The organism is Nocardia thailandica NBRC 100428, assembly GCF_000308795.1.
Lineage (GTDB): Bacteria > Actinomycetota > Actinomycetes > Mycobacteriales > Mycobacteriaceae > Nocardia > Nocardia thailandica.
In genome coordinates this window covers 57,672-98,880 of sequence record NZ_BAGK01000188.1, presented here as the reverse complement: position 1 = coordinate 98,880, position 41,209 = coordinate 57,672, and the positions used below count along the sequence as shown (strand labels likewise).

Below are 41,209 nucleotides of genomic sequence, written 5' to 3'. Positions count from 1 at the left end.
TGACGACCGGGGCGACGGTGACCGAGGTGGTGCGCGTCTTGGGCCGATCCGGACTGCTTCCGAGGGCCGTTTTGGTGACGTGCGCGGCTTGACTCCGGGAAATTTGCGTGAACAGTGGCGCAACGGCGAATCCCGTACTAGCGTCGCGAGCACACACCGAACATCGCGGGCGAGACGGCGGGCCGGAGGAGGCAGCCAACGTCACGAAGGCCCTCGCGAGGCCGCGAATATTTCAGCGTTTGGAGGTGGGTCTCGGACTACTGGTGCCGAGCGAGTCTCGATCGGCACGGCTCAATCCCGCCGCACACGTTCGATGTGTGCGGCCATCATCCGGGAGGTACGCGTGACGACTTCTGCACGGGCTTCGGTCGAAGATCCCGACACCTCGATGCTCGACAACACCACCGACGGTCAGCGCCGGGGCGCGAACGCCGAAGTGGTGGTCTCGGGCCGCAACGTCGAGATACCCGATCACTATCGAATCTATGTCACGGAGAAGCTAGCCCGCCTGGAGCGCTTCGATCCGTCCATCTTCCTTTTCGACGTCGAACTCTTCCACGAACGAAACCGTCGTCAGCGCAAGGCATGTCAGCGGGTGGAGATCACCGCGCGCGGCCGTGGTCCCGTGGTGCGCGCCGAGGCGTGCGCCGACAGCTTCTACGCCGCGCTCGAGTCGGCGACCCAGAAACTGGAGAGCCGCCTGCGCCGCAGCAAGGACAAGCGGCGCGTCGTCCACTACGGCGACAAGACGCCGGTCTCGGTGGCACGGGCCACCGCCGACCTGATCGACGAGTCCCTCTTCGCCCCCGCCACCAACGGCGCCACCGCGCACTCGCACACCGACGAGGTGGACGAGGGCCCGGGCCACATCGTGCGCACCAAGACGCACACGGCGACGCCGATGTCCGTCGACGACGCCCTCTACCAGATGGAACTGGTCGGCCACGATTTCTTCCTCTTCCACGACAAGGAGACCGACCGGCCGTCGGTGGTGTACCGCAGACACGCGTTCGACTACGGCCTGATCCGGCTCGCCTGAGGCGACGGCAGACCACGGCGGGACCGCACGGAGCGGTCCCGTCTTCCCGTCTTCCCGTCTCCGGGCTCACCGGCTGCCGCGGTAGAAGGCGCGATGCAGCGCCGACGGGGGCCGCTGCGGCCCGGTGGCGGTGAGGATGACGTGGTCGGCGAAGCTCTCGGCCTCGCGTTCGCGGACGGTGCCGTAGCCGGTCCGGCCGAGGACGTGGGCGATGGACTCGGGCGAGATCGAGGGCAGCAGCTCGGTCAGCATGTCCATGGAGTGCCCGCCGAGCGGGTCGGCGTCGTTCTCGTCGGGGCCGTGCCCGAGCAGCATGTGGCCGAGTTCGTGGACCACGATGTGTTCGGCGTGGGCGGGCGCGGTGTCGGCGCTGTAGACGATCAGGTCGGCGTCGCGCTGGGCGATCCACAGGCCGCTGCCGGTGCCGCAGCCCGAACCGAGCAGCGAGCCCTCGACGGGGCGCAGGGTGATCGGCCGCCTGCGGTATCCGGCCACGGCGTCCACGTAGTCGGCCAGGTCCCACGGGCGGGGGATGGGCACGGCCGCGGCCAGCCTGTCGAACCGTCTCTGCATACCGGCCTTTCGAACATGTCCGAGCCTGCTGCCCGCGGTCGGACTCCGCGGTGACCTGCGATGTTACCGGCGCGTTCCCGATCCGGCCGGGTCAGGGTTCGGTGATGATCCTGGCCAGGGCGGCGCGGTCCACTCCCTCGCCGCGCAGCGCGATCCCGGCGACGTGCGCGTCCCGCATGGTCGCGAGGAGCTCGAGTTCGCGGTCGATGGCCGCGGCCACCGCGGCGGGACCGAGCAGATAGTCCGCGCGGACGCCGAACACCCCGGCCAGCGCGGCCAGCAGGTCGGATTCCGGTGCCGCGCCGTCGAATCCGCCGTCGCGCAGGGACGCCACGTAGGCGGTGTCGACGGGCCTGCCGACGGCCTCGGTGAGCTGGCGGGCGACGGTGGCGTTGTCGCGTTCGGCGGCGTCGCGCGGGTGCACCACGGCGAAGAGCCGGTTGATCCGGGTGCTCAGCGGTAGGGAGGGCTCGGGGCGCTGCGTCACTGGGAGGCCGCCTTCGGTAGTGCGGGATCGGCGATCGCGGCCTGCCACCGGGCGCGGAAGCGGGCGGTGGTGGCCTGGTCGACCTGGTCGTCGCGGCCCGCCAGCCAGCGGCGGTAGCGGCGTTCGTCGAGGTCGACGGGGTCGCCTGCCTCGGCGGGCACGGCGAGCAGGTGCGCGAAGGCCATCTCGACCAGCGGATGCAGCGCCCGCCCCGGCCCGCCGTTGCGTTCGAGCATGGTCGTGGCGTAGCGGGCCGACAGCCGGGAGACCACCCCGTTGACCTCGCCGACGGCGGCGCTGAGCTCGGGGTCGGCGTCGCCGCGGGTGCGCAGCAGCCCGTCGAGGCGGCCCGCGGCGGCCAGCAGGCCGGTGAGGTCGACGATGTCGAAGGGGATGGCGTCGGGCCCGGAGACGACCGAGGCGCGCGGCGCGCCCGCGGTGAGGGCGGCGCTGGAGCTGGGTTCGCCGCCGGCGTAGGTGCGCGCGGCGCTGCCCGGGTGCCAGCGCAGCGGCCCGTCGAGTTTGTTCAGGGTGGAGGTACTGATGGCGGCTTCGCCGTCCTCGATCTTGCGGATCGTCGGCGCCGACGGCCCGCCGAGGTCGCCGATCTGCAGCTGTGTCAGCCCGAGTTCGTCGCGGCGTTGCCGGATGATGCGGCCGAATCGCTTCTGACGAGCGAGCTCGGAAGTACTCCCCATAATCGCCAGATGGTAGACGTGTCCCCAGGTCATGACAAATTCATGAGAAAAATTTGAGAAATCGTAGAAAAAATTGCTACTGTTCGCGTGGGCGCCTCGAGTGCGCCGGGTACGCGCAGGCGGCCCGGAGTCCTCGAGGCGAACAGCGAGTCCGGTCGTCCGGCTCAACGGCGGCGGGGATCGCTGAGCGAGACGACCGGACTCGTGAGGGGGACAAGGGGATTCGACCTCAGGCGCCGAAGGTCTCCCGATGCACGGCCGCCTCGAGCGGGCGGCGCTCACGCCAGCCGAAGCGCTCCAGGTCCGGGACCCGCTGGAACTCCTCGACCGGCCCGAGACAGAGCCAGGCCACCGGCCGCACGCCCTCGGGAATGCCGACCAGCTCGCGCAGGAACCCTTCGTCGTAGAACGACACCCAGCCGACGCCGATCCGTTCGGCCGTCGCGGCCAGCCACAGGTTCTGGATCGCGAGCACCGTCGAGTAGACCCCGGTCTCGGGCACGGTCGCGCGGCCGAGGACGTGCGGCCCGCCGCGGGCGTCGTCGTGGGTGACCACGATGCCGGTGCCGCTCTCCACGATGCCCTCGATCTTGATCGGGGCGAAGACCTCGGCCCGGTCCGGCGGGAGCCCGTCGCGGAACTCGCGCCGTTTGTCGGCCACGTGCCCGGCGAAGCGGCGCAGGGTGGCGGGGTCCTGGACCACCACGAAGTCCCAGGGCTGGGAGTTGCCCACGCTCGGGGCGCGGTGCGCGGCGTCCAGGATCCGCCACAGCACCGCGTCGTCGACGACATCCCCGGTGAACTCCGCCCGCACATCGCGGCGCAGGCGGATCGCGTCGTAGACGCTCAGTCGATCAGCACACACCCGTCCATGGAACCACCGAGGGGTGGGCGATCACGCGACGGATCGCGCGAACCGCCGCTTGCCGGCCGAGAGCGCGGTCCGCAGGCCACGCCGCTTGCCGGTCACCGGGTCGATCGTGGTGACCGCGTGGCCGCCGAACTTGCGCTCGGATTTGGTCTCCGGCGCGTCGTCGGCGGTGGCGCGCAGGTACTTGTTCGGCAGCGCCAGCTTGGCGATGGTGCGCCAGGACTTGAAGTACTGCACCGGCAGCGAGCCGGTGGTGTAGGGCAGGTCGTACTTCTCGGCCAGCGCCCGCACCCGCACGGCGATGTCGGCGTAACGGTTGCTGGGCAGATCGGGGAACAGGTGGTGTTCGATCTGGTGGCTGAGGTTGCCGGTCATGAAGTGCATGACCGGGCCGCCGCTGATGTTGGCGCTGCCCAGCATCTGCCGCAGGTACCACTCGCCCTGGGTCTCGTTCTCGATGTCGTCCTTGGTGAACTTCTCGGCGCCGTCGGGGAAGTGGCCGCAGAAGATGACCGCGTTGGTCCACACGTTGCGCACGACGTTGGCGGCGATGTTGGCGGTCAGCGTCGACAGGAACGCCGGGCCGGTCAGCAGCGGGAACAGCAGGTAGTCCTTGGCGGCCTGCCTGCCGACCTTCTTGAGGACCAGCTTGCGGTCGGCGTCGAACTTCTGCCATTCCGGCGAGTCCTTGGTCCACTTCTTCTTGGCGACCTTGCCCAGTTCCAGGTGCTGGATCGCGACGCCGTATTCGAACAGCGACTGCAGCAGCAGGTTGTAGATCGGGTTGCCCAGGTAGAACGGGGACCAGCGCTGGTCACGGGTGACGCGCAGCAGGCCGTAGCCGATGTCGTCGTCCATGCCGAGGACGTTGGTGTACTTGTGGTGCAGGTAGTTGTGGGTGATCTTCCAGTGCGCCGAGGGGCCCGCGTTGTCCCATTCCCAGGCGGTGGAGTGGATCTCCGGATCGTTCATCCAGTCCCACTGGCCGTGCATGACGTTGTGCCCGATCTCCATGTTCTCGATGATCTTGGCGGTGCCGAGCAGGGCGACGCCGGCCAGCCAGGCCGGGGGCAGGAAGCTGGCGAAGAGCACGGTCCGGCCGGAGATCTCGAGCAGGCGCTGTAGCCGGATGACGTTGCGGATATAGCGCGCGTCCTTCTCGCCCCGCGAGGATTCGATTTCCCTGCGGATCGCATCGAACTCCGCACCGAGCGCTTCCACATCCGCGTCGGTGAGGTGCGCGTATTCCTTGACATCCGAGATCGCCATGGCGGTTACACTACCGTAGGTTACGGGATCGTAGGTTGGCGAATTCGCTGCGAAACTGTGTTATGCGTCCTATTGCGCCGCGATGTCCGGAATGCTAGTTCAGGCGCGGGCGCGGCGCCACCCGGAGCGTCGAGCGGCCTTGGCGCGCAAGGCCGTCCGCTCCCCGCGGGCCCGCTCGGCCAGCGCGGACTTCGCCTCGCGCAGCAGTTCCTTCTCGTGCCGGGCCTTCTCCTTCAGCGCCGCCTTGGCCTCGCGCAGGACTTCCTTCTCGTGCTCGGCCTTGGCTTCCAGGACAACCCGCACCTCGTGGATGGCCGAGCGCAGGCCGCGCCTGCGGCCCGTCTCCGGGTCGATGCGCAGCCGGTCGGCCATCGGCAGGGTGATGCCGGTGAACTTGCGCTCCGAGGAGGTCTCGGGGGCGTCGTCGGCGGTGCGCCGCAGGAAGCGGTCGGGCAGGGCCAGCTTGTGGATGGTGCGGAAGGCCAGCAGGTACTGCTTGCCCAGCGAACCCGTCGTATAGGGCAGGTCGTACTTCTCGCACAGCGCCCGCACCTGCACCGCGACCTCGGCGTAGCGGTTGCTCGGCAGGTCGGGGAACAGGTGGTGCTCGATCTGGTAGCAGAGGTTGCCGCTCATGAAGGCCATCGCCGGGCCCGCGGAGAAGTTGGCGCTGCCCAGCATCTGGCGCAGGTACCACTCGCCCTGGGTCTCGCCCTCGAGCTGCTCGACGGTGAACTTCTCCGCGCCGTCGGGGAAGTGGCCGCAGAAGATCACCGCGTAGGCCCACAGGTTGCGCACCAGGTTCGCCGTGGCGTTGGCCTCGAGCGTCGACTTCCAGGCCCGGCCGGTGAGGGCGGGGTACAGCACGAAGTCCTTGGCCACCTGGGTGCTGATCTTGCGGGCGAACAGGATGTTCGGCTCGGAGTCGATCTGGTAGATCGGCGTCCGGGTGATCTCCTTCTCGATCTTCCAGTCGTGCAGCGCGATGCCCCACTCGAAGGTGGCGGCCAGCAACAGGTTCGCCAGCGGCTGGATCAGGTGGACCGGGCGCCACTGCTCGTCGCGGGTCATCCGCAGGATGCCGAAGCCGAGGTCCTCGTCCTTGCCGAGCACGTTGGTGTAGGTGTGATGGGAGTAGTTGTGCGCGCGGCGCCACTGCGCCGACGGCCCGGTCATGTCCCACTCCCAGCTGGTGGAGTGGATCTCCGGGTCGTTCATCCAGTCCCACTGGCCGTGGCTGATGTTGTGGCCGAGCTCCATGTTCTCGATGATCTTGGCGACCGAGAGCAGGGCGGTACCGCTCAGCCAGGCCCACCGCTTGCGGCTGCCGAACAGCAGCGCGCGCCCGGCGACCTCGAGGCCGCGCTGGGCGGCGATGGCCCGGCGGATGTAGCGGGCATCGCGCTCGCCGCGCGAGGTCTCCACCGCGCGGCGGATCGCGTCGAGTTCCTGGCCGAGGGTCTCGATGTCGGCCTCGGTCAGATGGGAGAACTCCTGGATATCGGTGATGGCCACCCGGTGAAATCCTTTCGGTGACAGTGGCGGCTGGCGCCGCTGTTCTCGGCCCCTCCAGGCCTCGGTTGCTTCCCTCGTCCGCTGGGTCGCTGCGCTGCGTCGTTCCGCGGGTCGGGAACCGGGGCAGGCCAGAACGGCGAGGTGGTTACCTTCGAGGGTACCGGGCAGAGTCCTCGGAGTCCGGTCCTACACGTCGAGCGTGCAGTTCCCCGCGGCCGCCGAGATGCAGGTCTGCACCTTCTCGCCCGCCTGCTTCTCGTCGCCGTTGCGCAGGTCGCGCGCGTGGCCCTCGGTGAGGGTGACCACGCAGGTCTGGCAGATGCCCATGCGGCAGCCGAACGGGAGCTGCACGCCGACGGACTCGCCCGCCTCCAGCAGGCTCGTCGCGCCGTCGGCCTCGACCGTGCGGCCGGTGTGGCCGAAGGTGACCGTGCCGCCCTCGCCGATCACCGAGCGCTCCACCTCGAACCGCTCGACGTGCAGCTTGTCGGCCAGGTCGGCGGCCTTCCAGTGCGCCTCGGCCGCGTCGAGCAGGCCGGCCGGTCCGCACGCCCAGGTCTCGCGTTCCCGCCAGTCGGGGTAGGCGGCGTCGAGCTGGTCGAGGGTGAACATGCCCTGCTCGTCGGTGAGCTGGATGTGGGTGCGGAAGCCCGGGTGCTTCGCCTCGAGCTCGCGCAGTTCGTCGGCGAACATGACGTCGGCCGCGGTCGGCGCCGAGTGGATGTGCAGCACGTCGGTGACCCCGCCGCGCCGGTCCATGGTGCGCAGCATCGACATGACCGGCGTGATCCCGCTGCCCGCGGTGACGAAGAGCACCTTGGCGGGCACCGGCTCGGGCAGCACGAACCCGCCCTGCGGGGCGGCGAGGCGCACGATCGACCCGGCGGGCACGCCGTTGACCAGGTGGCCGGACAGCTTGCCCTCGGGCATGGCCTTGACCGCGATGGAGATCAGCCGCGCCCCGCCCTGGCCGGTCCAGTCCGGCGGGCAGGTCAGCGAGTAGGAACGCCAGATCCAGCGGCCGTCGACGAGGACGCCGATGCCGATGTACTGGCCCGGTTCGTAGCGGAAGTCGAAGCCCCAGCCCGGCTTGATCACCAGGGTGGCCGAGTCGGCGGTCTCCTTGCGGACCTCGACGATCCGGCCGCGCAGCTCGCGCGCCGACCACAGCGGGTTGACCAGGTGCAGGTAGTCGTCGGGCAGCAGGGGAGTGGTGACCCGGGCGACCGCGCCGCGCAGCACGTTGAGCTTGCCGCCGCGCTCGCCGACCGCCGATGCCGGGGCCTCGAGCCAATCCCGAAGTTTGTTCAGAGCCATTGCTGCCGTTGTCTCCCTGTCGTGCCTGCCCACCGGTGGGGCGCGTCGCTCGCAGCCAGGTTACGGCATCGTAGGTTTCCGGTCATCCCCGCTGGTGCGGCTCACAGGAACTCGAGCAGGAAGGGCAGCTCCTGGGTGGCGTACCAGGCCAGCTGGTGGTCCTCGGCGTCGCCGAGGACGAATTCGGCGTCCTCGTCGCCCAGGTCGGCGGCGTCGACGACGTCGACGGCCTTGGCCACGTGCGGTTCGGCCTCGACCAGGTCGACGTGGACGGAGGCGACCTGGTTCAGGCTCACCGGGCCCGCCAGCTTCACCACCGCGTCGTCGAGGTCGGGGCGCAGCCGGGCGCCGGTCACGTCGGCGGCGACGACCGCGCGCCGGTACACCGGGGCGGGCCCGCCGTCGGCGCCGTCGGCGGCCTCCGGTTCGGGGTCGCGTTCGGCGGCGAGCAGCCGCAGCGAGGCGCGCGCGGCCTCGGCCATGGCCACCTCGGCCAGTTCCTCGTCGTCGCCGGAGGCATAGGCCTCGCGCAGCGCCGGGGTGACGGCGAACGCGGTGGCGCCCAGCGGGAACACCTCGCGGTCCTCGAGCAGCCGGCGCAGGACGGCCACCGTCGCCGGGATGTAGACGCGCAGCTTGCCCTGGACGGGTCCGTCAGATACAGGCACCGAGCAACTCCTCCATCGATTCGTGCACCGCCGCCGCGAGGACGTCGAGGTCGGCCATGGCGTCGCGATCGGCGTTGAGTCCGTAGAAGACCTGGCCGTCGTACGAGGTGAGCCCGACACTCAACGTCTGGTTGCGCAGCAGCGGCGAGACCGGATACATCTGCAGCATCCGCGCGCCGCCGATGTACATCGCGGTCTGCGGTCCCGGTGCGTTGGTGATCACCAGATTGAACGTGTTGGCCGCGAAGGTACTCGCCGCGCGCACGCTCATCGCGTGCAGGCTGGCCGGCGCGAATCCGGCCAGGTGCACGAGGGTTCGCGCGCGCACGCCGCGGCGCTGGCGCCCGGTGGCCTCGGTGGCGTGCGAGATGTGCGAGAGCCGGATGACCGGATTCGGCTCGCCCACCGGCAGATCGATGAGGAACGAGGACACCTCGCTGGCCGGGGCGGGCTTGTCGTCGCCGTCCACGTAGACCGACATCGGCACCACCGCGCGCAGCGAGTCCGACTCGACCATGGCCTCGTTGCGCGAGAGCAGCCAGGTGCGCAGCGCCCCGGTGACCACCGCGAGCACCACGTCGTTGATGGAGCAGTCGAACCGGCGCCGGATCGTGCGGTAGTCCTCGAGATCGGTGCGCACGACGTCGAAGCGGCGGCTGCGCGAGGTGCGGGTGTTCAGGGGGCTGTCGGGCGCGCCGGAGGTGGCCGCGCGCACCATCTTCACCGCCGCGCCGACGGCCATCCTGGCGCCGCGTACGACGCCGAACGCGCTGGAGCCCGCGTCGCGGAAGACCTCGTAGGCCTCGCGGGGCTGCGCGGCCAGGTGCGACAGCGCCCCGGCGAACAACTCCACGTCGGTGGGTTCGCGCGGCGCGCTCCAGGAGTCGTCGGCGAGTTCGCGCGGCGAGCGGCTGGTGTCGAGGATGACGTGCCCGATCTCGAGGGCGGTGTCGCCGTCGACCAGCGCCGAGTGCGTCTTGGTGAACACCGCGCAGCGCCCGCCGGCCAGGCCCTCGATCAGGTACATCTCCCACAGCGGCCTGCCCTGGTCGAGCGGGCGCGAGGCGAGCCGGGCGACCAGGTCGAAGAGCTGTTCGTCGGACCCGGGGCCGGGCAGGGCCGAGCGGCGGATGTGGAAGGTGATGTCGAAGCGGCTGTCCTCGACCCAGACCGGGCGCCCCATGGACAGCGGGATCTCGCGGACCTTGCGGCGGTAGCGGGGGACCAGCGGCAGCCGGGATTCGACCAGGTCGACGAGGCGGTCGTAGTCGAGGACCGGCGCGTCGCCGCCGTGCTCGGCGTGCTCGGCGTGCTCGGGGTTCTGCAGGATCGCGAGGGAGCCGATGTGGATCGGGTTGCTGCTCGACTCGAGCTGGAAGAACGCCGCGTCCTGCGGCGTCAGTCTCGTGATCACGCGCTCCGATGCTCCCGTCGCGAAGGGGATCCGGGACTCCGCGGGACGCCGGAGCCGTCCGGCAGACGGACGCTGTACATCCTACGACACCGCCGGTTCGCCGCGAGGCGGGGCGCGGGCGGGTCACCGCGAAAGGTCGACCGGCCGTGACCAGCGCCGATGATCGTTCCGGGTAGTACGGGCGTGGGTCCACATCGGCGGGTACGGTGGTCGGCGGACTACGATGACCATCGACGACCGTGGCTCATCAGCCGAACCACTTCGACCAGAGGACTAAGAGACCCGTGCCTGCGCTGACACTGACGAGGTTGCTACGGATCGGTGAAGGCCGCATGGTCAAGCGGCTGTCGCATCTCGCCGACGAGGTCATCGCCTACGGAGACGAGATCGAGCAGCTCACCGACGACGAGCTGCGCGGCAGGACCGAGGAGTTCAAGCAGCGCTACCGCGACGGCGAGAGCCTCGACGACCTGCTGCTCGAGGCGTTCGCCGTCGCGCGCGAGGCGTCGTGGCGCGTGCTCGGTCAGAAGCACTACAAGGTGCAGATCATGGGTGGCGCGTCGCTGCACCTGGGCAACATCTCGGAGATGAAGACCGGTGAGGGCAAGACCCTGACCTGTGTGCTGCCCGCCTACCTCAACGCCCTGTCCGGCGACGGCGTGCACGTGGTCACCGTCAACGACTACCTGGCCAAGCGCGACGCCGAGTGGATGGGCCGCGTGCACCGCTTCCTCGGTCTCGAGGTCGGCGTGATCCTCGGCGGCATGACCCCGCCGCAGCGCAAGGACTCCTACGCCGCCGACATCACCTACGGCACCAACAACGAGTTCGGCTTCGACTACCTGCGCGACAACATGACCCACTCGCTGGACGACCTGGTCCAGCGCGGGCACAACTTCGCCATCGTCGACGAGGTCGACTCCATCCTCATCGACGAGGCGCGCACCCCGCTGATCATCTCGGGCCCGGCCGACGCCTCCTCCAAGTGGTACGCCGAGTTCGCGCGCATCGCGCCGCTGCTGAAGAAGGACGTCCACTACGAGGTGGACATCAAGAAGCGCACCATCGGCGTGCACGAGGCGGGCGTCGAGTTCGTCGAGGACCAGCTGGGCATCGAGAACCTCTACGAGTCGGCGAACTCGCCGCTGGTGAGCTACCTGAACAACGCCATCAAGGCCAAGGAGCTCTACCAGCGCGACAAGGACTACATCGTCCGCGACGGCGAGGTCATCATCGTCGACGAGTTCACCGGCCGCATCCTGGTCGGGCGCCGCTACAACGAGGGCATGCACCAGGCCATCGAGGCCAAGGAGAAGGTGGAGATCCAGCCGGAGAACCAGACGCTGGCCACCATCACCCTGCAGAACTACTTCCGCCTCTACAACAAGCTGTCCGGCATGACCGGTACCGCCGAGACCGAGGCCGCCGAGCTGCACCAGATCTACGCCCTCGGCGTGGTGCCGATCCCGACCAACCGCCCGATGGTCCGCAAGGACCAGGCCGACCTGATCTACAAGTCGGAGGAGGCCAAGTTCGCCGCGGTCGTCGACGACGTGGTGGAGCGGCACGAGAAGGGCCAGCCGGTGCTGATCGGTACCACCAGCGTCGAGCGCTCGGAGTACCTGTCCAAGCAGTTCACCAAGCGCGGCATCGCCCACAGCGTGCTCAACGCCAAGTTCCACGAGCAGGAAGCCCAGATCATCGCCGAGGCGGGCCGCCCCGGCGCGGTCACCGTGGCGACCAACATGGCCGGTCGTGGTACCGACATCGTGCTCGGCGGCAACGCCGACATCATCGCCGACACCCTGCTGCGCAAGCAGGGCCTCGACCCGGTGGAGACCCCGGACGAGTACGAGGCGGCCTGGCTGCCCACCCTGGAGAAGGTCAAGGAGCAGACCGAGGCCGACGCCGAGGCGGTGCGCGAGGCGGGCGGCCTGTACGTGCTCGGCACGGAACGGCACGAGTCGCGCCGTATCGACAACCAGCTGCGCGGCCGGTCCGGCCGTCAGGGCGACCCGGGCGAGTCCCGCTTCTACCTGTCGCTGGGTGACGAGCTGATGCGCCGCTTCAACGGCGCGGCGCTGGAGTCGATCATGACCCGGCTCAACCTGCCCGACGACGTGCCGATCGAGGCCAAGATGGTCTCCAAGGCGATCAAGAGCGCCCAGACCCAGGTCGAGCAGCAGAACTTCGAGATCCGCAAGAACGTCCTCAAGTACGACGAGGTCATGAACCAGCAGCGCACGGTGATCTACGCCGAGCGCAACCGCATCCTCCGCGGCGAAGACATGGAGGGCCAGGTGCAGAACATGATCACCGACGTCCTCACCGCCTACGTCGACGGCGCGACGGCCGAGGGGTACGTCGAGGACTGGGATCTCGAGAAGCTGTGGGGCGCACTGCGTTCGCTCTACCCGGTCGGGATCGACTACAAGGAACTCACCGGCGAGGCCGACGGCGGCGAGATCGGCGAGCTGAGCCGCGACGACCTGCTCGAGGCGCTGCTGGACGACGCGCACACCGCCTACGAGAAGCGCGAGCAGGAGATCGACGGCCTGGCGGGCGAGGGCGCCATGCGCAACCTGGAACGGCAGGTCCTGCTTTCGGTGCTCGACCGCAAGTGGCGTGAGCACCTCTACGAGATGGACTACCTCAAGGAGGGCATCGGCCTGCGCGCGATGGCCCAGCGCGACCCGCTCGTCGAGTACCAGCGGGAGGGCTTCGACATGTTCACCGGCATGCTCGACGGCCTCAAGGAGGAGTCGGTCGGCTTCCTGTTCAACCTGCAGGTCGAGGTCCAGCAGCCGCAGCCGACCGGCGTCTCGGTCGACGCGGGCCTGCGTTCCCCGGTCGGCCGCGTCCAGGACGCCGCGCCGCAGCAGCAGATTCCGCCCGCGCTGCGCGGCAAGGGCCTGCAGGACGCCGCGCCGAGTGGCCTGAACTACTCGGGCCCCGCCGAGGACGGCCACGCCGAAACCCATTCCGAGGCCCAGGAATACGGCGCCACCGGCGCGCCCGCGTCCCGGCGCGAGCGTCGCGAGGCGTCGCGGGGCAAGAAGCGCCGCTGAGTCGCGCGATCCCGGACGGCCCCCACCGATCGGTGGGGGCCGTCCGCGTCGCGGGGCGGCAGGGCTACTTCCGGTAGACCGCGAAGACCGGGATCTCGCGGGACGTCTTGTCCCGGTACTCGGCGAAGCCGGGGATGAGCGCGACCATGCGGTCGTACAGCTCCACCCGCTCCTGGCCGTGCACGAGTTCGGCGCGGCCCTCGTAGGTCTCCTCGCCGAGTTCGATGGTGATCGCGGGATCGGCGACGAGGTTGTGGTACCACGCGGGATGCTTGTCGGCGCCGCCGTTGGAGGCGATCAGGACGATGCGGTCGCCGTCGGGCAGGTAGACCAGCGGGTTGGTGATGGTGCGGCCGGACCTGGCGCCCGTGGTGTGGATGATGACCATGTTGTCGCGGCCTTCGAACGGGCCGCCGACGCGACCCTTGTTCGCGCGGAATTCCTCGATCACCTGCTGATTGAACGCGTTCACACTCTTCCTTTCGACGGGCTGCCTGGCGCAACCGCCGCGGCGCGGCGACTATTCCGGGCCCGCCGTTCGCGGAACGCCGCCGCGCGGGTGTCCGGCCTCGTTAGTCTCGGTGCCGTGAGTTCCGAGGACGATCCGGCCTGCGGGCCCGCACCCGATCCGGCAGCCGGACGGCACCGGGTGCTGCGCCCGCTCGGGCCGTCGGAACGCTGGTTCTGGCTCATCGACCAGTTCTCGCCCGCGAACTGCGTGGTGCGGATCCGGGTGCGGGGGCCGATCCCGCCCTACCGGCTCGAGGACGCGATGGCCGCGCTGGTGGCGGAGTTCCCGCTCCTGCGGTCGGTGGTGCTCGCCGACGGTCCCCGGCTGGTGCCGTCGCCGGATCCGCACATCCCGGTGCTGCACCGGCTTGCCGAGGACCCGGAGGAGTGGCGCGCGCTGTTCGACGACCAGCTGGCAGACCGCGTCGACCTGGGCAGCGCGCCGGGCCGGCTGATCGATGTGGCGTGGGGGCAGGGGACACAAGCCGAACACCACGACCTGATCCTGACCATGTCGCACGTGCTGGTCGACGGGCGCTCCATCGCGGTGCTCGGGCGCAGGCTGCTCGCCCACGCCTTCGGGCTGCCCACCCAGCCGGACCGGGCGCCGGTCCCCGCCCCGGACAGCCTGGTCCCGCCCGCGTTCACCGGGATGGTGCGCACGGTCGGCGCCAACATCACCGGCCAGGTCGCGGCGCGGCTGCGCGGGGTGGTCCGGCTGCCCGGCAAACAGCCGCCGCTGCCCGCGCGCCGCACCCGGACCGTGCTGCGCGCGATCGCGGGCGACGATCTCGCCGCCCTGCGTACCCGGTGCCGGGCGGCGGGTGTCGGCGTCAACGCCGCGCTGACCGCGGCCCTCGGCCGGGCGATGGGCGAGTTGGGCAGGCCGGGCCGGCGGGGGCTGGCGGGGATCGGCGTGCCGGTGGACGTCCGGTCCCGGCTGCGCCCGCCGCCGGACGACGGCGAGATCGGCCTGTTCGTCGCGGTGCTGCCGCAGTTCGTGCCGTTCGGCCCGACGACCTCGGTGTGGACCGCGGCCCGTGACGTCCAGGGCGCGCTCGCCCGCCAGCTCGCGCGCGGCCGCGACCTGCGGGCGCTGGCGGCCATCCGGCACGGCTGCCCGCGCGACGTCGCCTCCGGGCGGCGGGTCATCGAACTCGTCGACCGCCAGGCGCCCTGGAACGTCACGCTGAGCAACCTCGGCACCCTCACCCCGCCCGAGACCGCCGAGCCCCTCGACGTCGCGGAAGTGACGGTGGCCGGGGCGAACTCGTGCGCCAGCGCGCTGACGGTCGCCGTCGCCACGCTGCGCGAGACGCTGTCGATCACCTTCTGCTACGTCGAGGGCACGCAGCCCGCGGCGGGCATCGAGGCCCTGGCCGACTCGATGCTGGCCGCGCTCGCCCGCGACCGGTGACCGCGCCGCCCGTTCACGACGGGCCGAGGGTCGCGGCGAGCCTGCGCCGCAGCGCCGCGCGGTCCGGCTTGCTCGTCCGCCCCGTGACCGGGATGGACTCGACCTCGACGATGTCGTCGGGCAGCGCCGAGGCATCGATCAGCCCGGGCAGCGCGCCGCGCACCCGGGCGAGCACGTCGCCCGCCGCGGGGTCGGTGACCAGTGCCAGAACGATCCGCTCGTCGCCGATGTCGTCGGGCAGCCCGACCAGCACGGCCTCCCGGACGCCGTCGAGCGCGGCGATCGCGGGCTCGTACAGGCCGGGGTAGATGTTGGTCTTGCCCCGGATCATCATGTCCTTCTTCCGCCCGGTGAGTACCAGCCGGTCACCGTCCCAGCGCGCCAGGTCGCCGGTGCGGACCTCGGTCAGCGGCGGTTCGCCGAGGTAGCCGCGGCACAGGTTGGGGCCGGACAGGATCAGCTCGCCGTCCTGCGCGATCCGCGCGCGCACCCCGTCGACCGGGGCGCCGAGCAGGTCGCCGTCGCAGGCGAGCTTGTCGGCGCCGGTGGCCACCGCGACCGGGAGGATCTCGGTCATCCCGTAGACGGCGAGGAACTCGGTGCCGGGCAGCAGGTCCCGCGCCCGGCGCAGCAGCGACACGGTGACCGGCGCGCCGCCGAGGGCGACCTGGCGCAGGTAGCGCGGCGCCTCGATCGTCCCGGAGGCCACGGCGTCGAGCCCGGCGGCCAGGTCCGCGGGGGTGTAGAAGGCGTGGGTGGCGGCGCCGAGCCCGGCGGTGAAGCGCACCGGGTCGACGTGGGTGCCCAGCCGCGGATAGCGCGGCAGCGACCAGCGCGCGCCCGCCATGAGCGCGGGCAGACCCATCATGAGCTGCTCGGTGTGCAGGTGCGCGCCCGGCGCCAGGGTGGTGCGGCCGCCCATCGCGGCCAGCCCGGCGCTGAGCGAACCCCGGGTGTGCACCACGGCTCTGGGCTCGGCGGTCGTGCCGGAGGTGAACACGATCAGCGCCGCCGCGTCGGGGTCGGCGGCCGGCGCGGGCGCGACCCCGCGCGGCGGCCGCTCCGACAGCTTCCGCAGCGGCGTCGAGCGCCACGGTGTGCCCGGCAGCCAGGGGCCGCTGTGGAGGTGCCGTACCGCCAACGCGCCGAATCGCGGCAGTGTCAGCCCCCGCGTGCGTCCCAGCCGCGACAGCGGCCCGCTCACCGCGTAGAGCAGCGATTCCGTGGCGGCCCAGGACGGTTCGACCAGTGCCAGCCGCCGCGCGAAGAGCTCGGGGCCGACGCCGGGGTCGACGAAGACGATGGTGCCGCCCGCGGCGATGGTGCCGAAGACCAGCAGCACGGACTCGACCCCGGGCCGGATCGAGAACAGCATCCGGTCGCCGGGCCGGAATCCGCGCGCCCGCAGGTTGTCCGCGACGCGGGCGACGGTGTCGACGAGCTCGCGGTAGGTCAGCGCGCGGTCGCCGACCCGGCCGAGCGCGGACGCGTCCGGGGTGCGCGCGGCGTGCCCGGCCAGGCGGTCGAGGAAGTCGGCACTCACCGGATGTCGACCACCTCGGGCCGGTAGCGGTGGTCGGCGTACCAGGCCAGGGTCTTGCGGATGCCCCAGGCCCGGACGCGGCGGTTGGAACCGTAGACCCGCACGTCCCGTCGCAGGCCGTAGTCGGTGGTCAGGGTGCGCACCGCGTTGACGAGGGCGCGGTCCTCGTGCAGGTCCTCGATGGCGGTGCGCGGGAAACCGCCTGCGGCCAGGTACAACTCGGCGGTGATGGCCATGTTGCACCCCGGGGTCATCACGTAGGGGCCCAGGTACCGCTCGTCCCGGTTGCCCGGGCGGATCTTGCCGAAGGCCGAGGCCACCTCCAGCGCGACCCGGATGATCGTGCGGTCCAGCCACGACACCCCCTCGTCGGTGCGCGGGATCAGCTGACCGCTCACCAGCCGCAGCCCGGAGTCGAACGCCGCGCGCACCCGCGCGGTCCAGTCGGGGGCGGGCAGGCAGTCGGCGTCGGTGCGGGCCAGCAGGGTCGCGCCGCGGGCGATGGCGTGGCGCATCCCGGTGTCGGCGGCGGCGCCGGTGCCCTTCTGCGGCTCGGAGATCACCTCGACGGCCGGGACCGGATGGGCGGCGGCGTAGGCGCGCACCAGTTCGGCGGTCCCGTCGGTCGAGTTGTTGTCGACGACCACGACGGTGAAATCGGTGTCGCGTTGCGCGGTCAGCGCCTCCAGGGTCGCGGTGATGCCCTGTTCCTCGTCGTAGGCCGGGACGACCACCCACAGCGCGGTCACAGGCCCTCCAGCAACACGTCGAGTCCGCCCTGGTCGTCGACCCAGCGGTGATAGGCGCGCAGCCCGTCGTCGAACGAGACGCGGGGGTCGAAACCCAGGTCGCGGCGGGCGGCGCCGGTGTCGTAGGTCGCCGACCGGGTCACCAGCGCGACGGCGTAGCGCGACAGCGGGGGCGTCCAGCGCTCGGCCACCCCGGGCAGCCGCCGGATCGTCTCGATCACCGACAGCGCGCCGGTCACCACCCCGGCGGGGATCGCCCGGCTCGGCGGCGCGAGGCCGAACTCCTCGGCGACGCGCGCCAGGGTCGGCCACACCGGGACCGGCTCGGCGTCGGCGACGAAATAGGATCTGCCGCCGATGTTCTCGGCCGTCAGCGCGGCGCGCACGGCCTGCACGAGGTGGTCGATGTAGCACAGCGAGGCGGTGACCGGTCTGCCGCCGGACAGGTCGGGCAGGCGGCCGCCGCGCAGCTTCAGCAGGATCTGCGGGACCGGCCCGCCGCGGTCGCCGGGTCCCCAGACCGCGCGGGGCCGCAGCGAGCACGTGGTGAAGAAGGGGGTGTTCGCGGCGAGCACGAGCTGTTCGGCGACGGCCTTGGTCTCGCAGTAGCTGTTGAGGAAGGTCGCGGGGTAGGGCACCGACTCGTCGATGTCGAGCTGATCACCGCCGCGCGGATCCATCAGCGCGCTGGGGCTGCCGAGGAACACGAACCGGCGCACCCCGGCGGCCTCGGCCTCCTGGAGCAGCGTGTCGGTCCCCGCGACGTTCGTCTCGAAGAAGTCCGAGGCCCGGCCGGATTCGCCGAGCAGCGCGGCGGCGTGGACGACGGCGGTGGTGTCGAACACCGCCCGCGCGACCGCCACGTGATCGCGCAGGTCGGCGGCCACCACCTCGACCGGGACCCGCGTGGGGACGTCGGCGCCGGGCTCGTCGAAGCGGACCGAGGAGGTGTCGCGCACCATCGCCCGGACCGCGACGCCGTGATCGGCCAGCGCCCGCACGACGGCCCCGCCGACGAACCCGCTCGCCCCGGTCACCAGGACGGTCACCGCGACCCCTCGCCCAGGGTCCGCCACCAGGTGGCGCCGAACACCATCGTCAGCGCCGTCGCGCGCCCGGGCGGGATCCCGTGCGCGGCGGCGGCGCGGCGCCCGGCCGGGATCTGCGCGGCGTGCGCGACGACGCTGAGCGCCACGTCGATCCAGAAGAGCGCGCGCAACGCCGGGTTCCGGAACGGCCGGATCAGTCCGAGCGCCAGGAACGCCCACCCCAGCAGGGGGACGACCCGGGTCGCGGGGCTCACGCGACTCCCCGGCCGCGGTAGACGACCGCCGCGGCCGTCGGCCCGGCGTCGGCGGCGACGAACAGCAGCGGCCGCCCGGTCAGCCCGGCGTCGCGGGCGACGGTGTAGGCGGCGGTGAGCGCCGAGGTGTGGGTGTCGCCGTCGAATTCGTCGGTGACGACGGTGCTGATCCCCAGCGCCGCCGCCAGGTCGCCCGGGAACTCCGCGGTGGGTCTGCCGGTCACCAGGACCACCTCGGCGGGGGACAGCCCGGCCGCGTCCAGCGCGTCACGGGCCGCGCTCGCGGCGTGGGTCACCAGCTCCGCCGTGGTCACGCGCTGCTCGACGCTGACCGCCGATCGCCCGCTCGACCCCATCTCCGGCAGCCGCACGTACCCCTGCGCCGCCACGTCGCCCGCGCCCGCGCTCACCCGCACCGCGCCGAAACCCGGGGCGGCCGGGTCGTTCTCCAGCACGAGCGCGCCGCCGACCGGCACGAAGGCGAACCCGCTGTCGGCGCGCATCGACGGGTGGGCGTCACCGGAGACGATCACCACCCGGCCGCCGGGGTTCGCGTCCAGCAGCGAGACCGCGACGCCGAGCGCGTTGACGACGCCGCACGCGCCGTTCATCAGGTCGAACGACAGGCACGGGGTGTCGCCCGGCCGGTATTCGAGGCCGATGCCCGCCGCCTGCTGGATCAGCGCCGAGATCGCCGGCTCCACGAGGTTGGAGTCCCGGTACACGCCGACGTTGATCACGGCGTCGACGTGCGCCGTGTCGCCGCCGAGCGCGGTCACCGCCGCCGCCGCGGCCTGGGCCACCGAGGACGTCCCGCCGGATTCCGTTGCCGCCGAAGAGATCACCACACCCATCGCTCACACCCCCACTTCGCCCAGCGTCACCGACAGGAAGCCCGCGACGACGCCCGAGGCCGCGGGGACGAGCAGCACCCGGTGCCCCGGCCGGATCGCCCCGCTGCGCAGGGCGTCGTGCAGCACCACGAAGTGCGACGTCGAGGCCGTGTTGCCGTACTTGTCCAGGACCGCGAGGCGCGGCGGCATCAGCGCGTCGAACTCGCGCTCGGCGATCTTGTCGATCAATTCGACGGCGGGACCGCTGAACTGGTGATGGATGATGTAGTCGTAGTCCTCCTCGGCGAAGGAGGAACCGCGCGCCGCGAGGAACTCGCGCTGCCGCGACGTCCACAGCAGGTAGCGCGACTCGTTGTGCATCGCGCGGTTGTCGGTGTAGAGCGCGACGCCGGGCCCTTGGTCCGAGGGCATGCCGAGGCACAGCTTCGCGAACGCCGCGCTGGTGTTCAGCTCGACGTAGTCGAGGCCGGGGCCCTCGTCGCCGGTGGCCTCGAGCACCACCGCCGCCCCCGCGTCGCCGACGGTCAGCGAGGCGAACTGCGGGTCGTACTTCTGCGCGATCTCGCGGACCGCGGTGTCGGAGATCGGCGTGATGCACTCCCCGGACACCACGAGACCCCGGCGCACCGCGCCCGAACGGATGAGCCGGTCGAGCACGAGCACGCCGGTCAGCATGCCCGCGCAGGCGTTGGAGACGTCGAAGTGCTGGGCCGCGGTGGCACCGAGCTCGTTACGGAGCATCAGCGCGAACGACGGTTCGAGGCAGAAGTCCGCGCCCCTGGTGCGGGTGATCGAGCACGAGATGACGACGTCGAGGTCCTCGGGCGCGTGGCGCGAGTGGCGCAGCGCGTCGCGCGCCGCGGCGAGGGCGATGGTGAACGAGTCCTCCGCCCGTCCTTCGGCGTCCACGCCGCGGACCCGGCGCGCGCGCACCCCGCTGACCTTCTCGAGGTCCAGCGGCGACTCGACCGACAGGCGGGACAGCAGCTCGGTTGTGGTCAGTTCCGTTGTCGGCAGATAGGCGCCGACCGCCTCGATCGTTGATCTCACCATCGTGTTCACTTCCGGAAATCGCCCTCGACACGCCGTGCTCCACCGGTGCGTCCCGGCGATCCTAGACGCACACCTTCACTGGGCGGTTCGGGTCGACTAGATTCGATCGGGGTGTGGAGTTCTGCCCGACGTCATGAATTAACCCTACTCGCCGCCGGCCAGCCCTGGCTGCCCGGTTTGCTGCTGCTCGGGCGTGTCGCCAAGCCGATCCGGCGGGTGCCCAAACTCGGCTGGTTCGTGGCCGATCCGCTGGTCGCGCGCCAGATCTACAACGACAGCACCCACTTCAGCATCGTCTCCGAGGGGGCCGCCGGGCACTGGTGGGCCCAGGTCATCGGCGACTGGGTGGAGGACCTGTTCGAGGGCCCGGGGCACACCGACCTGCGCAACCGGGTGCGCGACCTGTTCACCGCCGCGCACACCGACGCGCTGGTCCGCCGGGTCATCGGCCCCGACCTCGACGACGTGGCCGCCCGGCTCGCGGCGGGCGAGACCGTCGACATCGCCGCCCGCGCCCGGATCCTGGTCGGGCGCAGCGTGTCGGACCTGGTCGGGATGCGGCCCACCGACATCGCCGCGGCCCTCGGCGGCGATCCCGACGCCGACTCCGACGCGCTGTTCCTCCGGTTGTTCCACCACGTCGAGGAACTGGTCAACCTCGCCTTCGGCACCATGGCCTCCACCACCCTCGACCCGGCCGCCGTCGCCCGCGCCCGCGAGCTCGCCGCCCGCCTCGCGGTCAACGTGCCCGACGCCTACGCGCGGGCCGATCCCGACACGACCCTCGGCCGCTGCCGCGAACTGGGCCTGCCGGTCGAGCACGCGGGCGGGCTTGCCATCCTCATGGCCGTCGCGGGCACCGACACCCTGGCCAGCGCCATGTCCCGCATGGTCGCCCTGCTGCACGACACCGGCGAGCAGCACGCCCTGCTCGCCGCGCCGGAACGGCTGCCCGACGCCGTGCGCGAGACCCTGCGCGTCACCAGCCCCGCCTACCTCGTCGGCCGCTCGGTCACCGGCGACGTCGAGATCGCGGGCCGCACCCTGCGCGCCGGCGAGCACGTCAAGATCCTCACCTGGACCATCAACAACGCCCCCGGCGACTTCCGCGTCTCCCGCGACTACCTGCCCGAGACGCGCCAGCTCTGGTTCGGCGGCGGCCGCCACCTCTGCCTGGGTGCCCAGCTCGTCCACTCCGAACTCACCGCCCTGCTCGAGGCCCTCACCGCCGCGGGCCCCTACGAGATCGTCTCCCGCCGCTACCGCCGCAAGGTCTTCATCCCCACCTACGAATCCCTCCTGATCCGCGCCGTGGCGACGACGTGAATCATGCACCTCGAGCCCTGTTCGTCCGGTTCCCCGGCGAGGAGACCAGGACTGTCGCGGCACCTCCTGGTCTGATGGGTCGCATCGGCTGAAGGGGGCGGGGAAGCGGAGTAGACAGGACGGATGGCTACCCCGACCGGTGACGACGGTCCTGAAGCGCTCGAACACATGTCCGGGGACAAGCGGTGGGCCGAAACCACGGAGTGGGTGCGGAGCAGTCTGGCGGCCAAGCCGGTCGGATTCGTGCTCAATCTCGGACCTCGCGCCCACCACACCGACGGCGAGACGCCCGCCCCCAACATCCAGTGCGTCCGCCTGGAGAAGGGGGTCTATCTCGTTCGGCGCGCCTTCAACCCGCTACCCAACCCGCTCCTGGTCACCTTCGCCATCGACGGTGTCCCGCTGGACCATTGGTTCTTCGACGACCACTTCGAGGACGGCACCGACAGCTACCTGTTCACCCGCAACCGCCGCGCCGTCGCCGCCGTGATCGAACACTGGTTCCGCTACGAGAACAGCGTCGATTCGCCCGCCGCCCTCGGCTGCGACTACCGCTTCCCCCAGCGCCTGCTCCCCGTCGACTGGGACCGCGACGAGGACTACCGCTTCCAGGCCATCGCCCGCCCCCCGATCGAAGGCACCGAATTCGGCCGGATCATCTTCGAAGGCTACGGATTCGGCTCCACCAGCTGAGCCGGTACTCACCGGAGAGGATGCCGCGATGCGCGGTCAGTGGATGCCAGGTTGGCTGATCCTCTTGTGGATCCTCGCGGGCACCTGGTTTTTCCTGCCGCGCCCGGCCCCCTGGGCGCCGGTTCGCCCGGTGCCGGTCGCTCCGGTCGCGCCGCCGAACCCGGGCTCCCCGCTGCACGCGCAACTCGAACAGCCGGCGCCACTTTTTCGCGCTCCCTGGTCACGTCTCATCCAAGCGCGCGACGTGGTCGGCAGGCTGCTCGCTCAGGGGTGGATAGATCCGCACGGCACGCGTGGCCTGCCGCAGTCCATCCAGCGATTGCAGGGCCTCGCGATGGCCGCCGGAATGACCGACCACCTCGGCGGCCGTCGCTCCGATACCGTCGAGCGACAGATCGTCCAGCTGGGCGACCTGCTCATCGCCCTGGCCGACGAGGCGGTCGAACTCCAGGCCGCGGCCGGCAGCACCGATTTCACCCCGGCGACGCTGGCCGCGGCCGCCGAACGTCTCACCGCGGACCGGGCGGCCTACGCGGAACTCATGGCGCTCGGTGGCGCGCATCCGGGGCCGGTGGCCTGAGGCGGCCGGCCCCGGGGGAGTTCACCTCGGGGTGATGGTGGCGACGATCTCGTGGATGGTGCCGTCGGGGATGCGGAACGTCTCGTGGATCTCGACGGTGGTGAGGGGGATGCCGGACCAGCCGGTGTCCAGGAGGTAGTGGGTGGTGACGAGGTCGCCGGATTCGGTGATCTCGAGGTCGCGGATGCGGTCGATGATGCGGTACTGGGGGCCGTTCTCGAGGTCGTGGGCGAGCTGGGGGCCGGAGTAGCCGGTCTGGATGCCCGCCTCGACGCGGGTGGCGCCGGGGGCGAAGGGGACGGCCGAGGCGTCGTGGGAGACGAGGGCGTCGAGATAGGCGCGGGCGATGGCGGAGCGGGGGCTCTCGGCGGCGGCGCCGGGCGCGAGGGCGACGGCGGCGGTCAGGACGCCGAAAGTGATGTGCAGTACACGAAGACGCATGGGGCAGATCGTGATCCCGCCCGGGCCCGAGCGCAAACCGACAGTTCGGAAGGGGTGCGAGGGAGTCACCATCGTGCAATCCCCGTACTGGACCTAACGGTACGTATCTCGCGGTGCGCCCGGGTGCTGGGTAGTCTGCCAGCCCAACGGTACCCGCCTCACCCCGCTGGACTCGCTGTGCATGAATGGACTTGGCACCCGGACGACTTCGCGTCGCTGTGGCGCACGGAATTCGACGACGTGCTGCCCCGGCACCTGCTGTTCGGGGAGACCCGGCGAGATGCCGAGCGGGGGGCGACCCCCGCGTTCGAGGGCGCGGTCGGGCGGCTGGCGCGCTCGGACATGCGCATCGAGATCCGGTCCTTCGTCAACCGGCCCAAGCGCAGCCCGGACGAGCTGCGCATCATCGGCGCCCGCGAGCCCGGCGGGGCGGTGATCCTGGTCCAGTCGGTGACCGACGGCGTGGCGGGCGACATCCGGGTCCTGCCGGGCAGCCTGGAGGGCCTGGCGCCCGGCCTGGTCGCCCGCCTGCCGCGGCTCGGCCCCGGCCGGGGCAGGCCGCTGGATCTGCAACTGCAGGACCTGATCCCGCGCCGGCCCGACCCACGGGTGCTGACCACGGAGGAGACCCGGCGCGAGGAGTACCGCAGGCTGATGGACCGGCCCATGCTCGGCAACGGCACCGCCGCGCTGTATCTGGGCGGCCTGCACGCCCGCCCGAGCGCGACGCGCACCCTGTGGTGGGACGACTTCTGCGGCGACGGCCGCTATCTGCGCGAGCAGATCGGCGAACATCTCCGCGTGCGCGCCGCCGACGCCCAGGACGTGGCCCGGCATTTCAACCGCTGGTTCGATCTCGGCGTGCGCCGGGAACGCGAGCTGCGGGTGCGCTGAGCTCGACGTTTGCCGGGCGATTGCGAGTACGCGCGTACTGTATCGATTCGTTACCTGATTTACGCGGAAAAGCGTAACGAGAAATATCGGCGACCTGATCTCATGTGCGTCAGATGATGTGGCATCGAGTTGTGGAGGGTCGCGGTGAAACCGGTTGCTGTGGGGTTCATCCAATCGGAGGTCTCGGGAATCCGACAGCACTGGGACGAGACGCAGTTGCGCAGTCTCGCCGCGCGCTTCGGTTACGACCTCGCGAAAACCGTGGTGCTCAAGGGACGCACCGGCGACGCGATCGATCAATTGTGTTCGGTGGTCGCACGGCTGAACGCGGTGTGTGTCTTCACCCCGAGCACCGCGCATCTCGGCGGCCGGATCCCGGTCGAGCTGAGCAGGCTGGCCGCGGTGGTGACGGTCGACGACCGCGAGACCTACGCCCGCGGCGGAACCGGCGCCCCGGAGCCGAGCGCCGCGTCCTGAGGGTCAGCCGAGCAGGGTGGGCAGCCGCCGGGCGTGGGTGACCTCCGGCGACACGGTGACCACCTCGCAGTCGGCCGCCAGCCCGGCGGGCAGCACCCCGCCCAGGTGCGCCAGGTTCGGCACGACCACCGCTTCCGCGCCGACCGTGGCGACCACCTCGCGCAGCCGCCCGATCGGGTCGGTGGTGCGTTCGGAGAAGACCACCGTCTTGGTGAACCGGTAGCCGAGTTTCTCGGCCAGCGAACGGATCTGCGTCTCGTCCCAGGGCTGTGTCACGCCGGAGATGTCGCGGCGCAGATATCCGATCGCCGGTGGTTTCATGTATTCGACGGTACCCGTCGTAATCGCCGCGCGAATCCGGCAGGGAGCGAACGCGTTCCGAACAGCGGACGAACTCCCCGCGTGTGCGCGCCGGTCATGCGGGCGCGTACACGTAGGCCTGGAGGGTCTCGCGCATGTCGGCGGCGGTCCGGGAATCGGGAAAGTATTCGCCGAGCAGGACGTCGAGCTGATTGATCTGTTTGCGGACCCAGGAGAAATGGCCGGTCACCGGCGTCTCCATCACCGGGGCGACCTCGGCGATGCAATTGTCGAGATCGCCGAGCCGCGCGTGCGCGGTGGAAAGGTAGATCTGGCTGAGCATTTCGTCGCCGGGTGAGCGCTGCGCCTGCCACGCGTCGATGGCCTGCTTCGACGCCGCGATCGAATTCGACAGCAGCGCGGGGTCTTCGGCCCACATGAGCGAGAAGCCGCGGTAATACATCTGTTTGGCGGCGGTGAAGGTGAACAGGCCGGGCAGGGCGTCGGGCCCGGCGTTGTCGCGAGCACGGTCGGCCGCGTCGAGCAGGGACAGCGCACGGTGCTCGTCGCCGAGGTTGGCGACCGAGGCGGCCAGCCCGCACAGCAGCCGGGCCTCGCCGGTGCCGGTGGAGCCGTCGACGTAGTTGAGCCCATCGGTGGCCGCGTCCCGGGCGGCGGTGAAGTCGCGGACGAAGCGGTGCGCCAGGGCCTGGGTGCCGCGGGCCCACACGCGCAGGCTGTTGTCGTCGGCGCGGTCGCCGAGGCGGAAGGCGGCCTCGGCGTGCACGTGCGCGGTGTCGGCCTGGCCGAGATCGAGGGTCAGGTAGGCGAGCACCCCGCAGACCCGGCCGAGCGCGACGTGCAGGTCGCGGGTGGTGGCGGGGGTGTGCGCGCCCGCCCTGATGCGGCGCATCAGCTCCGACCGTAAGGCCAAGGCGCTGTGCAGGGTTCGGTCGTAGGGCTCGAAGCGGGCGTTGGTGGCCAGGTCGATGACGTGCTGCCCGATCTCGGCGAGGGCGGCGGTGTCGGGCTCGGCCAGCAGCTGCTCCGATTCGCGCCGCGCCTGTTCGAGCATGCGCACGGTGTCGGCGAGGCGGGCGCGGTCGCGCTGGTCGGCGTCCCACGCGTCCACCAGCTGCCCGCGCCCGCGTAAGGCGAGATCGGCCCGCTCCGCCCAGCCGCGGTCCTTGGGCCAGCGCCTGCCCGCCTCGACGTTGGACAGCCAGGATCGTGCCGAGAACAACAGGCTCGCCACATCACCCAGCGACAGGGCCCGTTCCTCGCGCAGCCTGCGCAGAGTGGTACCCGTCCGGTTAGGTTCCATGTCGAGCAATCGTGCCGCAATCGAATCCAACGCGCACCCGCTCCCGCTGTTTCCAAGTGGAGGTCAAGCGTTTTGGAAACAGTGTAGCCGCGTGCTCTGCAGCGAATACATGGTGAACTCGTTGTGGGCGACGAACCGGTCAACCCGGACGCAACCCGACACGTGTGGTCGATCTACGGGAGGCTCGCATGGTCAGGACAGCGGTGATAGCGATCGATCGGCTACGCATCCGGCGTACCCGGGCAGAGGTGGAAGTCGCGGCGCGGGAGATCGCCGCGGCCCACGGGTACGTCGTGGTGGGGGTGCTCTGCGGTCCGGAGTTGCTGCTGCCGGACATCTTGGACTTCGTGCTGGACAACGACGCCGACGTCCTCATCGTGCCGACCCTGGAGCACGTCGACGGCAACACGGCGTTCGTCCGCGAGATCTGCGACCTACAGGCGATGATGCCGCCCGCGCACTACACGCGCCTGCACCGGGCTACCGCCTAGCTATGAGTGAAACAAGAGAGTTTTCGATTCTGGACGTGTGACCCGTCACAATATGTTTGACTCTCGCCACCATCGCACGGACGTTCCCGGCGGTGGCCCGGCCGGGGCAGCCGGCCAGAGCAAGTGGAGAGTCGGACATGGCGGAGAAGGTAGTGCGGCGGACCGTGGGTTCGCTGGCGGTGTGGGCGGTGGCCGCGGGATTCGCGGTCGCCGCGGGCGCGGGACACGCGGCGGCGGCACCGGGCTCGATCACCTGGGCGGACGGCAACAGCAAGTTCACCAGGACGATCTCGAACGTGACCCCGACCGAGGGCGAAACGATCACCGTGCAAACGACATTCGAGCGCACCGCGATCCCCTTCGAGATCATCCAGGAGATCAAGGACCTGCACCCCGCCTGCCTGACCCCGGTCGCCGGTTCGACCAAGATGTCCGGTGACGCGGTGAGCATCGACAGCTCGGGGCCGGACTGGATCAAGGTGAAGCTGGGGCTGACGAAGTACGCGGTGTACCCCAACATCGAGCCCAAGTCGCGCACGTTCGAGGTCCAGTACAAGGTCGGCAACTGCGTCCGCGACACCGCGCTGCCCACCTCCATGCACTACAGCGGTTCGCTGGGCGAGGGCGTGTACCAGGACAAGGGTCCGGCGATCACGGTGGCCCGCAACACCACCGGCGTCACCCTGACCGCGCCCGCGACCGCGAAGGTCGGCACCGCCGTCTCGCTCTCGGCCGTGGTCACCGGCGCCCACGCGGGCGACACGGTGGAGTTCCTCGACGGCGGCACGGTCGTCGGGTCCGGCACGGTCGACGCCGCGGGCGCGGTGAGCGCGAGCTGGACCCCGTCGACCGCGGGCACCCGCACGCTGACCGCCCGCTACGGCGCCACCGCGTGGGCGTTGGGTTCGGTCTCGCCCGCCCGCTCGGTCAAGGTCGAATCCGTCGACGGCGGTGGCACTCCCGGCGGCGGCGAGACCCCGGGCGGCGGGACCGGAACCGGCTCGTTCGGCTTCTAGACCACGCGCTCCTGACCCCGTCTGGCGGGACGGGGTCAGGAGCCCTCCGACCCGCCGGGGAAGCCGCTACCAGGTCTCGTTGGAGTTCAGCGCCGACAGCAGCTGGCGGATCGCCGCGACCCGGCGTTCCTTGCCGGGCAGCTCGTCCAGCGCGCATTCCGGATCGGCGGGCGGACCCAGGTGGGTGCAGCCGCGCGGGCAGTCCTCGATCGCCTCGGCCAGGTCGGTGAACGCGGCGATGACGTCGTCGGGCGTGATGTGCGCCAGGCCGAAGGACCGCACGCCGGGCGTGTCGATGACCCAGCCGCCCTCGGGCAGCGGCAGCGCGACCGACTGCGTGGAGGTGTGCTTGCCCTTGCCGACGCCGGAGACCTCGCCCACCGCCCGCTCCGCGGCGGGGACGAGCCGGTTCACCAGGGTCGACTTGCCGACGCCGGAATGGCCGATCAGCGCGGTGAGCCGGTCCTTCAGCAGATCGAGCACCGGCTCGACCGGGTCGTCGATCCCGGCGTAGAGGATCGTCAAATCCAGATCCTCGAAGGCCGTGGCGAATTCGGATTCCGCCGCCAGGTCGTGCTTGGTCAGCACCAGGATCGGTTGCAGGCCACCGGCGTAGGCGGCCACCATGGCCCGCTCCACGAAACCGGTGCGCGGCGGCGGGTCGGCGAGGGCGACCACGATGAACAACTGCTCGGCGTTGCCGACCACGATCCGCTCGAACGGGTCGGTGTCGTCGGCGGTGCGGCGCAACACGGTTCGCCGCTCGGCGACCCGGACGATGCGGGCCAGGGTGTCGGGCCTGCCGGACAGGTCGCCGACCACGTCGACCTGATCGCCCACCACGATCGGGGTGCGGCCCAGCTCACGGGCGCGCATCGCGACGACCCGCCGGTCGGGGTCCCCGTCCAGGACGCACCCCCAGCGGCCGCGGTCGACCGAGACCACCATGGCCGCCTCGGCGTCGGAGTGCTGGGGACGGGTCTTGGTCCGCGGACGCGACGCCTTGCCGGGGCGGACCCGGACATCGGATTCGTCGTAGCTGGCGGCGGCGCGTCCCCGGCGGCTCAGCGCACCGCTCCCTCTTCCGACGGCGCGAGCATGCGCTCCCACAGCGTCACGAAGTTCGGCAGGGTCTTGGCGGTGGTGCCGATGTCCTCGATCTCGACGCCGGGCACACGCAGGCCGATGATCGCGCCCGCGGTGGCCATGCGGTGGTCGGCGTAGCTGTGCCAGCGGCCCGCGTGCAGGGGGGCCGGGGTGATCTCGAGACCGTCCTCGGTCTCGGTGACGGCGCCGCCGAGCCGGTTGATCTCGTTGGACAGCGCGGCGAGCCGGTCGGTCTCGTGGCCGCGCAGGTGCGCGATGCCCCGCAGCCACGAGGGGGAGTCGGCCAGCGCGGCCAGCGCGGCGACGGTCGGGGTGAGCTCGCCGACATCGTGCAGGTCGATGTCGATACCGGCCAGGCGCTCGGGGCCGCGCACGGTCAGCACGCCGTCGAAGACGCGGGCCTCGGCGCCCATGCGGACCAGGATCTCGCGGATCACGTCACCGGGCTGGGTGGTGCCGCGCGGCCACATCGGGACGCTGACCTCGCCCCCGGTCACCGCGGCGGCGGCCAGGAACGGGGTGGCGTTGGACAGGTCGGGCTCGATCTCCCAGTCCACCGCCCGGATCGGGCCCGGCGCCACGGTCCAGGTCTGCGCCTTCCGGGAGTCGGCGGGGGTGGTGACCGCGACGTCGGCGCGGCGCAGCATCTCCACGGTCATCTCGATGTGCGGCATGGACGGCAGCGCCTTGCCGTCGTGGTGCACCTCGATGCCCTCGGTGAACCGGGCCGCCGACAGCAGCAGGCCCGAGACGAACTGCGACGACCCCGAGGCGTCGATGACGACCTTGCCGCCGCGCACCGCGCCGGTGCCGTGCACGACGAAGGGCAGGCCGTCGCCGTCGATGTCGACGCCGAGCGAACGCAGCGCGTTCAGGATGGTCGAGAGCGGGCGGTGGCGGGCCTGCTCGTCACCGAAGAAGGCGACGTCGCCGCCCGCCAGCGCGGCCACCGGCGGCAGGAAGCGCATCACGGTGCCCGCCAGGCCGCAGTCGACCGCGCCCGCGCCCAGCGTGGCGGGGGTGACGGTGAGGGTCTCCGCCTCGCCGGTGATCTCGGTGCCCAGGCTGCGCAGCGCCTGGATCATCAGGTCGGTGTCGCGGCTGCGCAGCGCGCCGGTGAGTGTCGACGGACCGTCGGCGAGGGCCGCGAGGATGAGGGCGCGGTTGGTGATCGATTTCGACCCGGGCAGGGTGACGGTCGCGTGGACGGGGACCTCGACATGGGGCGCTGGCCAGAAGCTCACCCGTTCATCTTTCCCCATCACGCGGCCCGGCACACTACCGGTGCGTAAAACTCGCGGCCGCGTCGCGCCGGGTGTCCCGGTGTTGTCGGTCGCCGGTGGCAGCATGGGGACATGTGCGGACGATATGCGACGACCACGAATCCCGGCCGCCTGGCGGCCGACCTCGACGCCGTCGACGAGACCGGTGACGAGCCGGCGACCGCGTTCGCCGACAACGCCGATTACGCCGACTACAACGTGGCCCCGACCACCCGGGTGCTCACCGTGGTCGAGCGCCACGACCACGAACACCCCGACGACGATCCCCGCCTGCGGGTCCGGCGAATGCGCTGGGGCCTGATCCCGTCCTGGACCAAGGCCGCCGAGCCGGGCGTGCCCGCGAAGGGCAAGCCGCTGTTCAACGCCCGCGCCGACCGGGTGGTGAGCGCGCCGTCGTTCCGCGACTCGGCCCGCCGCAGGCGCTGCCTGGTGCCGATGGACGGCTGGTACGAGTGGTTGGTCGAGCCGGCGCCGACCGGCAAGGGCAAGGCGGTCAAGCAGCCGTTCTACATGGCGCACGCCGACGGCTCGCGGCTGTACATGGCCGGGCTGTGGTCGGTGTGGCGCGACCGCGACACCCCCGACGCGCCGCCGCTGATGTCGTGCACCATCCTGACGACCGACGCCATCGGCGACCTGGCGCGCATCCACGACCGCATGCCCCTGCCGATGCCGCGCGAACACTGGGACGCCTGGCTGGACCCCGACCATCCGGCCCCGGCCGACCTGCTCACCGGCGCCTCGCCCGCGGAAGTGGAGTCGATCGTCGCGCGCCCGGTGTCGACGCTGGTCAACAACGTGCGCAACAACGGGCCCGAACTGCTCGCCCCGGCCGCGGGTGCGGCCGGGGCGGAGGGACAGCTCGGACTGCTGTGACCTAGATCGGGCAGCCCACCGAGTCGGTGGCGATGTTGATACCGCACTTGACGATTCCGGTGACCAGATCGATCACGTCCTCGGCGACGCCGCCGCCGAGCTTCTCGGCCTTCTCGGCCTGACGGTCCTGCGGGGTGGACTTGCCACCACCCGCGCCCGGCCCGTCGAACGGGTACTCCGGTGCGGCGGCGGCGAACGGCGCCTGGGCCGCGACACCGCCGGTGACCAGGGCGGCGGCCGCGAAAGCGGCGACGACGGCACGGCGGACGCGATGGGGGGACTCGGGCACGGTGATCACTCCTCGACATCGAACACGCGAACGGGCATATGACAACCTGCGTCACAAGGATATTCGGAACCCGCCGCCGTGTGGGTCGCCCGCGCCGGTCGCTCAGGCGGTGATCGCGGCGGTGACCGCGCCCGCCGCCCGCACCAGATCGGCCGGGGCGAGCTCGATCTCCAGCCCCCGCCTGCCGCCGCTGCACAGCACCCGATCCCAGGTCAGGGCCGATTCGTCGACGACGGTCGGCAGCGCCTTCCGCTGGCCGAGCGGCGAGACACCGCCCAGCACATAGCCGGTGGCGCGCTCGGCTTTCGCCCGGTCGGCCATCGCGGCCTTCGGCGCGCCGAGGGCGGCCGCCGCGGCCTTGAGCGACAGTTTGGCGGGCACCGGCAGGACCGCGACCGCGAGCGCGCCGGTGGACAGCTCGATCACCAGGGTCTTGAAGATCTGGCCCGCCGCGACGCCGAGCGTCCCGGCCAGCGCGTCGACCGCCTCGGTGCCGTAGGACTCCGCGCGCGGGTCGTGGGCGTAGGAGTGCACGCGATGGGCGATGCCCGCGGTGGTGAGTGCCTTGATCGCGGGAGTGGAGGCGGCCATGTCCGCAACCCTAAGCATCACCGCAACCGCATTTCGCCGCCGGGAACACCGTTACCGGCGGCCGTGTTGCATCCAACGACACGACGATCGCGCACCAGGCGCGCCGCAGGCAGGAGGATTGGCAGTGACCGTGCTGCTCGAAGACCGTCCGGTCCGGGCGGTGGCGCCGCACCGGGGTGCGCCGACGATCCATCCCTACGAGCCGGTAGATTCGAGAGCTACGGCGATCGAAGGGATTGGTGTGACGAGCGACGACGACGCGGTGCCCGCCGAGGCGGAGACCGGCGCGGACGCGGCCACCGTGGACGAGGCGGAACTGGCGGCGCGGTTCGAGCGCGACGCGCTCCCGCTGCTCGACCAGCTCTACGGCGCGGCCCTGCGGATGACCCGGAATCCGGCCGACGCCGAGGACCTGGTGCAGGAGACCTACGTCAAGGCCTTCCAGGGGTTCAAGTCCTTCAAGGAGGGCACCAACCTGCGGGCCTGGCTGTACCGCATCCTGACCAACACCTACATCAACTCCTACCGCAAGAAGCAGCGCCAGCCCGCGCAGTACCCGACCGACGAGATCACCGACTGGCAGCTCGCCGCCACCGCCGAGCACTCCTCGACGGGCCTGCGCTCGGCCGAGGTCGAGGCCCTCGACGCGCTGCCCGACGACGAGATCAAGTCGGCGCTGCAGCAGCTGCCCGAGGAATTCCGGATGGCGGTGTACTACGCCGATGTCGAAGGCTTCCCGTACAAGGAGATCGCCGACATCATGGGCACCCCGATCGGTACCGTGATGTCCCGGCTGCACCGCGGCCGCAAGCAACTGAAGGGCCTGCTCGCCGACGTGGCGCGCGACCGGGGATTCGACCGTGGGGAACGCCAGGAGGTATCGAAGTGAGCGAGCGCCAGCGAGTGAACCATGGGCGCAGCGCGCGGTCGCGCACGACGGCGACGAGCGTCAGCGAGGTGGCGTCGTGAGCGATCCCGACATGGAGATGGACTGCACCGCCGTCCTCGCCGACGTGTGGCTCATGCTCGACGGCGAATGCGACGCGGCCACCCGCGCGCGGCTGCAGGAGCACATGGACCACTGCAGCCCCTGCATCGAGGCCTACGGTATCGAGGAGAAGATCAAGAGCCTGCTGGCCCGCAAGTGCGGCGGCGAGCACGCCCCGCAGGGCCTGCGCGACCGGCTGACCTTCGAGATCCGGCGCTCGATCACGATCACCCGCGTCGAGTCCGGTGACTGCGAACCGCAGCCCTGATCGACCCCGCGACGAAGAACAGCACGTGTCCCCTCGGGGAGCACGTGCTGTTCTCGTCTGTGGCCGCGTGCGCGGCCGGCAGCTCAGGCGTTGGGACGCTTGCCGTGGTTGGCGGCGTTCCCCTTGCGGCTGCGCTTCTTACGTCCACGCTTACCCATAGGTAGCTCCTCTCTGTGGGTCCTCCCCGCGAACCCGCGGAGGACGATCTGGTCGAGAGCCATTGTTTCATGTGTGGTTGGCTGTACTTTCGGCGGATACGGCCATCCATCGTCGCGGTGGCCGAACGACTACTGAACGGGGTGTCATGGCTGAAGAGGTGCGCGCGGAGATGGTGTCCACCGTGCTCGCTGTCGAGGTCGCGGTGGGCGAGCACGTGGTCGTCGACCAGACGCTGGTGCTGCTCGAGTCGATGAAGATGGAGATCCCGGTGCTCACCGAGGTCGAGGGCGATGTCACCTCGGTCGACGTCCAGCCCGGCCAGGTGCTACAGGCAGGCGACCTCATCGCCACCATCGCCTAGGAAGCGAAGCGGTAATCCTCTCGTGTCGACTCTGAGCGAACTGCTGGCCGAACACACCGATCTGCCCGGCCTTGCCGTGGACCATCTGCAACGGGTGGTGGGGGACTGGCAGTTACTGGCCGACCTGTCCTTCGCCGACCTGCTGCTCTGGGTGGGCGCGGGTCCGGTGTCCGAGGGCGCGGACGTGGTGTGCGTGGCGCAGATCCGCCCGACCACCGCCCCCACCGTGCACCACGAGGACAAGGTGGGCTCCACCGCCTCGCGCGCCGACTTCCCGCAGGTCTTCGAGACCCTGCTCACCGGCGCGGTGGTGCGCACCGACACCGAGATGGAAGTGGGCGGGGTGTATCACCCGCGTCCCGTGCACGCCGTGCGCGAGGCCATCCCGGTGCGCTGTGGCGAACACGTCATCGCCGTGCTGAGCCGCGACTCCGACCTGCAGCGCACGCGCGTGCGCAGCACCCTGGAGACCGCGTACGTGGCCTGCGCCGACGACCTGACCCAGATGATCGCCGACGGCAGCTTCCCGGTCGCGGAGGACCGCGCGGCGACCCATTCGACGCCGCGCGCGGGCGACGGCTTCATCCGCCTGGACACCGCGGGCATCGTGGTCTACGCCAGCCCCAACGCCCAGTCGGCCTACCACCGGATGGGGTTGCAGTCCGATCTGGTCGGCCAGGACCTGGCGGTGACGACCCGCTCGCTGATCACCGACCCGTTCGACGCGCAGGAGGTCGTCGCCGACATCCAGGCGGCGCTGGCGGGCCGCACCGGCAGGCGGATGGAGGTCGAGGCGCGCGGGGCGACGGTGCTGCTGCGCACCCTGGTCCTGCGGCCGGGCGGCGAGCTGGCCGGCCCGGCGGTGCTGGTGCGCGACGTCACCGAGGTCAAGCGGCGCGACCGCGCGCTGCTGAGCAAGGACGCCACCATCCGCGAGATCCACCACCGGGTGAAGAACAACCTGCAGACCGTCGCCGCGCTGCTGCGCCTGCAGGCCCGCCGCACCGAGAACCCCGAGGCGCAGGTCGCGCTGACCGAGTCGGTGCGCCGGGTCACCTCCATCGCCTCGGTGCACGAGATGCTGTCGATGTCGGTGGACGAAGAGGTCGACCTCGACGAGGTCGTCGACCGGCTGCTGCCGATCATGGCCGACGTGGCGACCGTGCACACCGCCCGGATCACCGTGCGCCGCGCGGGCTCGCTCGGCGTCTTCTCCGCCGAGCGGGCCACCCCGCTGGTGATGGTGCTGACCGAGCTCGTCCAGAACGCCATCGAGCACGCCTTCGACGCGGGCCAGGAGGGGACCGTCACGATCCGCTCGGAGCGCTCGGCCCGCTGGCTGGACGTGATCATCAGCGACGACGGCCGCGGCCTCCCGCCCGGCTTCCGCCTGGAGAGCTCCGACCGCCTCGGCCTGCAGATCGTCCGCACCCTCGTGACCTCGGAACTGGGCGGCTCCATCGGCCTGCACCCCGGCGCCGACATCGGCACCGACGCCGTCCTCCGGGTCCCCCTCGGCCGCCGCGGCGGACGCTGATAGATCCCCAAGGGCCACAACCGATTCCGTCAAGTCGCGCGAGGTCCATGCTCCACGTGGGCCGCACCGCTCGGCCCGCACTACCGCGGGCCGGACCCCGGCGTGGTCCGAGCCTCGTGGCTCGCCCCGGGTGTGGGCTGGCCTCCCGTGGGTCGCCTCGGGTGTGGGTCGGCCTCCCGTGGGTCGCCTCGGGTGTGGGCCGGCCTCCCGTGGGTCGTCCCGCGTGTGAGCTGCCCTCCCGTGAGTCGTGGGCCGACCTCGAGGAGGCCCGCCCGCGCAGCGGGCGTCGCGGCCGTCCCGCCGAAGCGCGGGGGTTTTCGTAGCAGCGAAGTCGCACGAAAACCCCCGCGCTTCGGCGGGACAGAAGGGGCCGCGACCAGGGCGCACCAGCGCCCAAACAAAACAGCCCGGCACCTTCGCGGTGCCGGGCTTTCTACCTGCGTTACCGGGCCGGGCTGTGATGGCCCGGCAACGCCGTTGTCGTCCGGGTCAGACGACGGTGCGCGTACGGGTGCGCGCGTTGCGACGCTTGAGCGCGCGACGCTCGTCTTCGCTCATGCCACCCCACACGCCGGCATCCTGTCCCGACTTCAGGGCCCACGACAGGCAATCGGCGGTGACGGGGCAGCGGGCGCAGACCAGCTTGGCATCGGCAATCTGCGCGAGCGCAGGACCACTGTTACCCACCGGGAAGAACAGCTCGGGGTCCTCGTCGCGACAGATGGCCTTGTGGCGCCAGTCCATTCCTCTGCTCCTTTGCATGGGCACCCCAAAGGGCACCGCTGGTTGGTGGATCGTTCACTTGTGCGACTCGAATGTTTCCGCACGGTTGCTTGTGAATGCTTTCACGAACACCGTAGATGTCAATAGGTATCCAGTGCACCGTGGGGAAGCTCACGCTGTGAAGGCCCCTGCATGGGGGACCTGCCCGGTCCTTTGTACTCGCACCCGCGGGTTTTTGCAGCGCAACCGGGAGATTTTTCGCGGCGTTTCCCCGCTAGGAAGGCTTGGGGGCGACCACATCCAGTACCTCGGGCACGGATGTGAAATGCACCATGTTGCGTTTACCGAGGAAGTCGCCATCGATTTGCAGGCCGATCGGCTCCGGCGTCTCGATCCGGACCGACGGCGCGTCGTCGACCCGAAAGAGGGCGTCCGACTTCGGGTTTCCCGAGGTCGACAGCAACTGTCGGGCGACGAGCAGGGTGTCGATCAGTCCCATGGACCGCATGGCGAACACGCCGAGCCCGGTTTCGAAGGACGTTCCCGGATTCGTGCGAATCGGGCGGTCCTCGAGATAGGTCCACGGGCTCGAATTCGTGACGAAGGCGTAATGAACCTCGTCCACCGGATCATGCCCGGGGACCTCGACGGTGACCGTCGGCGCATTGCCCTTCGCGTGCAGGAACCGGCTCACGGTGGTGCGCAGATAGCGGGCCGGGGTGGCTTTGTGTCCCTTGGCGCGCGCGGCGTCGATCGATTCGCACACGTCGGCGTCGAGGCCGACGCCCGCGCTGAAGGTGAACCAGCGGTCGTCGGCCAGGCCGAGCCCGATCCGGCGGTCGGCGTCGCGGGCGAGCAGGTCGATGAGCTGGTTGGTCGCGGTGACCGGATCGGGGGACAGGCCGAGCGCGCGGGCGAAGACGTTGGCCGAACCGCCGGGGATGATGCCGAGGCGCGGGCGCCACACCTCCTCGTCGCCGACCTGGGGCAGCGGCAGGAAACCGTTGATGGTCTCGTTGACCGTCCCGTCGCCCCCGTGCACGACGATCAGGTCCATCTGCTGGGTGGAGGCCCACTGGGCCAGCTCGGCGGCGTGGCCGCGGTGCTGGGTGTGCGCAACGGTCAGCTGCGTGCGGCTCTCCAGGGCGTGGGCCAGCAGGTCCCTGGTCGCCGGGGTGGTCGAGGTGGCATTCGGGTTGACGATGAGCAGCGTGCGCACACCATCGAGGGTAGTGGCTGTGCGCGGGGCCACTGCCCGCCGCGTCGTACGCTGGGCCGCGTGGCAGAGCGAGACGAGACCGAGGCCGGTGTCCCGGCGACCGTGCGCGCGGCGGGCGTGCTGGTCACGCTGGAGGGCGTGACCGGCGTCGTCGCGGCGATCGTGAACGTGGTGCGGGCCGCCCTCGGCGAGGACCAGTCGATCGTGAGCGGCGTCGGCAACGCGATCTGGTTCGGCGCCATCGGCGGCGGCGTCCTGGCGGCGGGCGTCTCGCTGCTGCTGGGCAAACGCTGGGGCCGGGCCATCGCGGCCATCGCCAACCTGCTGCTGCTCCCGGTCGCCTGGTCGCTGCTCACCGATTCGCACCAGCCGCTCTACGGCGTGCTGCTCGGTGTCGTCGTGATCGCCACCCTGGCGACGCTGTTCGCGCCGCCGTCCAACCGCTGGATGGCGCGCGACTACGGCGAGCTGCCCGCCGACTGACCGGCGGCCTTCAGCGCCTCCCTGCACAGGTGATCGGCGCGGCGGGTGGTCTCGGGCTGGCGGAATCCCCGCGTCAGCGCCAGCACCTGCGCGCACGCGGTGTCGAGGTCGATGAGATGGCCCACCGAGACGAACAGCGGCTTCACCGCGTCGCGGGTGCGCAGCGCGCGCCCCACGACCTCGCCGTCGATGGTCACCGGGGTGGCGTCACCGCGCCGCGGGCCGGGCTCGGCGTAGTCGCCCCACACCGATTTGGCGACGCCGATCGTCGGCAGGCCGGCGAGCAGCCCGACGTGGCAGGCCAGCCCGAACCGGCGCGGGTGCGCCAGCCCCTGCGCGTCGCACACCAGCAGGTCGGGGGTGACGGCGAGCTGCTCCAGGGCCGCGACCGTCGCGGGCAGCTCACGGAAGGCGAGCAGGCCGGGGACGTAGGGGAACGTCGAGACCCCGTGCGCCACCGCCGTTTCCACGGTGTCCAGGGTGGCGGTGTCGAGGACGACCGCGGCGGTGGCGACGGTGCCGTCGGCGGCGTAGGCCGAGTCGATCCCGGCGACCGTCGCGAACCGCGGCGGCGCCGGGTTCTCCGCGCGGACCGCGGGCCGCAGCCGGTCCTGCAGCGCGATCGCCTCGTCCGGGGTGGCGGGCCATTCCCGCGGCCGGTCGATGCGCACCCTCAGCCCTTCGCGGCCAGGGCGGCCAGCGCGTCGCCGGAGAGGCGGTAGCCGACCCATTCGTCCTGCGCGTCGGCGCCGAGGGACTCGTAGAAGCCGATCGACGGGGTGTTCCAGGTGAGCACCGACCACGCCACCCTGCTGTACCCGTGCTCGACGGCCTCGGCCGCCAGCGCCGCCAGCAGCGCGCGCCCGAGCCCGGCCCCGCGCGCGGCGGGGCGCACGTAGAGGTCCTCCAGGTAGATACCGTGCACGCCGTCCCAGGTGGAGAAGTTGAGGAACCAGATGGCGCAACCGGTCACGACGCCGTCGAGCTCGGCGACATGGGCGAACAGCGCGGGCCGGTCGCCGAACAGCGCCGCGTCGAGCTGCTCGGCGGTCAGCGTGCACTCGTCGCGGGCCTTCTCGTACTCGGCCAGGTCGTAGACGAGGTCGACCAGCGCGGGCACGTCGGCGGGCACGGCGCGACGCACGGTGAGGCTCATCGGGCTCCTCCGGGATCGAGGTGGGTGGTGAGGTTGTGGTGCAGGATCGTGCGCGTGTCGTGCTCGTAGCCGAGGACGCTCACCCCGGCGGTGGACAGCGCGAACCGGCGGCCCTCGGTGACCGGGAACTCGGCCCAGCGGGCGATGAGGACCCGGGAGAAGTGCCCGTGCCCGACCAGCACCACATCGCGGTCCGCCAGCAGCGGCGTGACCGTCCCGAGCACCCGGTCGGCGCGCACCCGGACCTGTTCGGCCGTCTCGCCGCCGGGCACCGGCGCGGTCCACACCGTCCAGCCGGGGACGGTCTCGCGGATCTGGGCGGTGGTGGTGCCCTCGTAGTCGCCGTAGTCCCACTCCACCAGGTCGTCGTCGACGCGCGGGTCGGGCAACCCCGCCAGCTCGGCGGTGTGGACCGCGCGCCTGCGGGGGCTGGTGAGCACCAGGGGATTCCGCAGGTCCAGCGCCGCCACGACGGCGCCCGCCTGCTTCGCCTGCGCCTCGCCGTGCGGGGTCAGGGGGACGTCGGTGGTGCTGGTGTGCCTGCGGGCCCTTGCCCATTCGGTCTCGCCGTGCCGCAGGACGACGAGCCGGGATTCTTCGGAAGCCGCCATGGGAGCCATCATGGCAGCCCGGCAGGCGCGGGCGTTCAGCCCAGGGCGTAGGTGCGGTCGCCGCGGCGCTCGACCACGGTGGTGCCGACGACGGCGGTGGAGATGGGGCCGCCGTGATAGTCGCCGCGGGTCACCGGGATGCGGGTGACCGTGGCGCCGGTCTGCGGATCCAGGGCCAGCACCCCGTCGGGGACGGGCACGAGCAGGTCACCGGCCATGGACGCCGGGGGGCCGAGCACGCCGGACACGCTCCACAGCACGTCCATGGTGGCGGCGCTCAGGGCGATGAGGCCGTCGCCGGTGAAGACGTAGTAGGTCGCCGCGATGCGGGTGGTCGCGGTGTCCTTCGTCAGCGGGGCGGTCAGCCGGTGGGTGGTGACCGGGTTGCCGGACGCGTCGTAGATCGCCAGCCGGGGCGGGGTCTCCGGGCCGGTCGCGGTGGCCGGGGCGGGCGGCAGGTAGACCGCGATCTTGGTGTCGGAGGTCGCCACCACGCGCGCGTCGGGGGAGTCGGCGCCGGGTTCGGTCAGGACGTGGGAGCCCTGCTCCTCGGGGACGGTGGAGTCCTTGGGGGCCGGGGTGAGCACCGTCAGCCGGTTGGACGGGTCGTCCGGGCAGCGCTCGAGCACCGCCAGGCGGGCCGAACTCGAGGCGCCGGAGAGCAGTTCGCAGTCCTTGCGCGGCTGGGTGCGCGGATTGACCGGCGCGTCGACGTAGCCGTACTCGAGGGTGCGCACCAGGTCCGAGCGCCACAGCTCCAGGCGTTCGGCGCCGCGCGCCAGCAGGTAGGTGCCGTCGCCGGTCAGGGTGATCTCGGGATCGGAGTAGCTGCTCCGCGCGCCGCGTCGGGCGCCGGTGTCGCCGTCGAGCATGGTGACCTGGCTGCACCCGCGCTGGTCCCTGTACACCGCGATGACCATGCCGAACTGCGACTCCAGCGCGCACAGCGGCATGTCCCGGCGGTACCACCACACCTGCTCGCCGGTCACCGGGTCGCGCCCGCTCACCGTCCCGTCCTCGCCGGTGACGACCACGCCGCCGGAGACCAGAGCCCGCCTGCTCGTCGTGTCGGCCGCGCTCCACAGTTCGCGCAGGGCCGAGGGCAGCGCCGTGGCCGCCACCGGCGTGGTGACCGGCGTCTCGGCCGTCGCGGATTCGGTCCCGGTGACATCGGCACGGGCCCATACCACGATCGCCGCCACCGCGACGGCGACGGCGATCGCCACTGCGGCAAAGATATCGGCGCGCGTCCGCCGCTCCGGTGCGAGCACGGGGCCGAGTGTAGGGGAAAGTGGCCGTGCGCGGCCGAGGGGGTTGGCCCGGCGCGGCGACGGCACGCGACCGAACGGTGCGAGGCCGTGACGCGCACGGGGAAACGAAACGGTCGCCGCCACTTCCGGTCGGGGAGTGGCGGCGACCGTGGTCACCGGGTCGCGCCGCGGCGCGATCCGTCAGGCGCGCGCGGGCACCGGATCGGCGGTCGCGGGCGCGTCGGACTCCGCGGCGGCGGGCTTGCGGCGACGGCGGCGGGCCGGCTTGTCGGCGGCCGCGTCGCCTCCCTCGGCGGGCGCGGAATCCGCTGCGGCGGAATCGGTGTCGGCGCCCTCGGCGGAGGTACGACGGCGACGGCGGCGGGCGGGCCTGTCGGCGGGCGCGTCACCGGAGTCG

General features: G+C 71.3%; 46 protein-coding genes. 16 read left to right on the top strand and 30 right to left on the bottom strand.

Features of this window, described 5'->3' with window-relative positions; genetic code table 11:
* Positions 1 to 343 precede the first annotated feature (343 nt).
* Complete coding sequence (gene hpf, locus ON36_RS21115) at positions 344 to 1,039, top strand: ribosome hibernation-promoting factor, HPF/YfiA family (protein WP_043656398.1); 696 nt, start codon at positions 344 to 346, stop codon at positions 1,037 to 1,039.
* A 66-nt stretch (positions 1,040 to 1,105) separates the two neighbouring features.
* Here hpf and ON36_RS21110 read toward each other — a convergent pair whose 3' ends face one another.
* The 9 genes from ON36_RS21110 to ON36_RS21070 all read right to left on the bottom strand — a co-directional run bounded on the left by ON36_RS21110 (position 1,106) and on the right by ON36_RS21070 (position 9,851).
* Positions 1,106 to 1,612, bottom strand: coding sequence for a hypothetical protein (locus ON36_RS21110; RefSeq protein ID WP_043656342.1), 507 nt, complete (start codon positions 1,610 to 1,612; stop codon positions 1,106 to 1,108).
* A 91-nt stretch (positions 1,613 to 1,703) separates the two neighbouring features.
* Positions 1,704 to 2,099, bottom strand: a complete 396-nt coding sequence (locus ON36_RS32900; RefSeq protein ID WP_052314201.1) for a hypothetical protein — start codon at positions 2,097 to 2,099, stop codon at positions 1,704 to 1,706.
* Positions 2,096 to 2,797, bottom strand: a complete 702-nt coding sequence (locus ON36_RS36675) for a helix-turn-helix domain-containing protein (protein ID WP_169334719.1) — start codon at positions 2,795 to 2,797, stop codon at positions 2,096 to 2,098. The genes ON36_RS32900 and ON36_RS36675 overlap by 4 nt, the downstream gene beginning before the upstream one ends.
* A gap of 229 nt (positions 2,798 to 3,026) precedes the next feature.
* Positions 3,027 to 3,662: a 5,6-dimethylbenzimidazole synthase gene (gene bluB, locus ON36_RS21095; protein ID WP_043656339.1), complete on the bottom strand. Its 636-nt coding sequence runs from the start codon at positions 3,660 to 3,662 to the stop codon at positions 3,027 to 3,029.
* A 30-nt stretch (positions 3,663 to 3,692) separates the two neighbouring features.
* Complete coding sequence (locus ON36_RS21090; protein WP_043656336.1) at positions 3,693 to 4,937, bottom strand: fatty acid desaturase family protein; 1,245 nt, start codon at positions 4,935 to 4,937, stop codon at positions 3,693 to 3,695.
* A gap of 99 nt (positions 4,938 to 5,036) precedes the next feature.
* Entirely contained in the window at positions 5,037 to 6,452 is a 1,416-nt protein-coding gene (locus ON36_RS21085) for a fatty acid desaturase family protein (protein ID WP_043656333.1), read from the bottom strand.
* A gap of 186 nt (positions 6,453 to 6,638) precedes the next feature.
* Complete coding sequence (locus ON36_RS21080; RefSeq protein ID WP_043656330.1) at positions 6,639 to 7,769, bottom strand: ferredoxin reductase; 1,131 nt, start codon at positions 7,767 to 7,769, stop codon at positions 6,639 to 6,641.
* Positions 7,770 to 7,870: 101 nt separating this feature from the next.
* Positions 7,871 to 8,404: a DUF6912 family protein gene (locus ON36_RS21075; RefSeq protein WP_043656393.1), complete on the bottom strand. Its 534-nt coding sequence runs from the start codon at positions 8,402 to 8,404 to the stop codon at positions 7,871 to 7,873.
* Between the two features lie 19 nt (positions 8,405 to 8,423).
* Positions 8,424 to 9,851 (bottom strand): WS/DGAT/MGAT family O-acyltransferase, encoded by a 1,428-nt coding sequence (locus ON36_RS21070; protein ID WP_043656328.1) that lies wholly within the window; start codon positions 9,849 to 9,851, stop codon positions 8,424 to 8,426.
* 284 nt (positions 9,852 to 10,135) lie between these two features.
* Here ON36_RS21070 and secA point away from each other — a divergent pair, with 284 nt between their 5' ends.
* Positions 10,136 to 12,919 (top strand): preprotein translocase subunit SecA, encoded by a 2,784-nt coding sequence (gene secA, locus ON36_RS21065; RefSeq protein WP_043656325.1) that lies wholly within the window; start codon positions 10,136 to 10,138, stop codon positions 12,917 to 12,919.
* Between the two features lie 64 nt (positions 12,920 to 12,983).
* On the opposite strand, the gene ON36_RS21060 is transcribed toward secA, so the two are convergent.
* Positions 12,984 to 13,391, bottom strand: coding sequence for a nitroreductase family deazaflavin-dependent oxidoreductase (locus ON36_RS21060; RefSeq protein ID WP_043656322.1), 408 nt, complete (start codon positions 13,389 to 13,391; stop codon positions 12,984 to 12,986).
* Positions 13,392 to 13,505: 114 nt separating this feature from the next.
* Here ON36_RS21060 and ON36_RS21055 point away from each other — a divergent pair, with 114 nt between their 5' ends.
* Entirely contained in the window at positions 13,506 to 14,846 is a 1,341-nt protein-coding gene (locus tag ON36_RS21055) for a phthiocerol/phthiodiolone dimycocerosyl transferase family protein (protein WP_157224966.1), read from the top strand.
* Positions 14,847 to 14,859: 13 nt separating this feature from the next.
* On the opposite strand, the gene ON36_RS21050 is transcribed toward ON36_RS21055, so the two are convergent.
* From ON36_RS21050 to ON36_RS21025, 6 genes are read right to left on the bottom strand one after another with little or no spacing between them, the layout of a single operon-like run.
* The gene (locus ON36_RS21050; protein WP_043656316.1) at positions 14,860 to 16,389 is read right to left on the bottom strand and encodes a class I adenylate-forming enzyme family protein; all 1,530 of its coding nucleotides are present in this window, start codon (positions 16,387 to 16,389) and stop codon (positions 14,860 to 14,862) included.
* The gene (locus ON36_RS21045) at positions 16,386 to 17,138 is read right to left on the bottom strand and encodes a glycosyltransferase family 2 protein (protein WP_043656314.1); all 753 of its coding nucleotides are present in this window, start codon (positions 17,136 to 17,138) and stop codon (positions 16,386 to 16,388) included. Before ON36_RS21045 ends, ON36_RS21050 begins: the two co-directional genes overlap by 4 nt.
* Positions 17,135 to 18,187: an NAD-dependent epimerase/dehydratase family protein gene (locus ON36_RS21040; RefSeq protein WP_083885282.1), complete on the bottom strand. Its 1,053-nt coding sequence runs from the start codon at positions 18,185 to 18,187 to the stop codon at positions 17,135 to 17,137. Before ON36_RS21040 ends, ON36_RS21045 begins: the two co-directional genes overlap by 4 nt.
* The gene (locus ON36_RS21035) at positions 18,184 to 18,441 is read right to left on the bottom strand and encodes a hypothetical protein (RefSeq protein ID WP_043656308.1); all 258 of its coding nucleotides are present in this window, start codon (positions 18,439 to 18,441) and stop codon (positions 18,184 to 18,186) included. Before ON36_RS21035 ends, ON36_RS21040 begins: the two co-directional genes overlap by 4 nt.
* On the bottom strand, positions 18,438 to 19,295 hold the full coding sequence (locus ON36_RS21030) for a beta-ketoacyl-[acyl-carrier-protein] synthase family protein (RefSeq protein ID WP_043656306.1): 858 nt from the start codon (positions 19,293 to 19,295) through the stop codon (positions 18,438 to 18,440). Before ON36_RS21030 ends, ON36_RS21035 begins: the two co-directional genes overlap by 4 nt.
* Positions 19,296 to 19,298: 3 nt before the next feature.
* Positions 19,299 to 20,348: a 3-oxoacyl-ACP synthase III family protein gene (locus tag ON36_RS21025; protein WP_043656390.1), complete on the bottom strand. Its 1,050-nt coding sequence runs from the start codon at positions 20,346 to 20,348 to the stop codon at positions 19,299 to 19,301.
* Between the two features lie 177 nt (positions 20,349 to 20,525).
* Between ON36_RS21025 and ON36_RS21020 the strand changes: the two genes are divergently transcribed.
* The 3 genes from ON36_RS21020 (at position 20,526) to ON36_RS34955 (ending at position 22,947) form a co-directional block, all read left to right on the top strand.
* A complete protein-coding gene (locus tag ON36_RS21020; protein WP_083885281.1) occupies positions 20,526 to 21,674 on the top strand; it encodes a cytochrome P450 in 1,149 nt (382 codons plus the stop codon).
* A gap of 123 nt (positions 21,675 to 21,797) precedes the next feature.
* A complete protein-coding gene (locus ON36_RS21015; protein ID WP_157224965.1) occupies positions 21,798 to 22,367 on the top strand; it encodes a hypothetical protein in 570 nt (189 codons plus the stop codon).
* 130 nt (positions 22,368 to 22,497) lie between these two features.
* Positions 22,498 to 22,947 (top strand): hypothetical protein, encoded by a 450-nt coding sequence (locus ON36_RS34955; RefSeq protein WP_157224964.1) that lies wholly within the window; start codon positions 22,498 to 22,500, stop codon positions 22,945 to 22,947.
* Between the two features lie 21 nt (positions 22,948 to 22,968).
* Here ON36_RS34955 and ON36_RS21005 read toward each other — a convergent pair whose 3' ends face one another.
* Complete coding sequence (locus ON36_RS21005; RefSeq protein WP_043656300.1) at positions 22,969 to 23,388, bottom strand: DUF8021 domain-containing protein; 420 nt, start codon at positions 23,386 to 23,388, stop codon at positions 22,969 to 22,971.
* Positions 23,389 to 23,565: 177 nt separating this feature from the next.
* Between ON36_RS21005 and ON36_RS21000 the strand changes: the two genes are divergently transcribed.
* The gene (locus tag ON36_RS21000) at positions 23,566 to 24,282 is read left to right on the top strand and encodes an ESX secretion-associated protein EspG (RefSeq protein WP_043656297.1); all 717 of its coding nucleotides are present in this window, start codon (positions 23,566 to 23,568) and stop codon (positions 24,280 to 24,282) included.
* Between the two features lie 144 nt (positions 24,283 to 24,426).
* Positions 24,427 to 24,759 (top strand): hypothetical protein, encoded by a 333-nt coding sequence (locus tag ON36_RS20995; protein WP_043656294.1) that lies wholly within the window; start codon positions 24,427 to 24,429, stop codon positions 24,757 to 24,759.
* Between the two features lie 3 nt (positions 24,760 to 24,762).
* On the opposite strand, the gene ON36_RS20990 is transcribed toward ON36_RS20995, so the two are convergent.
* Together ON36_RS20990 and ON36_RS20985 are read right to left on the bottom strand one after the other, a co-directional pair.
* Entirely contained in the window at positions 24,763 to 25,080 is a 318-nt protein-coding gene (locus tag ON36_RS20990) for a hypothetical protein (RefSeq protein ID WP_043656291.1), read from the bottom strand.
* A 94-nt stretch (positions 25,081 to 25,174) separates the two neighbouring features.
* Positions 25,175 to 26,383 carry a helix-turn-helix domain-containing protein gene (locus tag ON36_RS20985; RefSeq protein WP_043656288.1) on the bottom strand — a complete coding sequence of 403 codons (1,209 nt, stop codon included), beginning with the start codon at positions 26,381 to 26,383 and terminating at the stop codon, positions 25,175 to 25,177.
* Positions 26,384 to 26,631: 248 nt separating this feature from the next.
* Between ON36_RS20985 and ON36_RS20980 the strand changes: the two genes are divergently transcribed.
* Both ON36_RS20980 and ON36_RS20975 read left to right on the top strand, forming a co-directional pair.
* Positions 26,632 to 26,874 (top strand): hypothetical protein, encoded by a 243-nt coding sequence (locus ON36_RS20980; RefSeq protein ID WP_043656285.1) that lies wholly within the window; start codon positions 26,632 to 26,634, stop codon positions 26,872 to 26,874.
* 137 nt (positions 26,875 to 27,011) lie between these two features.
* Positions 27,012 to 27,890: an Ig-like domain-containing protein gene (locus ON36_RS20975; RefSeq protein WP_052314195.1), complete on the top strand. Its 879-nt coding sequence runs from the start codon at positions 27,012 to 27,014 to the stop codon at positions 27,888 to 27,890.
* A gap of 66 nt (positions 27,891 to 27,956) precedes the next feature.
* Here ON36_RS20975 and rsgA read toward each other — a convergent pair whose 3' ends face one another.
* Positions 27,957 to 28,958 (bottom strand): ribosome small subunit-dependent GTPase A, encoded by a 1,002-nt coding sequence (rsgA, locus tag ON36_RS20970; protein WP_052314207.1) that lies wholly within the window; start codon positions 28,956 to 28,958, stop codon positions 27,957 to 27,959.
* Positions 28,955 to 30,259: a 3-phosphoshikimate 1-carboxyvinyltransferase gene (aroA, locus tag ON36_RS20965; RefSeq protein ID WP_043656281.1), complete on the bottom strand. Its 1,305-nt coding sequence runs from the start codon at positions 30,257 to 30,259 to the stop codon at positions 28,955 to 28,957. The genes rsgA and aroA overlap by 4 nt, the downstream gene beginning before the upstream one ends.
* A gap of 93 nt (positions 30,260 to 30,352) precedes the next feature.
* On the opposite strand from aroA, the gene ON36_RS20960 reads away from it, so the two are divergent.
* Positions 30,353 to 31,156 carry an SOS response-associated peptidase gene (locus ON36_RS20960; protein WP_043656279.1) on the top strand — a complete coding sequence of 268 codons (804 nt, stop codon included), beginning with the start codon at positions 30,353 to 30,355 and terminating at the stop codon, positions 31,154 to 31,156.
* A 1-nt stretch (position 31,157) separates the two neighbouring features.
* Here ON36_RS20960 and ON36_RS20955 read toward each other — a convergent pair whose 3' ends face one another.
* The gene (locus ON36_RS20955; RefSeq protein ID WP_157224963.1) at positions 31,158 to 31,445 is read right to left on the bottom strand and encodes a hypothetical protein; all 288 of its coding nucleotides are present in this window, start codon (positions 31,443 to 31,445) and stop codon (positions 31,158 to 31,160) included.
* Between the two features lie 102 nt (positions 31,446 to 31,547).
* Positions 31,548 to 32,036, bottom strand: coding sequence for a Cys-tRNA(Pro) deacylase (gene ybaK / locus ON36_RS20950; protein ID WP_043656274.1), 489 nt, complete (start codon positions 32,034 to 32,036; stop codon positions 31,548 to 31,550).
* 160 nt (positions 32,037 to 32,196) lie between these two features.
* On the opposite strand from ybaK, the gene ON36_RS20945 reads away from it, so the two are divergent.
* Positions 32,197 to 32,925: a sigma-70 family RNA polymerase sigma factor gene (locus tag ON36_RS20945; protein ID WP_373281819.1), complete on the top strand. Its 729-nt coding sequence runs from the start codon at positions 32,197 to 32,199 to the stop codon at positions 32,923 to 32,925.
* Positions 32,926 to 33,016: 91 nt separating this feature from the next.
* Positions 33,017 to 33,292 (top strand): mycothiol system anti-sigma-R factor, encoded by a 276-nt coding sequence (gene rsrA / locus ON36_RS20940; RefSeq protein ID WP_174377596.1) that lies wholly within the window; start codon positions 33,017 to 33,019, stop codon positions 33,290 to 33,292.
* Between the two features lie 83 nt (positions 33,293 to 33,375).
* Here rsrA and ON36_RS36955 read toward each other — a convergent pair whose 3' ends face one another.
* Positions 33,376 to 33,450 (bottom strand): 50S ribosomal protein bL37, encoded by a 75-nt coding sequence (locus ON36_RS36955; RefSeq protein WP_022597109.1) that lies wholly within the window; start codon positions 33,448 to 33,450, stop codon positions 33,376 to 33,378.
* 146 nt (positions 33,451 to 33,596) lie between these two features.
* Between ON36_RS36955 and ON36_RS20935 the strand changes: the two genes are divergently transcribed.
* Together ON36_RS20935 and ON36_RS20930 are read left to right on the top strand one after the other, a co-directional pair.
* The gene (locus ON36_RS20935) at positions 33,597 to 33,812 is read left to right on the top strand and encodes a biotin/lipoyl-binding carrier protein (RefSeq protein WP_043656268.1); all 216 of its coding nucleotides are present in this window, start codon (positions 33,597 to 33,599) and stop codon (positions 33,810 to 33,812) included.
* 22 nt (positions 33,813 to 33,834) lie between these two features.
* On the top strand, positions 33,835 to 35,349 hold the full coding sequence (locus tag ON36_RS20930) for a sensor histidine kinase (protein WP_043656265.1): 1,515 nt from the start codon (positions 33,835 to 33,837) through the stop codon (positions 35,347 to 35,349).
* A 489-nt stretch (positions 35,350 to 35,838) separates the two neighbouring features.
* On the opposite strand, the gene ON36_RS20925 is transcribed toward ON36_RS20930, so the two are convergent.
* Together ON36_RS20925 and ON36_RS20920 are read right to left on the bottom strand one after the other, a co-directional pair.
* Entirely contained in the window at positions 35,839 to 36,093 is a 255-nt protein-coding gene (locus ON36_RS20925) for a WhiB family transcriptional regulator (protein WP_011211115.1), read from the bottom strand.
* A gap of 253 nt (positions 36,094 to 36,346) precedes the next feature.
* Complete coding sequence (locus ON36_RS20920; RefSeq protein ID WP_043656263.1) at positions 36,347 to 37,291, bottom strand: diacylglycerol/lipid kinase family protein; 945 nt, start codon at positions 37,289 to 37,291, stop codon at positions 36,347 to 36,349.
* Positions 37,292 to 37,351: 60 nt separating this feature from the next.
* Here ON36_RS20920 and ON36_RS20915 point away from each other — a divergent pair, with 60 nt between their 5' ends.
* Entirely contained in the window at positions 37,352 to 37,774 is a 423-nt protein-coding gene (locus tag ON36_RS20915) for a hypothetical protein (protein WP_043656261.1), read from the top strand.
* Here the strand turns inward: ON36_RS20915 and ON36_RS20910 are convergent.
* From ON36_RS20910 to ON36_RS20895, 4 genes are read right to left on the bottom strand one after another with little or no spacing between them, the layout of a single operon-like run.
* Positions 37,750 to 38,445 (bottom strand): endonuclease V, encoded by a 696-nt coding sequence (locus tag ON36_RS20910; protein WP_043656258.1) that lies wholly within the window; start codon positions 38,443 to 38,445, stop codon positions 37,750 to 37,752. The two genes, ON36_RS20915 and ON36_RS20910, sit on opposite strands and share 25 nt — an antisense overlap.
* Positions 38,446 to 38,447: 2 nt before the next feature.
* On the bottom strand, positions 38,448 to 38,930 hold the full coding sequence (locus ON36_RS20905) for a GNAT family N-acetyltransferase (RefSeq protein ID WP_043656240.1): 483 nt from the start codon (positions 38,928 to 38,930) through the stop codon (positions 38,448 to 38,450).
* Entirely contained in the window at positions 38,927 to 39,550 is a 624-nt protein-coding gene (locus ON36_RS20900; RefSeq protein ID WP_373281818.1) for an acid phosphatase, read from the bottom strand. Before ON36_RS20900 ends, ON36_RS20905 begins: the two co-directional genes overlap by 4 nt.
* A 26-nt stretch (positions 39,551 to 39,576) precedes the next feature.
* A complete protein-coding gene (locus ON36_RS20895; protein ID WP_043656235.1) occupies positions 39,577 to 40,812 on the bottom strand; it encodes an Rv3212 family protein in 1,236 nt (411 codons plus the stop codon).
* Positions 40,813 to 41,209 lie beyond the last annotated feature (397 nt).

Bases quoted from the DNA above. Each gene is read 5' to 3' on its own strand.
- rsrA (WP_174377596.1), top strand. From the start codon at position 33,017: ATGGAGATGGACTGCACCGCCGTCCTCGCCGACGTGTGGCTCATGCTC.
- ON36_RS36675 (WP_169334719.1), bottom strand. From the start codon at position 2,797: ATGGGGAGTACTTCCGAGCTCGCTCGTCAGAAGCGATTCGGCCGCATC.
- ON36_RS20960 (WP_043656279.1), top strand. From the start codon at position 30,353: ATGTGCGGACGATATGCGACGACCACGAATCCCGGCCGCCTGGCGGCC.
- ON36_RS20990 (WP_043656291.1), bottom strand. From the start codon at position 25,080: ATGAAACCACCGGCGATCGGATATCTGCGCCGCGACATCTCCGGCGTG.
- ON36_RS21025 (WP_043656390.1), bottom strand. From the start codon at position 20,348: ATGGTGAGATCAACGATCGAGGCGGTCGGCGCCTATCTGCCGACAACG.
- ON36_RS20905 (WP_043656240.1), bottom strand. From the start codon at position 38,930: ATGAGCCTCACCGTGCGTCGCGCCGTGCCCGCCGACGTGCCCGCGCTG.
- ON36_RS21005 (WP_043656300.1), bottom strand. From the start codon at position 23,388: ATGCGTCTTCGTGTACTGCACATCACTTTCGGCGTCCTGACCGCCGCC.
- ON36_RS20935 (WP_043656268.1), top strand. From the start codon at position 33,597: ATGGCTGAAGAGGTGCGCGCGGAGATGGTGTCCACCGTGCTCGCTGTC.
- ON36_RS20900 (WP_373281818.1), bottom strand. From the start codon at position 39,550: ATGGCTCCCATGGCGGCTTCCGAAGAATCCCGGCTCGTCGTCCTGCGG.
- ON36_RS21090 (WP_043656336.1), bottom strand. From the start codon at position 4,937: ATGGCGATCTCGGATGTCAAGGAATACGCGCACCTCACCGACGCGGAT.
- ybaK (WP_043656274.1), bottom strand. From the start codon at position 32,036: ATGGCCGCCTCCACTCCCGCGATCAAGGCACTCACCACCGCGGGCATC.
- ON36_RS21110 (WP_043656342.1), bottom strand. From the start codon at position 1,612: ATGCAGAGACGGTTCGACAGGCTGGCCGCGGCCGTGCCCATCCCCCGC.
- ON36_RS20925 (WP_011211115.1), bottom strand. From the start codon at position 36,093: ATGGACTGGCGCCACAAGGCCATCTGTCGCGACGAGGACCCCGAGCTG.
- ON36_RS21015 (WP_157224965.1), top strand. From the start codon at position 21,798: ATGGCTACCCCGACCGGTGACGACGGTCCTGAAGCGCTCGAACACATG.
- ON36_RS21030 (WP_043656306.1), bottom strand. From the start codon at position 19,295: ATGGGTGTGGTGATCTCTTCGGCGGCAACGGAATCCGGCGGGACGTCC.
- ON36_RS20985 (WP_043656288.1), bottom strand. From the start codon at position 26,383: ATGGAACCTAACCGGACGGGTACCACTCTGCGCAGGCTGCGCGAGGAA.
- ON36_RS20975 (WP_052314195.1), top strand. From the start codon at position 27,012: ATGGCGGAGAAGGTAGTGCGGCGGACCGTGGGTTCGCTGGCGGTGTGG.
- ON36_RS21080 (WP_043656330.1), bottom strand. From the start codon at position 7,769: ATGGCTCTGAACAAACTTCGGGATTGGCTCGAGGCCCCGGCATCGGCG.
- aroA (WP_043656281.1), bottom strand. From the start codon at position 30,259: ATGGGGAAAGATGAACGGGTGAGCTTCTGGCCAGCGCCCCATGTCGAG.